This window comes from Capnocytophaga sp. CM59, from assembly GCF_000293175.1.
Taxonomy (GTDB): Bacteria; Bacteroidota; Bacteroidia; order Flavobacteriales; family Flavobacteriaceae; genus Capnocytophaga; species Capnocytophaga granulosa.
Genome location: NZ_ALNN01000031.1, coordinates 1 through 57671, shown reverse-complemented (window position 1 = coordinate 57671; position 57671 = coordinate 1). Strand labels below are relative to the sequence as shown.

Annotated in this window: 54 protein-coding genes, 1 tRNA gene, 1 pseudogene and 1 CRISPR repeat array (1 of these 57 running past the window's edge); of the genes and pseudogenes, 33 read left to right on the top strand and 23 right to left on the bottom strand. The window is 41.3% G+C overall.

All coding sequences use genetic code 11. From position 1 onward, the window contains the following. Positions 1-1232: the 5' portion of a tRNA (N(6)-L-threonylcarbamoyladenosine(37)-C(2))-methylthiotransferase MtaB gene (gene mtaB / locus HMPREF1154_RS08130; protein ID WP_009642077.1), read on the bottom strand. Its footprint begins 85 nt before the window's first position; the window shows 1232 of its 1317 coding nt (coding positions 1-1232); the start codon lies at positions 1230-1232; the stop codon falls past the left edge of the window. 170 nt (positions 1233-1402) lie between these two features. Here mtaB and HMPREF1154_RS08125 point away from each other — a divergent pair, with 170 nt between their 5' ends. Continuing rightward, positions 1403-1828 (top strand): hypothetical protein, encoded by a 426-nt coding sequence (locus HMPREF1154_RS08125; RefSeq protein ID WP_009642082.1) that lies wholly within the window; start codon positions 1403-1405, stop codon positions 1826-1828. Positions 1829-2163: 335 nt separating this feature from the next. Here the strand turns inward: HMPREF1154_RS08125 and HMPREF1154_RS08120 are convergent. Beyond that, positions 2164-2626 (bottom strand): annotated as a pseudogene (locus HMPREF1154_RS08120) (PIN domain-containing protein). A 2-nt stretch (positions 2627-2628) separates the two neighbouring features. Then, positions 2629-2973 (bottom strand): hypothetical protein, encoded by a 345-nt coding sequence (locus HMPREF1154_RS08115; RefSeq protein WP_009642131.1) that lies wholly within the window; start codon positions 2971-2973, stop codon positions 2629-2631. 155 nt (positions 2974-3128) lie between these two features. Between HMPREF1154_RS08115 and HMPREF1154_RS08110 the strand changes: the two genes are divergently transcribed. After that, a complete protein-coding gene (locus HMPREF1154_RS08110; RefSeq protein ID WP_009642081.1) occupies positions 3129-5405 on the top strand; it encodes a helix-turn-helix domain-containing protein in 2277 nt (758 codons plus the stop codon). Between the two features lie 57 nt (positions 5406-5462). Here the strand turns inward: HMPREF1154_RS08110 and HMPREF1154_RS08105 are convergent, their stop codons facing one another. Together HMPREF1154_RS08105 and HMPREF1154_RS08100 are read right to left on the bottom strand one after the other, a co-directional pair. Further along, complete coding sequence (locus HMPREF1154_RS08105; protein ID WP_009642142.1) at positions 5463-8024, bottom strand: ATP-dependent Clp protease ATP-binding subunit; 2562 nt, start codon at positions 8022-8024, stop codon at positions 5463-5465. Positions 8025-8163: 139 nt separating this feature from the next. Further along, positions 8164-10794 (bottom strand): valine--tRNA ligase, encoded by a 2631-nt coding sequence (locus HMPREF1154_RS08100; protein ID WP_034567155.1) that lies wholly within the window; start codon positions 10792-10794, stop codon positions 8164-8166. A 168-nt stretch (positions 10795-10962) separates the two neighbouring features. Between HMPREF1154_RS08100 and HMPREF1154_RS08095 the strand changes: the two genes are divergently transcribed. From HMPREF1154_RS08095 to HMPREF1154_RS08045, 11 genes are all read left to right on the top strand, one after another. After that, entirely contained in the window at positions 10963-11343 is a 381-nt protein-coding gene (locus tag HMPREF1154_RS08095; protein ID WP_009642140.1) for a DUF1573 domain-containing protein, read from the top strand. 83 nt (positions 11344-11426) lie between these two features. Beyond that, positions 11427-11879: a hemerythrin domain-containing protein gene (locus tag HMPREF1154_RS08090; protein WP_009642095.1), complete on the top strand. Its 453-nt coding sequence runs from the start codon at positions 11427-11429 to the stop codon at positions 11877-11879. A gap of 63 nt (positions 11880-11942) precedes the next feature. Beyond that, positions 11943-12539 (top strand): peptide deformylase, encoded by a 597-nt coding sequence (def, locus tag HMPREF1154_RS08085; protein ID WP_009642097.1) that lies wholly within the window; start codon positions 11943-11945, stop codon positions 12537-12539. A 13-nt stretch (positions 12540-12552) separates the two neighbouring features. Beyond that, positions 12553-12945, top strand: coding sequence for a DUF5606 family protein (locus HMPREF1154_RS08080; RefSeq protein WP_009642078.1), 393 nt, complete (start codon positions 12553-12555; stop codon positions 12943-12945). A 188-nt stretch (positions 12946-13133) separates the two neighbouring features. Beyond that, entirely contained in the window at positions 13134-14063 is a 930-nt protein-coding gene (locus HMPREF1154_RS08075; RefSeq protein WP_009642107.1) for a hypothetical protein, read from the top strand. Then, complete coding sequence (coaE, locus tag HMPREF1154_RS08070; RefSeq protein WP_050999714.1) at positions 14060-14668, top strand: dephospho-CoA kinase; 609 nt, start codon at positions 14060-14062, stop codon at positions 14666-14668. The genes HMPREF1154_RS08075 and coaE overlap by 4 nt, the downstream gene beginning before the upstream one ends. Before the next feature lie 61 nt (positions 14669-14729). Beyond that, a complete protein-coding gene (locus tag HMPREF1154_RS08065) occupies positions 14730-16325 on the top strand; it encodes a sensor histidine kinase (RefSeq protein WP_034567154.1) in 1596 nt (531 codons plus the stop codon). 85 nt (positions 16326-16410) lie between these two features. Next, positions 16411-17139: a response regulator transcription factor gene (locus HMPREF1154_RS08060; RefSeq protein WP_009642111.1), complete on the top strand. Its 729-nt coding sequence runs from the start codon at positions 16411-16413 to the stop codon at positions 17137-17139. Between the two features lie 134 nt (positions 17140-17273). Then, positions 17274-17633: a ribonuclease P protein component gene (gene rnpA / locus HMPREF1154_RS08055; protein ID WP_009642068.1), complete on the top strand. Its 360-nt coding sequence runs from the start codon at positions 17274-17276 to the stop codon at positions 17631-17633. A gap of 102 nt (positions 17634-17735) precedes the next feature. Continuing rightward, positions 17736-18929: an ADP-forming succinate--CoA ligase subunit beta gene (sucC, locus tag HMPREF1154_RS08050; protein WP_009642110.1), complete on the top strand. Its 1194-nt coding sequence runs from the start codon at positions 17736-17738 to the stop codon at positions 18927-18929. 61 nt (positions 18930-18990) lie between these two features. Beyond that, a complete protein-coding gene (locus HMPREF1154_RS08045) occupies positions 18991-19998 on the top strand; it encodes a 3-oxoacyl-ACP synthase III family protein (protein WP_009642103.1) in 1008 nt (335 codons plus the stop codon). On the opposite strand, the gene HMPREF1154_RS08040 is transcribed toward HMPREF1154_RS08045, so the two are convergent. From HMPREF1154_RS08040 to HMPREF1154_RS08015, 6 genes are read right to left on the bottom strand one after another with little or no spacing between them, the layout of a single operon-like run. Continuing rightward, positions 19945-20571: an aminotransferase class IV gene (locus HMPREF1154_RS08040; RefSeq protein ID WP_034567151.1), complete on the bottom strand. Its 627-nt coding sequence runs from the start codon at positions 20569-20571 to the stop codon at positions 19945-19947. The two genes, HMPREF1154_RS08045 and HMPREF1154_RS08040, sit on opposite strands and share 54 nt — an antisense overlap. A 4-nt stretch (positions 20572-20575) precedes the next feature. Then, positions 20576-21526 (bottom strand): aminodeoxychorismate synthase component I, encoded by a 951-nt coding sequence (locus HMPREF1154_RS08035; RefSeq protein ID WP_009642098.1) that lies wholly within the window; start codon positions 21524-21526, stop codon positions 20576-20578. Next, entirely contained in the window at positions 21526-22650 is a 1125-nt protein-coding gene (locus HMPREF1154_RS08030) for a nucleoid-associated protein (protein WP_009642112.1), read from the bottom strand. The genes HMPREF1154_RS08035 and HMPREF1154_RS08030 overlap by 1 nt, the downstream gene beginning before the upstream one ends. Before the next feature lie 39 nt (positions 22651-22689). Continuing rightward, complete coding sequence (locus tag HMPREF1154_RS08025) at positions 22690-23319, bottom strand: rhomboid family intramembrane serine protease (RefSeq protein ID WP_009642123.1); 630 nt, start codon at positions 23317-23319, stop codon at positions 22690-22692. Positions 23320-23324: 5 nt separating this feature from the next. Continuing rightward, positions 23325-23840, bottom strand: a complete 516-nt coding sequence (locus HMPREF1154_RS08020; protein WP_009642060.1) for an IS1096 element passenger TnpR family protein — start codon at positions 23838-23840, stop codon at positions 23325-23327. Positions 23841-23852: 12 nt separating this feature from the next. Then, on the bottom strand, positions 23853-25631 hold the full coding sequence (locus HMPREF1154_RS08015) for an AMP-dependent synthetase/ligase (protein ID WP_009642076.1): 1779 nt from the start codon (positions 25629-25631) through the stop codon (positions 23853-23855). A gap of 351 nt (positions 25632-25982) precedes the next feature. Here HMPREF1154_RS08015 and dnaB point away from each other — a divergent pair, with 351 nt between their 5' ends. Further along, positions 25983-27593, top strand: a complete 1611-nt coding sequence (gene dnaB, locus HMPREF1154_RS08010; RefSeq protein ID WP_009642084.1) for a replicative DNA helicase — start codon at positions 25983-25985, stop codon at positions 27591-27593. 1 nt (position 27594) lies between these two features. On the opposite strand, the gene HMPREF1154_RS08005 is transcribed toward dnaB, so the two are convergent. Next, positions 27595-28134 carry an isochorismatase family protein gene (locus tag HMPREF1154_RS08005; protein ID WP_009642113.1) on the bottom strand — a complete coding sequence of 180 codons (540 nt, stop codon included), beginning with the start codon at positions 28132-28134 and terminating at the stop codon, positions 27595-27597. A gap of 159 nt (positions 28135-28293) precedes the next feature. Here HMPREF1154_RS08005 and HMPREF1154_RS08000 point away from each other — a divergent pair, with 159 nt between their 5' ends. From HMPREF1154_RS08000 to HMPREF1154_RS07975, 6 genes are all read left to right on the top strand, one after another. Next, entirely contained in the window at positions 28294-28581 is a 288-nt protein-coding gene (locus HMPREF1154_RS08000; RefSeq protein ID WP_009642074.1) for a hypothetical protein, read from the top strand. Between the two features lie 11 nt (positions 28582-28592). Next, the gene (locus tag HMPREF1154_RS07995) at positions 28593-28886 is read left to right on the top strand and encodes a cell division protein ZapA (protein ID WP_009642118.1); all 294 of its coding nucleotides are present in this window, start codon (positions 28593-28595) and stop codon (positions 28884-28886) included. Positions 28887-29083: 197 nt separating this feature from the next. Further along, positions 29084-30661: a ribonuclease Y gene (gene rny / locus HMPREF1154_RS07990; RefSeq protein ID WP_034567149.1), complete on the top strand. Its 1578-nt coding sequence runs from the start codon at positions 29084-29086 to the stop codon at positions 30659-30661. 112 nt (positions 30662-30773) lie between these two features. Further along, entirely contained in the window at positions 30774-31151 is a 378-nt protein-coding gene (locus tag HMPREF1154_RS07985; protein ID WP_034567148.1) for a DUF4296 domain-containing protein, read from the top strand. A gap of 9 nt (positions 31152-31160) precedes the next feature. Further along, entirely contained in the window at positions 31161-31823 is a 663-nt protein-coding gene (locus HMPREF1154_RS07980) for a DUF4271 domain-containing protein (protein ID WP_009642121.1), read from the top strand. Positions 31824-31829: 6 nt separating this feature from the next. After that, positions 31830-32573, top strand: a complete 744-nt coding sequence (locus tag HMPREF1154_RS07975) for a uroporphyrinogen-III synthase (protein ID WP_009642120.1) — start codon at positions 31830-31832, stop codon at positions 32571-32573. 34 nt (positions 32574-32607) lie between these two features. Here the strand turns inward: HMPREF1154_RS07975 and HMPREF1154_RS07970 are convergent, their stop codons facing one another. Further along, complete coding sequence (locus tag HMPREF1154_RS07970; RefSeq protein WP_009642132.1) at positions 32608-32970, bottom strand: YraN family protein; 363 nt, start codon at positions 32968-32970, stop codon at positions 32608-32610. A gap of 116 nt (positions 32971-33086) precedes the next feature. Between HMPREF1154_RS07970 and HMPREF1154_RS07965 the strand changes: the two genes are divergently transcribed. Beyond that, positions 33087-33527 carry a nucleoside deaminase gene (locus HMPREF1154_RS07965; RefSeq protein WP_034567146.1) on the top strand — a complete coding sequence of 147 codons (441 nt, stop codon included), beginning with the start codon at positions 33087-33089 and terminating at the stop codon, positions 33525-33527. On the opposite strand, the gene HMPREF1154_RS07960 is transcribed toward HMPREF1154_RS07965, so the two are convergent. Beyond that, entirely contained in the window at positions 33524-34483 is a 960-nt protein-coding gene (locus tag HMPREF1154_RS07960; RefSeq protein WP_009642133.1) for a PhoH family protein, read from the bottom strand. The two genes, HMPREF1154_RS07965 and HMPREF1154_RS07960, sit on opposite strands and share 4 nt — an antisense overlap. A gap of 149 nt (positions 34484-34632) precedes the next feature. Between HMPREF1154_RS07960 and HMPREF1154_RS07955 the strand changes: the two genes are divergently transcribed. Next, complete coding sequence (locus HMPREF1154_RS07955; RefSeq protein ID WP_009642128.1) at positions 34633-35568, top strand: sulfite exporter TauE/SafE family protein; 936 nt, start codon at positions 34633-34635, stop codon at positions 35566-35568. A 12-nt stretch (positions 35569-35580) separates the two neighbouring features. Beyond that, positions 35581-36528 (top strand): peptidylprolyl isomerase, encoded by a 948-nt coding sequence (locus HMPREF1154_RS07950; protein ID WP_009642079.1) that lies wholly within the window; start codon positions 35581-35583, stop codon positions 36526-36528. 378 nt (positions 36529-36906) lie between these two features. Here HMPREF1154_RS07950 and HMPREF1154_RS07945 read toward each other — a convergent pair whose 3' ends face one another. Beyond that, positions 36907-37644 (bottom strand): metal cation transporter ZIP domain protein, encoded by a 738-nt coding sequence (locus HMPREF1154_RS07945; protein WP_009642129.1) that lies wholly within the window; start codon positions 37642-37644, stop codon positions 36907-36909. A gap of 124 nt (positions 37645-37768) precedes the next feature. Between HMPREF1154_RS07945 and HMPREF1154_RS07940 the strand changes: the two genes are divergently transcribed. Continuing rightward, positions 37769-38785 carry a quinone-dependent dihydroorotate dehydrogenase gene (locus tag HMPREF1154_RS07940; protein WP_009642135.1) on the top strand — a complete coding sequence of 339 codons (1017 nt, stop codon included), beginning with the start codon at positions 37769-37771 and terminating at the stop codon, positions 38783-38785. A gap of 71 nt (positions 38786-38856) precedes the next feature. On the opposite strand, the gene purH is transcribed toward HMPREF1154_RS07940, so the two are convergent. Continuing rightward, the gene (gene purH, locus HMPREF1154_RS07935) at positions 38857-40389 is read right to left on the bottom strand and encodes a bifunctional phosphoribosylaminoimidazolecarboxamide formyltransferase/IMP cyclohydrolase (protein ID WP_009642070.1); all 1533 of its coding nucleotides are present in this window, start codon (positions 40387-40389) and stop codon (positions 38857-38859) included. Positions 40390-40575: 186 nt separating this feature from the next. Here purH and HMPREF1154_RS07930 point away from each other — a divergent pair, with 186 nt between their 5' ends. Both HMPREF1154_RS07930 and HMPREF1154_RS07925 read left to right on the top strand, forming a co-directional pair. Further along, entirely contained in the window at positions 40576-42780 is a 2205-nt protein-coding gene (locus tag HMPREF1154_RS07930) for a RelA/SpoT family protein (protein WP_009642139.1), read from the top strand. A 13-nt stretch (positions 42781-42793) separates the two neighbouring features. After that, entirely contained in the window at positions 42794-43291 is a 498-nt protein-coding gene (locus HMPREF1154_RS07925) for a PH domain-containing protein (RefSeq protein WP_009642127.1), read from the top strand. Positions 43292-43339: 48 nt separating this feature from the next. On the opposite strand, the gene HMPREF1154_RS07920 is transcribed toward HMPREF1154_RS07925, so the two are convergent. Next, positions 43340-44965, bottom strand: coding sequence for a S8 family peptidase (locus HMPREF1154_RS07920; protein WP_009642080.1), 1626 nt, complete (start codon positions 44963-44965; stop codon positions 43340-43342). Positions 44966-45090: 125 nt separating this feature from the next. Here HMPREF1154_RS07920 and HMPREF1154_RS07915 point away from each other — a divergent pair, with 125 nt between their 5' ends. From HMPREF1154_RS07915 to HMPREF1154_RS07895, 5 genes are all read left to right on the top strand, one after another. Continuing rightward, the gene (locus tag HMPREF1154_RS07915; protein WP_009642062.1) at positions 45091-45651 is read left to right on the top strand and encodes an L-threonylcarbamoyladenylate synthase; all 561 of its coding nucleotides are present in this window, start codon (positions 45091-45093) and stop codon (positions 45649-45651) included. Positions 45652-45728: 77 nt separating this feature from the next. Continuing rightward, positions 45729-47003 carry a serine hydroxymethyltransferase gene (gene glyA, locus HMPREF1154_RS07910; protein ID WP_009642073.1) on the top strand — a complete coding sequence of 425 codons (1275 nt, stop codon included), beginning with the start codon at positions 45729-45731 and terminating at the stop codon, positions 47001-47003. Positions 47004-47148: 145 nt separating this feature from the next. After that, positions 47149-47221, top strand: a tRNA-Pro gene (locus HMPREF1154_RS07905). Positions 47222-47249: 28 nt separating this feature from the next. Beyond that, positions 47250-47765 (top strand): hypothetical protein, encoded by a 516-nt coding sequence (locus HMPREF1154_RS07900; protein WP_016419661.1) that lies wholly within the window; start codon positions 47250-47252, stop codon positions 47763-47765. A gap of 33 nt (positions 47766-47798) precedes the next feature. Continuing rightward, entirely contained in the window at positions 47799-48635 is an 837-nt protein-coding gene (locus tag HMPREF1154_RS07895; protein ID WP_009642106.1) for an alpha/beta fold hydrolase, read from the top strand. Positions 48636-48701: 66 nt separating this feature from the next. On the opposite strand, the gene HMPREF1154_RS07890 is transcribed toward HMPREF1154_RS07895, so the two are convergent. From HMPREF1154_RS07890 to HMPREF1154_RS07870, 5 genes are all read right to left on the bottom strand, one after another. Beyond that, complete coding sequence (locus tag HMPREF1154_RS07890; RefSeq protein WP_009642069.1) at positions 48702-49346, bottom strand: rhodanese-like domain-containing protein; 645 nt, start codon at positions 49344-49346, stop codon at positions 48702-48704. Between the two features lie 19 nt (positions 49347-49365). Beyond that, on the bottom strand, positions 49366-50388 hold the full coding sequence (gene galE / locus HMPREF1154_RS07885; RefSeq protein WP_009642126.1) for a UDP-glucose 4-epimerase GalE: 1023 nt from the start codon (positions 50386-50388) through the stop codon (positions 49366-49368). A 22-nt stretch (positions 50389-50410) separates the two neighbouring features. Further along, positions 50411-51253: a mechanosensitive ion channel family protein gene (locus HMPREF1154_RS07880; protein WP_009642099.1), complete on the bottom strand. Its 843-nt coding sequence runs from the start codon at positions 51251-51253 to the stop codon at positions 50411-50413. A gap of 104 nt (positions 51254-51357) precedes the next feature. Next, a complete protein-coding gene (gene ftsA, locus HMPREF1154_RS07875) occupies positions 51358-52761 on the bottom strand; it encodes a cell division protein FtsA (RefSeq protein ID WP_016419656.1) in 1404 nt (467 codons plus the stop codon). An 83-nt stretch (positions 52762-52844) separates the two neighbouring features. After that, positions 52845-53603, bottom strand: coding sequence for a cell division protein FtsQ/DivIB (locus HMPREF1154_RS07870; RefSeq protein WP_009642089.1), 759 nt, complete (start codon positions 53601-53603; stop codon positions 52845-52847). 173 nt (positions 53604-53776) lie between these two features. On the opposite strand from HMPREF1154_RS07870, the gene HMPREF1154_RS07865 reads away from it, so the two are divergent. Further along, positions 53777-54694, top strand: a complete 918-nt coding sequence (locus HMPREF1154_RS07865) for a UDP-3-O-(3-hydroxymyristoyl)glucosamine N-acyltransferase (RefSeq protein WP_009642091.1) — start codon at positions 53777-53779, stop codon at positions 54692-54694. Between the two features lie 19 nt (positions 54695-54713). Further along, positions 54714-56012, top strand: coding sequence for a glycosyltransferase (locus HMPREF1154_RS07860; RefSeq protein WP_009642094.1), 1299 nt, complete (start codon positions 54714-54716; stop codon positions 56010-56012). Here the strand turns inward: HMPREF1154_RS07860 and HMPREF1154_RS07855 are convergent. Then, a complete protein-coding gene (locus tag HMPREF1154_RS07855) occupies positions 55989-56624 on the bottom strand; it encodes a hypothetical protein (RefSeq protein WP_009642130.1) in 636 nt (211 codons plus the stop codon). The genes HMPREF1154_RS07860 and HMPREF1154_RS07855 overlap by 24 nt on opposite strands. A gap of 417 nt (positions 56625-57041) precedes the next feature. Next, a CRISPR array of direct repeats spans positions 57042-57669; the repeat unit is 32 nt; unit sequence GTTGTGAGTTGCTTTCAAATTCGTAACTTTGT. Positions 57670-57671: the final 2 nt, after the last annotated feature.

The following is a 57671-nucleotide window of genomic DNA, read 5'->3' as shown; positions in this document are numbered from 1 at the left end:
GGGTTGAAAGGCGTCTTTACTTTTACGTAATTCTCTGTAAATCCGTGCATAAATCCGTCTTTGTTATCACTTTCAAAAAGCACTTCGCGGGTAGTACCGAGTTGTTTTTCATAGAAATGATGTCGCTTTTTAGCCGAAAGCCCGCGAAGCATACGGCTACGCTTGGCACGTACCTCGCTTGGCACGACTCCCTCCATCTCTACCGCTTCGGTATTGGCGCGTTCGGAGTAGGTAAAGACGTGTAAGTAAGAGATATCCAGCTCATTAAGGAAGTGGTAAGTCTCCAAGAAATGTTCGTCCGTCTCCCCAGGGAAGCCCACGATCACATCAACTCCTATACAAGCATCGGGCATCAGTTCACGGATTTTGGCTACACGATTCTGGTAGAGTTCCCTTAGGTAGCGGCGCTTCATCTTCTTGAGGATATCATTGCTACCACTCTGCAAAGGAATATGAAAGTGAGGGACAAAGGTACGGCTCTGGGAGACAAAAGCAATAGTCTCGTCCTTGAGCAAATTTGGCTCAATGGAAGAGATACGCAAGCGCTCTATACCCTCTACCGTGTCTAAGGCTTGGATCAGTTCCAAGAAGGTGTGTTCGTGCTTTTTGTTGCCAAACTCCCCCTTGCCATAGTCTCCTATATTGACACCAGTAAGGACAATTTCCTTGATGTTGTTCTCAGATATTTTCTTAGCATTCCTAAGGATATTCTCTATAGTATCACTACGGGAGATACCACGCGCCATAGGAATGGTACAGTAAGTACACTTGTAGTCGCAACCGTCCTGAATCTTGAGAAAAGCACGGGTACGGTCGCCTATGGAGTAGCTACCCACATAGAAATCTGCTTCGTTGATGTCACAGGAGTGAATCTGCCCCTTGTTGAGCTTGGTTAGGTCGTCTATATACTGGGTGATATTGAATTTCTCTTTGGCACCCAATACCAAATCCACTCCATCTACAGCGATGAGGTCTTCAGGCTTGAGCTGGGCATAGCAGCCTATGGCGGCGATAAAAGCATTTTCGTTGTGCTTTAGGGCTTTACGTACAATTTGCTTGAACTGCTTGTCCGCATTCTCGGTAACAGAGCAGGTATTAATCACATAAATATCAGCAGGTTCCTCAAAATCTACCTTGTCATAGCCCTCATTCTCAAAGCTACGGGCAATAGTGGCTGTCTCAGCAAAATTCAGCTTGCAACCCAAGGTATAAAAGGCAACACGTTTTTTCATAAGGGTAAAAGAAATTTGGGGCAAAGATACAAAAAAAATAATAACAAATGATTAATGACAAGTGAATAGTGACAAGCGAATAGTGAATAGTGAAAAGAGATAAAAAAATGTAGGAAAGACCATTTTCTGAATAAAAACGAGTATCTTTGTACGCTGAAAGGAGGGTTATTATGGAGCAGGAACATGCTTTTTTAGATACGACAAATGGTGATTTCCTCTTGATAAAGGAAGTGGTGATTACCAGAGAGACTACCTATTCAAGTCTTCGGGTGCAGTTTCCTACTCATGAGATATGGGAGGTAGGAACAGGCTACTATTGGATCTATTTTGACAAATGTCCTTTTGAAGGAAAGCTATTCCATGTGGCAGTTTGTTTTGAAGGAGAACGCTTGTTTTCTATAGAATTTTCCATGAATGAACGACAAACCTCTTGGGAGGATTGGAGTGAAGCGTATGAGCTACAAACAGAGAAGTATTACAAGCAATGGCTTACCTCACAAATAGGAGAGATACATTCCTTTGATTGGGGAAGTGTAGGGGCTTATTACGACCGCAAAGGAGGGAGTACCTTTATGTGGATTACTTATAAAAAGTAAAAGGTAAAAAGTAAAAGGTAAAAGGTAAAAAGTAAAAGGTAAAAGGTAAAAAGTAAAGCCAGCGAATATTGGAGCTGGATATATGAGTAAAAGATAATAATTCGAATCAATAGTTAAAATATTATTTGCTAACTTTCTAAGACGCAATAAATTGCGCCTCTACCCTAACGCTGGCTAAGACAACTCCTGATGAGCGTAGTCATCCGTAGAGACGCAATTTATTGCGTCTTAACGAATTAGATTATACAGATATTTTTAACTATTGATTCGCATTAATAAATGAAAAACAAGAAACTCCAACTTAAGAAGTGCAAAATACTTGTATAGCAGAGGAGTTATTTCTTAGGTTTTTTCTTGTAAAGGTGAGTTTTGAGTTCTTCAGTACTAATAAAAAAGTTGCCATAACCTTTTTCTGTAAGTCCATTTACAAGTATTTTGTCAGAAGTCCAGATTTTATGATTTACTTGCAAATGTAAGGCTATAAAAGGGTAGTCATCATAATCAACGTCTTCTGTGATAAGTTCCGCCTTTTGAATATTACTTTTTTGTACTTCCTTTTTTATATTGACAATAGTAATCCCCTCTAATAATTCTTTGAAATCAGCCAAGAGCTGTTTTTTAGTTTTTTGATTTTTAAGGCGTTTTACTATATCAGGAATATGTTCTGTAACTTCTGTAATCAGATAATCAGGCACTATATATTGAATCTTTTTTTCTTTCTGCTAAAATGGAAGCCGTTTCTCCATTAGGAGAAATCAAGGCACTCATAAAGATGTTACTATCTGCAATGATAATCATACCTATTTCTTTTTATAGGAAATATTAAAATCCTCACATACACGCTTGGCTATGTTATGGTTTATCTTTTTAGAAAGCAACATTGTAAAAGCATAGTCTTCAGGCGACATTTCTTCCCTCTTGGCAGCTTCTACAATTTCGGAGGGTGTCCATTTTAGTTTTTCAGCTGCTTCCAAAACCTCCTGAGAGAATGCAGGCTCTTTAAGCCCTGTTTTAGCCTTAGCTTTAGTAGGGGCTTTTTCTTTAGTTTCTGTTTCTGTAAATTTCACGAAACTAAGTGTTTTCAGATATTCAATAATAGCTAATGCTTGTTTGCTACTGTTGTCAATAGTAAAAGTGTAAGCCATAAGATTCTTATTTTGAGTACAAAGATACAAATTATTTTTGTACAGCGCACAAAAATTGTACCAAATAAAAAATCTGCCTATAATCCTAAATATTTACTTTTTACCTTTTACTTTTTACCTAAATTTTGTACCTTTGTAGGCTAAAAATAGCACTCATGGATATAGCCCAGTATGTATTGGATTTTGTCAATCAGACCCATCGTTCTATTTTCCTAACGGGGAAAGCAGGGACAGGGAAAACAACCCTATTGCATCAGATTATAGCTACTACTTATAAGAATGTCATGGTAGCTGCTCCCACTGGGATAGCCGCGCTCAATGCCAAAGGTGTGACGCTGCACTCCCTCTTTCAGTTGCCAATAGCTACCTTTGTGCCTTCTACAGCAGTGGATATGTCTCTTGCGGAGAATATAAATGTGGTCACACCCAAAACTCTTATACAACGGCAGCAAATGAATAGCTATAAGCGGAAGACGCTCAAGAAATTGGAGCTGCTAATCATAGATGAGGTCAGTATGCTCCGTGCTGATACCTTGGACATGATCAACACTGTACTGAAATCGGTTAGGGGGTCTTCGGCACCTTTTGGGGGTGTACAGGTACTTTTTATAGGGGACTTATTACAGCTCCCTCCTGTGGTCAAGCCCCAAGAATGGGAACTCTTACAACAATATTATAAGGGCATCTTCTTCTTTCATTCCAAGGTAATAGAGGAAAATCCCCCCTTGTATTTGGAACTGGAAAAGGTATACAGGCAGTCCGATGCTGATTTCGTACAGATACTCAATCACTTGCGTACCAATGAGATCACACAGCGAGATATACAGACCCTACAGCAGTATATACAGCCCTCTTTTAAGCCTTCTTATAATGATGGTTATATCACCCTAACAACCCATAATTATAAGGCGGATCAGATCAATGCAGCTGCCTTTAGTGCTATTAAGGCGCCTGTATTTACCTATCAAGCAGAGGTCAAAGATGAGTTTCCTGAATACCTCTATCCCTTGGATACTCAATTATCCTTGAAGGTAGGTGCTCAAGTCATGTTTGTCAAAAATGATTCAGAAATACCTAAGCGCTATTACAATGGAAAGATAGGCGAAGTAGTATACCTCTCCGAGGAAGAGATACGAGTGAAACTCTCCGATGAGGATACTGTTATAGAGGTAGGTAAATACATATGGGAGCATATTCGCTATAAGAGCAAGGCTAATTCGGACGAGATAGAACAAGAAGTATTGGGTACTTTCACCCAGTATCCTTTGCGACTTGCTTGGGCTATTACTGTACATAAGAGCCAAGGGCTTACCTTTGACAAGGCGGTTATTGATTTAGCAGATGCTTTTGCCTCTGGACAGACCTATGTAGCGCTTTCCCGTCTTAGAAGTCTTGATGGGCTTATACTGCTTTCCTCTCTCAATGCTAAAGAGTTCTTTACGGCTACAGATGTGAAAGACTATGCCTCTCAAAAAGCAGCCCCTGAGACCTTGGCCGATACTTTTTCTTCAGAAAGAAAGGCATTCTTGGAGAAAGAAGTACTCAAAACTTTTTCTTGGCTGGACTTGGCGGTACAATGGGGCGCACATGTCAGTTCATATAAACAGGAGAATGCACGAAGCCTCAAGAGTCAGTTTCGCCAATGGGCACAGGAGCAAAGTCGTACGTATGATACGATTGTCCAGCATTCGGAAAAGTTCCTCAATCAGCTAAGAAGTATCTTCTCAGATCCACATTATGACAAATATTACCTATATGAGCGCTTTCAGAAGGCTTATGACTATTTCTATCCACAGTTGGATAGGCTTGCCTTAGAGACTTTCTACACCCATCTGCAAGTGAATGGGAAAAAACAAGTAAAAGCCTTCACCGAGGAGCTTACTCAATTGGAAGACATGCAGATAGATGCTATTGTGCAGCTACTTAAGACTAAAATTATTTTAGAATCCATCATAGACCCCCCTTCAGAACAAGAGGAAAGGAAATCCTTTGAGAAAGCTAAGAACTATAGGGAACGCTTGCTAGGACGTGCCATAGAAAAATGGAGAGAAGACTCACTCAATGGCAAACTCTCCACGGAAGCACCAGAGCTTGTCAAGAAAAAGGAGAAAAAGGAAAAGATATCTACCTATGCTCTTACACTTGAGCTTTGGAAACAGAAAAAAACCGTGGCAGAGATCGCTGCAGAACGCAAACTAACCGAATCCACTGTCTATGGACACTTAACCAAATATATAGGAGAAGGAGCTATTTCCATAGAAGAGGTGCTCTCTGCTGAAAAGTTACAACACTTTCAGCAGGCATTACCTACTATAACTCAAGAAGAAACGCTCAATGAACTAAGAGCACGAGTAGGAGAGGAATATAGCTTTGGAGAAATAAAGCTCTTTAGAGCCTATTGGTTCTATAAAAATAGAGATAAAGAAGAATAAGAAGATAAAAGAGGCTATTCTGCAAAAGGAATAGCCTCTTTTTATTGTTAGGATCTCTTATTCTTCCTCTATGGGTATACTTTTTATATTACTTACAATAAAAGTAAGTTTCTCTTCATTATTCGTATAATCTACCGAGATGGTATCACCCTTTCTTACTTCGCCAAGGACAATCTTTTCAGCGATTTCATCTTCTATATAGCGCTGAATGGTACGCTTGAGCGGACGAGCACCATACTGCTTGTCGTAACCCTTTTCGGCGATAAATTCCTTAGCCTTATCAGTAAGATAAAGGGAGTAACCGAGAGCTTTCATGCGTTCCAATAGTTTCTCAAGCTCTACCTCTACGATGCCTTTGATATTCTCTTTGTCAAGGGAGTTGAACATTACAATATCGTCAATACGGTTAAGGAACTCAGGGGCAAAGACCTTCTTGAGTGCACCTTCTACTATGGAGCGTTCATGCTCATCGGCCTGTGAGATCTTGGCAGCAGTGGAGAAACCTACGCCTTGTCCAAACTCTTTCACCTGACGTGCTCCTATGTTGGAGGTCATGATGATAATCGTATTGCGAAAATCTACTTTTCTATTGAGGCTATCGGTTAGGAATCCATCATCGAGCACCTGCAAGAGCATATTGAAAATATCGGGGTGTGCTTTTTCTATCTCATCGAGCAAGACTACGGAATAAGGTTTGCGACGTACTCGCTCGGTAAGCTGTCCCCCCTCCTCATGACCTACATAGCCAGGAGGGGCACCGATAAGGCGAGAGACGGTGAATTTTTCCATATATTCGCTCATATCCAAGCGGATTAGCGCATCCTCGGAGTCGAAAAGCTCACGGGCTAAAATCTTGGCTAACTGCGTTTTCCCAACCCCTGTTTGTCCGATAAAGATAAAGGAACCAATAGGGCGGTTCGGGTCTTTCAGTCCTGTACGGTTGCGCTTGATAGCCTTGACAATCTTCTGTACGGCTTCCTCTTGTCCTATAACTTTCTGCTGGATGATTTTCTCCAACGAAGAGAGTTTAGTCATTTCGGATTGTTCCATACGCGTAATAGGCACGCCACTCATCATGGAGACCACTTGGGCAATATCATCAAAGCCTACTTCGCTGCGATTTCGCAAAGATTCTTTTTCCCACAACTGTTTTTCGGCTTCCAATTGTTCTTTGAGCCTACGTTCTATATCACGGTAGTTAGCCGCTTCCTCATAGCGCATTCCTCTTACAGCATCGTTCTTAAGTGTTTGTATTTTCTCAATCTCTTCCTCTAAGTTCTCCACTTGTTTGGATACCTTTATTTGTGAGATATACACACGGGCACCCGCTTCGTCCATAGCGTCCAAGGCCTTATCGGGAAGGAATCGGTCAGTGATATATCGGGTGGTGAGTTTCACACAAGCCTCAATAGCTTCAGGGGTATATTTTACATGATGATGGTCTTCATATTTACCCTTTACATTGTTGAGGATTTCGATGGTTTCCTCATAGGAAGTAGGTTCTATGATGACCTTTTGGAAACGACGCTCTAGAGCACCATCTTTCTCTATAGATTCACGGTACTCATTCATGGTGGTAGCCCCTATACATTGGATTTCTCCACGTGCTAGTGCTGGCTTGAACATATTGGAAGCATCAAGACTCCCAGAGGCACTACCAGCGCCCACGAGGGTATGTATTTCATCAATGAATAGGATCACATCCTTGTTCTGTTCCAGTTCGTTCATAATCGCCTTCATACGTTCCTCGAACTGTCCGCGGTACTTGGTACCTGCCACAAGTGAGCCTAAGTCCAGTGTTACCACACGCTTATTGAACAAGGCACGTGATACCTTACGCTCAATGATACGCATAGCAAGCCCTTCGGCCACAGCACTCTTTCCTACCCCAGGCTCTCCGATGAGTAAGGGGTTGTTCTTTTTTCTACGGCTGAGAATCTGGGAGACACGCTCTATCTCCTTAAAGCGGCCTACCACAGGGTCAAGCTTGCCTTGGCGAGCCATAAGGGTTAAATCCTTCCCAAAGTTATCTAAAACAGGTGTATTAGTTTTCTGGTTTGAGTTGTTTTTTTGAGGAGTAGAGGGTGACAAAATGTCAGATTTTTCGTCTTCATCGTCATCCTCGTAGGCGTACGAACTCATAAAAGTACGTTCGTCTTGTTTTTTCTCATTGTTAATCATCTCAAACTGTTGTCTCACATTCTCGTAATTAATCTTTTCCTGATTAAGGAGCTTAGTGGTTGGATCACTGTTATTTCTAAGGATACACAAGAGCAGATGAGCGGTCTTGATTTGGTCATTCTTGAAACTTTTTTGTTCAAGGACAGTGGCCTTCATCGCATTTTCTGCCTGTAGGGTAAGGGGGATACTCTTCTCAAGCTGAGAGGCAGCCGTATCTGAATAGGAATTGATAGAATTGGCAAGTGATTCCGTTTTTCTCTGCAAGGTAGGTATGTTAGCATTCAGGGCAGCGAGCACTTCAAAAGCACTTCCATCCGTTTCTTTAAGGATACCCAATAGCAAATGCTCAGTCCCTACCACACTATGTTTCATACGGATAGCTTCGAGCTTTCCCGTATTGACTACATTTTTTACTCTTGGTGAAAAGTTATCGTTCATAAATAGGGTTGTCCTTTATTGTGGGGCTAAGTTATGATTTTTACTTCATACGGCAAAAATAATGCCATGAATTTTTTGTCAGTTTCCCCCACTTTAACAAGCATAGACTGGGTTTGTTAAAGTAATTAGCGATTGGGGGTTATTTTAAGTTTTGCAAACTCTTCTCTAGCGTCTCAATCTTGGCCAAGGCATCGGCCTCTTTCTTACGCTCTGTTTCTATTACTTGTGCAGGAGCAGAAGAAACGAACCTCTCGTTGGAGAGCTTAGCACGTACCGATTTTAAGAATCCTTGTACATGAGCAAGTTCCTTTTCCAATTTTTTGATCTCTTCCTCTACATTGATCTTGTCCAAAATAGGAACAAAGTACTCATTGGCCTTTACACGGAAAGAGACAGCACCTTCTACGGCGGAATCAGTATAGGAAATAGCGGGGATATTGCCCAATTTCTGAATAATACTATCCCAATGGGTAGGTAGTTGTTCACTATTAATCACTGATAGGCTGATTTCGTCCTTGAAAGCAATGTTTTTCTCCTTGCGAATGGTACGTACACCAGAGATGACCTCCTGAACAAACTCAAACTCGGCTAAGATACCTTCGTCAAAGGCCTTTTGCTCAGGGTAAGAGGCCACTATAAGTGCTTCTTGAGGGGTTCTTGGAGCTATTTGCTGCCAAATTTCTTCGGTAACAAATGGCATGAAAGGGTGTAAGAGCTTTAGGTTATCCTCAAATAGCGCAATTACCTCTGTAAGAGTTTGGTTATCAATAGGTGCTCCATAAGCAGGCTTGATAATCTCCAAGAGCCATGAGCAGAAATCGTCCCATACAAGTTTGTATATCTTCATCAGCGCATCGGAGATACGGTATTTGCTAAAGTCATCTTCGGTTTCGCTCAGTACCTTTTGGAATCGTGCATTAAACCACGCAATAGCCCTTTTGGAATGGTCAGGCTGAGGAATACCGGCTGTTTGCCAACCTTTGACAAGGCGGAAAGCATTCCATATCTTATTGGCAAAGCCACTGCCTTGTTGGCATAAGGCTTCATCAAAAAGCAAGTCATTCCCCGCTGAAGAAGATAGGAGTAAGCCCACACGTACTCCATCGGCACCGAAGTCCTTGATCAGTTGTAAGGCGTCGGGGGAGTTGCCCAAGGACTTGGACATCTTGCGACGGAGCTTATCCCTTACCAGTCCTGTGAGATATACATTGGTAAAAGGTTTGTCACCAGCAAACTCATAGCCTGCAATGATCATTCTAGCTACCCAGAAGAAGAGAATATCAGGTCCTGTAACTAAATCTTGGGTAGGGTAGTAGTATTTGAAATCCTCGTTATCAGGCTCTAAAATACCATTGAATACACTCATAGGCCAAAGCCATGAGGAGAACCAAGTATCCAAGGCATCTTCGTCTTGGCGTAGGTCGTCCAAGGTAAGGGCAGGATTATGGCTTTTTTCTTTAGCTAAAGCCAATGCCTCTTCTTTGGTTTCTGCCACGACAAAGTCTTCTTTGCCAGTGCCATAGTAGTAAGCAGGAATCTGTTGTCCCCACCAGAGTTGGCGAGAGATATTCCAGTCGCGAACATTCTCCAACCAGTGACGGTAAGTATTGTCAAAACGCTTAGGATAGAGCTTGATTTCCTCGGTTTCCACCACTGCCTTAAGTGCAGGCTTTACTAGCTCTTCCATCTTGAGGAACCACTGGTCTAAGGGGCGCTGTTCCACTACGGCACCTGTACGTTCGGAGGTGCCTATATTATTGGTATAGTCTTCTGTTTTGGAAAGGAGGGCGTTGGCTTCCAATTCTTTAACAATTTCCTTGCGTACTACAAAGCGGTCTTTGCCCTTGTAATGCTTACCGTGTTCGTTAAGCTTACCTTCGTCGGTGAAAGTATCTAAGATAGGCAATTGGTGTCTTAGCCCTATTTCATAGTCATTGATATCATGGGCAGGGGTAATTTTCAATGCTCCTGTACCAAACTCCATATCCACGTAGTCATCTTGGATAATAGGTACGGCACGTCCTACTACAGGGATAATTACTCTCTTGCCTTGTAGATGCTTGTAGCGCTCATCATTAGGATTGACACATACGGCCACGTCCCCAAAAATCGTTTCAGGACGAGTGGTAGCCACTGTAAGAAATTCTTCAGAATCCTCTACCTTATATATAAGGTAATAAAGTTTACCGTTTTGTTCCTTGTAGATCACCTCCTCATCGGAAAGGGTTGTCTTGGCCTCTGGATCCCAATTGACCATGCGATAGCCACGATATATATACCCCTTATTATACAGCTCCACAAATACCTTAATTACAGAGCGATATAGCTCATCGTCCATAGTAAATTTGGTGCGATTCCAGTCACAAGAGCAGCCCAATTTCTTGAGTTGTTCGAGGATGACACCCCCATACTGGTGCGTCCATTCCCAAGCGTGCTTAAGGAACTCCTCACGCGTAAGATCACTCTTTTGGATTCCCTGCTCCTTGAGCTTGGCTACAACTTTGGCTTCGGTAGCGATAGAGGCATGGTCGGTACCAGGTACCCAACAAGCATTGAAGCCCTTGAGGCGTGCACGACGGATGAGTACATCCTGTATGGTATTGTTCAGCATATGCCCCATGTGTAACACTCCTGTCACGTTGGGAGGAGGGATCACAATGGTGTAAGGTACTCGTTTGTCGGGAGTTGAGCTAAAAAATCCGTGCTCCATCCAGTAAGCATACCACTTAGTTTCGAAGTTCTCAGGTGAATATTTTGTCGTAATTTCCATTTTTGGCATGATATTTGTTAGTGTATAAATGTCTTATGATTTAATGAGGGGACAAAATTAAAAAAAAAAAATTACATTATATATTTGTTTTTAAAAAAAGTATTGTAATTTTGCACCCAGTTAAAGCGAAGAAACTAAATAGTAATTATAAATTAAATTTTTAAAACAATGAAAAAAATCTTATTTTTTCTACTTGCTGTAACATTCGGATTTGTTGCACAAGCGCAAAACAAAGCAGAAATCAAGTTTGTTACCGAAGAAATTGACTACGGAACAATCAAACAAGGAGCTGACGGAGTTCGTGTATTTGAGTTCAAGAATACAGGTAAAGCTCCACTGGTAATCTCAGGTGCAAGCTCAAGCTGCGGATGTACAGTACCTTCTTATCCTAAAGATCCTATTGCACCAGGTGCAACAGGAAAAATAGAAGTAAAATATGATACACAACGTGTAGGTGCTATCGCCAAAACAATCATGGTTACTTCTAATGCTACAGATACCCCTAACATTGCCCTTAGAATCAAAGGTAAAGTAGAGGCTAATAACTAAGGATTAGATTTTTAATTAGTTAATAATGTTATAAAAGCTGTCTCTTCACAGAAGAGACAGCTTTTCTTACAAAAAGAGAAGATATGAAGCGAAATGAAAATATCGTATTGCTCTCTCGCGATCACCATTTCGGCCTACTGCATGTGTGGAAGATCAAGCAAGGTCTCAGCAAAGGAATCGCCCCAGAGCGTATTGCTGCCTATATAGCTTTTCATTGGCAACATAACCAGCAGGCACATTTCTTAGAAGAAGAGCAATACCTTTTTCCCTATATCAAGAACGAACTGATAGACCAAGCCCTAAGGGAGCATGAGCAAATCCGACAGCTCATAGCCCAGAGTTCAATTGCCCCTACAGAGGCACTGCTGACCCAATATATGGAGCTACTCACCGCACATATTCGCTATGAAGAGCGCGTACTCTTTCCCTATATGGAGCAAAATCTCTCCGATGAGATCTTGGCCGAAATAGGGCGAAACCTCAGTGCTGAACATCATACTGAGGTAGAAGAATACCCAGATGCTTTTTGGCAATGATTTGCTAAAAAATAGAATTATTTCAAAGAAAATAGTTACCTTTGCACCCTTAAAAATAAGCTTATGATATTACCTATTGTAGCCTATGGAGACCCCGTCCTTAGAAAAGTATGTGATACAATACCAGAAGATTATCCTGCGCTTGACAAGCTTATAGAGGATATGTTCCAAACCATGTATCATAGCAATGGCGTAGGGTTGGCTGCACCCCAAGTAGGGCAGGCTATCCGTCTCTTTGTAGTAGATACGGTAGGCTTCTCTGAAAATGAAGATCTTACCCCAGAGGAACAAGCCTATCTCAAAACCTTTAAGAAAGCTTTTATCAACGCTAAAATCCTCCAAGAGGAAGGCGAACCTTGGGCTTTTAACGAAGGTTGCCTAAGTATTCCTGGGATAACAGAAGACGTTCGCCGCAAACCTACCCTTGTGATAGAATACCAAGATGAGCACTTTGTAAAACATACCGAAACCTTCTCAGGCCTTGTAGCACGTGTTATACAACACGAGTATGACCATATAGAGGGAATCCTATTTACCGATCACCTTTCCTCCTTCAAAAAGCAACTACTTAAAAACAAGCTCAATAATATAAGTAATGGCAAGATAAAGGTAGGTTATAAAATGAGATTTTTTGAAACCAATAAGAAAAGAACCCGTTAAAAATATACTATAAATGAAATTAAATCAAATATTGACTATTTCAGGGAAGCCAGGTCTCTACCAGCTACAATCCCGCACACGTACAGGATTCTTAGCACTTTCACTCCTTGATGACAAACGTATCAGTATTGGTCTGAGAAGCAATGTAAGCTTACTTTCAGAAATTGCGATTTATACTTTGGAGGGAGAAAAACCCCTAGAGGAGATATTTACAGCCATTAAAGAAAAGGAAGAAAATAACAAAACCAAGATTTCTCACAAGGCACCCGATGCCGAATTGGAGGCTTATTTCTTCTCAGTGGTACCTAACTATGACGAAGATAGAGTGTACCCAAGCGATATAAAAAAAATTATCCAGTGGTATAACCTACTGATAGATAAAGGATTCTTAGATAGTGAAGAGTGAAAAATGAAGAGTGAAAAGTGGTTCCTGTAGAATTATTCACTTTTCACTTTTCACTCGTCACTAAAAAAGGGGGCACTTTGTAAGGGCGAAAAAAACGCTTTTACAAGGTGCATTTTTTGTAAACAAAAAGATGAAAAAAACTTTAATTTTCTTTGTTTTTTTGAAAATAAAACCTTAATTTTGCGACAATGAAAGCGAATGGACATTTTTTCTCAAAGCACACTATAGGAATGCTCTTTTGTATAGGCTTGGCAGCCCTTACATGGCTGGTAGGAAACCTATCTAAGCAAGCTACTCAGCTCTATACAGTGAAGCTGAGTTATAAGGAAATACCCTCTCGTGAGTTCATAGAGCCTCAGACACCTTTTTCTGTAAAAGTAGAGTTGGAGGGAGAGGGGTTCGCCCTATTTAAGTATGCTTTTTCCACGCCTACTCTTTCGGTCAATATTAGCGAACTTAGAAAGGCAGGGAAGGATAAGTATGTATTTACTCCAAGCATGCTCAGTCAAATCAACAAAAAGTATTTCCCTGAGGTAAAGCTGCTGAGTATCCAGCCCAACACCCTGAGTATTCATTATCAGAAAATGAAGCAAAAGAAAGTACCTGTGAAGTTACAGTTCTTGTTTCCCTTGCAGGAGGATCATCGCATAGATACCTATCAAGTCTTCCCTGATTCGGTGCAGGTGAGCGGTTTGGAACAGGACTTAGATACTCTTACGGGACTTTACCTAAAGCTAAGACGAAAAAAGAATGTAACCAATTCTTTCTCAGGGGAAATTCCTCTGAAAAGTACCTCAAAGATACACTATGATACCGATAAGGTGAGCTATTCCTTACAGATTATTCGTGTAACAGAGCAATCCATGGAAGTGCCTATACAGCTACTTCACCAGCCACTGACCGCTCAGGTGCAGTTACTTCCGGAGAAAACCATGGTGCTCTTATCTGGAAATATGGAGACCATACGAAACCTCAAGCCCTCCGATATTGTAGTGGTAGCGGACTATAACAAGCGCAAGGAACAGACTATTCCTCTTGAGGTATACAAGAAACCCCTTTCTGTGTCGGTTACCCTCAAGCAGGAGACACAGGTAGAATATCTTATAATACACCCATGATGACAACCGTAGGACTTACAGGCGGCATAGGTAGCGGCAAGACTACCATAGCCAATCTCTTTGCCACAGAGTTTGCCATACCTATCTATATAGCCGATACCAAGGCCAAAGAGCTTATCGCTCAGGACACCCACTTGCAGCAGGAGATAAAAGCCCTTTTGGGAGAAGAAGCCTTTGTGGAGGGAAAGTACAACACGGCTTTTGTGGCAAGTATTGTCTTTTCCACTCCCGAAAAGCTCCAAGCCCTGAATCAACTGATACACCCTTATGTACAGCAGGACTTTGAAAGATGGAGAGAAGAGCAGCATAGCCCCTATGTCATCAAAGAGTCAGCCATACTCTTTGAGAGTGGTTCCTATAAGGATTGCGATTATATCATCACTGTAACGGCTCCCTTAGAAGAGCGTATTCGCAGGGTTATGCTCCGTGATAAGATTGATAGAAAAACTGTTGAAAAAAGAATAAAAAATCAATGGAATGATGAAAATAGAATAAAATTATCAACATTTGTTGTGGATAATAGAGATTTCGGTAGAAATTTAGATAAAATCCAAACAATCCATTGTAAAATAATGGAAATGATAGATGAAAATGCAGAAAATTAACCAAAAAGTTAAACATTGTTAAAAACTAAATATATCAAAAAAATAATTATAATTTTGCCTGATGAATAAGAGAAGTTATATTATTGCTCTAATATTGATGCCTATAGCGCTTATAGGTCTGATATCTATTCAGTTTTATTGGGTAAAGAGTTCTATTGATAATAAAGAAGAAGCCTTTACACATTCGGTACAACAGGCACTGAACTCGGTGGCAGAATCGGTAGAACTGAAAGAAATTAACAAGTATATTACCCGATTTATAGAGTTAAAAGGAAAAGATAGTTTAGGTTCTTTGAAATCTTCACAGATTCGTGATTTGGTTTTTGTACAAGAGAATAAGAATACCAAGGAGACATTCACTTACAAACATCAAGTATTGGAGGAGGGGTATACAGTACCTTCGGAACTGTTCAACCTACCCAAAGGGGATACCACTCAGATACGTAATTATGTAAGCAAACAGACTTCACGAACCTTTGGCCCCACTCAGGGATTGGACGGGCAACGCTTTAATAGTACTACCATTAAAGAAAAAACAGGCCGTATCACCTCCTTTGACAAGGCTATGTTCGAGGAGCTATTTAGAGAGGTATCGGCCAAACTCTCTATAGAGAATAGGATTACAGCGCCTCAGTTGGATGTTCTTTTGGAAAGAGAACTCAGAAACAGAGGCTTAAACTTGGATTTTGAGTTTGCTATCTATGATAAGTCACTCCCTAAGGACAAACAAATGACCAGTGTTGTCTCTGCACGGTTCGCCCCCAATGCAAAGAATATGTACACTATTGCTTTGCTTAGGAATCAGGCGGGGGATTCGCATTATGAGTTACAAGTACATTTCCCTGATAGGCAGCGCTACTTGCTCTCTTCGGTAATTATGCTGGCTGTATGGGTGTTCATATTTACAGCGATAATTATTTGGGCTTTTGCTAAGACCTTTATCCAGATGCGTACTCAAAAGCAAATCAATGAAATCAAAACCGATTTCATTAACAATATGACCCATGAGTTCAAAACACCTATTGCTACCATCAACTTAGCTCTCGATGCAATGAAGAACCCACAGGTGATGAGCGATCCAGAGAAGATGTCTTTCTACCTTAAGATGCTGCGCGATGAAAACAAACGTATGCATGCCCATGTAGAGAATGTGTTGCAGATTTCAAAATTGGACAAAAACCAAGTGGAGATAGAAAAAGAACCACTTGATGCACATGAACTGATAGAGAATGCCATAGCCCATGTACAACTTTTGATAGACGATCGTAAGGGTAAGATAAAGAAGCATTTGCAAGCGGAAAACTCTGATATACTGGCTAACGAAATGCACTTTACCAATGTGATTGTCAATATATTGGAGAATGCTATTAAGTACTCACCCGAAGCCCCTGATATAGATATATATACCGAAGTGGCTCATAACAAATTGGTTATCCGTATTCAAGATAAGGGACAAGGGATGAGTAAGGCGGTACTGAAAAAGATTTTTGAAAAATTCTATCGCGAACATACAGGCGACTTGCATAATGTGAAGGGACATGGATTGGGATTGGCTTATGTAAAGCGCATCGTAAAATACCACGATGGAGAGGTATATGCTGAGAGTGAAAAAGGAAAGGGAAGTACATTTGTGATAAAGGTGCCCTTAATTATCTGATAGACCTTTGTTGCGCTTGGTTTTTAATTAAGTTAGAAAAAATATATAAACGTAAAAAAATAGTATTAATTTAAATGTTGAAATAATGGAAGCAGTTAATAAAAAAATTCTTCTTGTAGAAGATGATCCAAATTTTGGAACTGTACTAAAAGACTATTTGTCCATGAGTGGCTTTGATGTTACCTTGGCTAAGAATGGAATGGAAGGCTTTGACAAGTTTCGTAAAGACCCATACGATATGTGTATTTTGGACGTAATGATGCCATATAAGGATGGTTTTACTCTTGCCAAAGAAATCCGTGAAAAGAACGAAAAAGTGCCTATCATCTTCCTTACGGCAAGAACCATGCGTGAGGACGTGATTAAGGGGTATAAATCAGGAGCTGATGACTACCTCAATAAGCCTTTTGACTCAGAGGTGCTACTGATGAAAATCCGTGCAATGCTCCAAAGAAAATCTATCGATACAGTGATAGATAGCAAGAAGTTTGAGTTCCAAATAGGAGATTTCTTCCTTAACTCTAAGCTTCGTTTCCTTCGTTACAAGGACGAAGAGCCGCTAAAACTCTCTCCAAAAGAAAATGAGCTTTTGCGCTTGTTGGCCTTGCATGAGAATGACCTAATGCCTCGAGAACTTGCCCTTAATAAAATCTGGAAAGACGACAACTACTTCACCTCTCGTAGTATGGACGTGTATATTGCTAAACTCCGCAAATACCTCAAGAAAGACGAAAATGTAGAGATTGTCAATATACATGGTGAAGGTTTCCGTCTCCTTACTGGTAAGGAAGAGGAAGAAGAGGAAAACGCTTAATAGATGTAAAAAATAAGTAAGGTAATAGGTAAAAGGTATTTGCTACTTTTTACCTTTTACTTTATACTCACATATCTAAGATTTAGGCATTCACTTAGCTTTACTTTTCATTATTCATTTTTCACTTTTATGATATGAATGATTTTCCAAAGACTGAAAGATTATGTAATTATCATAGCATACAAGCGCTTTTCAAAGAAGGCAAAAGCATCAAGAAATACCCCTTGAAGCTCATTTATCTTCCCTTAGATAAGGCGCTTACTCCCTCGCAAGTGCTTATAAGTGTCCCTAAGAAGAAGCTTAAAAGAGCTGTAGATAGAAACCGTATCAAGCGCTTGATAAGGGAGAGTTATCGTAAGGAAAAGCACCTACTATCCTCCCAAGGTAAGTCTTATTCCTTAGCACTTATTTATATGAGTGATGAGCTGGTCTCCTATGAGCAAATATATGCTCTTGTAGCTGCTTTGTTAAGACAACTTTCTTTGTCCGTATAGGAGCTGTTTTTCAAGGGGATTTTCCGTGTAAAAAAATAAGAGAAAAACATAGGTTATGTCATTATTTTTTTGTAAATTTGCAACTACAAATAAAGTTATATTATGAATTTACACGAATATCAAGCGAAGGAAATCCTCTCAGGGTTCGGAGTACGCATACAGCGTGGTGTAGTAGCTACCACAGCTGATGAGGCTGTGAAAGCTGCTGAAAAACTAACTCAAGATACAGGTACCCAATGGTATGTAGTGAAAGCACAAATTCATGCTGGGGGACGTGGTAAAGGCGGTGGCGTAAAGCTAGCTAAGAACTTAGATCAGGTCAAAGAAATCTCTTCTCAGATCATAGGCATGAACCTTGTAACTCCTCAGACTCCTAAGGAAGGTAAAAAGGTACATCAGGTGCTAATTGCTGAGGACGTTTTCTACCCAGGTGAGAGCGAACCTAAGGAATATTATATGTCCGTACTGCTCAATCGTGCCAAAGGAAAGAATATGATCATGTATTCTACCGAAGGAGGTATGGATATAGAAGCAGTAGCTGAAAAGACGCCTCACCTTATCTTCACCGAAGAAATAGATCCTGAATTGGGATTGTTGCCTTTCCAAGCGAGAAATGTAGCTTTTAACTTGGGATTAGAGGGTGAAGCCTTTAAGGAAATGGTGAAGTTTGTAACAGCTTTGTACAAGGCCTATATCGCTTCCGATGCGAATCTTTTTGAAATAAACCCTGTGCTAAAGACTTCCGATAACAAAATACTTGCTGTAGATGCCAAAGTAACTATTGATGACAATGCGCTCTATCGTCATAAGGATTATGCCGAATTGCGTGATACTCGTGAAGAGCGTCCTATAGAAGTAGAAGCCAAGGCTGCTGGTCTTAACTATGTAGATTTGGACGGAAACGTAGGCTGTATGGTCAATGGTGCAGGACTTGCCATGGCTACCATGGACCTTATCAAGCAAGCAGGTGGAGAGCCAGCCAACTTCTTGGACGTAGGTGGGACAGCCGATGCAGCACGTGTGGAAACTGCTTTCCGTATTATTCTAAAAGACCCTAATGTAAAGGCTATTTTGGTAAATATCTTCGGAGGTATCGTACGTTGTGATCGTGTAGCTCAGGGTATTGTAGATGCTTATAAGAATATGGGAGCTGATATTAAAGTGCCTATTATTGTACGCCTACAAGGAACCAATGCTGAGATTGCTAAAGAAATCATTGACAAATCTGGTCTTGCAGTACATTCTGCTATTCAGTTCCAAGAAGCAGCGGACAAAGTGAAAGAAGTATTGAAATAAAATTACATTTTATAGTTGGAAAGCCTTGCATGTCAAGGCTTTCTTTTTAATATAATAGCTTATGTATAATTCTATTATCACAGGTACAGGATATTATGTGCCGGAGAATATAGTAACCAATGATGACCTTTCTAAGCTCATGGATACTTCTGATGCTTGGATACAAGAGCGAACAGGGATTCAGCAGCGTCGTTTTGCTACTCGTGGAAAGGATACTACAACCTCTATGGGGGTACGTGCCGCCCAAATGGCTATGGAAAAGGCTAAGATAAGTAAGGAGGATATTGATTTTCTTATTTTTGCAACTCTTAGTCCTGATTATTATTTCCCAGGCTGTGGTGTATTAGCTCAAAAGGAATTGGGACTTCATACGGTAGGGGCTTTGGATATTCGCAACCAGTGTTCAGGCTTTATCTATGCACTATCGGTAGCCGACCAATTTATTAAGACAGGAATGTATAAAAATATCTTGGTGATAGCCTCCGAGATGCAGTCACCTGCATTGGATCTTACCACTCGTGGGCGTAATATGGCAGTACTTTTCGGAGATGGAGCAGGGGCAGCAGTGCTTTCTCGCTCTCAGGAGAGTGGAAAGGGTATACTCTCCTCTCACCTACATAGCGAAGGAGCGCATGCCGAGGAATTAGCTATTCTTACCCCAGGGGTAGGGAAGAAGTGGGTTACTGATCTCTTAAAGGAAAATGACCCAGAGGACACCTCTTATTTCCCTTATATGAATGGGCAGTTTGTTTTTAAAAATGCGGTGGTACGTTTCTCTGAAGTGATTATAGAGGGACTCAAGGCTAATAAACTCACCGAAAGTGATATAGACCTATTCATACCTCACCAAGCCAACTTGCGTATCTCCCAGTTTATCCAACAGAAATTTAAACTCTCTGACGCCCAGGTGTTTAACAATATCCAGAAATATGGAAATACCACTGCGGCCTCTATTGCTATAGCCTTGGCTGAAGCTGTGGAACAAGGCCGTGTCAAAGAGAATGATATTCTTCTGTTAGCTGCTTTTGGTAGTGGCTTCACTTGGGGAAGTATAGTGATTAAGTGGTAAGGTTAATTCACCTAAATCTAACATAGCATTGATAAGCCCTATATATCCAAAGGACGGTATGTCTTTTTGGAATATGGGGCATTCTTCTATTTTTCCCTCTTTCAATAGCCGTTGCCTACAAGTGCCATTGAGCAGAAAGGAAGTAGGGGTATACCACTTAACCCCGTCAGAGAATACGAGATTAGCATAACTACTATCGGTAACCATTCCTTTTTTGATAAAGATCACCTCATCGGTAGGCGCTTCTTTCTTGAGACGGTTAAGTTGTTCTCTATCAGAGAATTTATAGGAATATTCCAAATCTCCTACATCTATACAACTTATTGACTTAATAGGAGTTATCTGATAAGGGATAACTTCTAATGTATAATCATAGGCACTATAAACAAAACGGATTTTGTATTTTCCTTTTTCGGGAAGGACTTGTTTGCTTAGAATATCTTCTAAAGAAAATACTTTTTCACTTGGGAAAAAGTGTGAAAAAGTTTTTTTTATACGCTCTTGGTGGTATTCTATATGGAAGATACGACTATCCAATAGCTTTATAGTCTCAATAAACTTATTTTCTTGCATATTCTTAGTTAGGAATATATATTTTTTCTAATATTTCCTTGTATTCGCTCTCAGGATTGCTGTGAGCAGTAATTCCTGCCCCACTTTTATAATAGAATTTTTCTCCTATACGTTCGATAAATCGGATAAGCACACATGTATTGAGAGAATACCCATCAAATATACCTGCAATTCCCGTATAGTAACCTCTATCATAGGTTTCTGCCTCTTGAATGATTTCCATAGTTTTCTCTCTTGGTGCCCCACAGATAGAGCCAGCAGGAAGGAGCTTAACCAAAATATCACCTAAGTGGTCATACCAGTTAGCAGAGAGCGTTCCCACAATTTCGGAGCTAGTTTGTAGTAGGTTTCCTGTAGATTTTTCTATCACATCCACATAGCGAAATTTACTTACTTGTACCTCGGAGGCAACTTGTTCTAAATCTTTTGATAGTAGAGCAACAACCTTATGATGTTCGTCTATTTCCTTCTGATTATTTAGTAGCAGCTCTTTAGCATTGGGAATGGTAGCACTGATAGTTCCCTTCATGGGATAGGTTTTTATCTTATTAGCTTCTATTTTTATGAAAATTTCAGGAGAAAAACATACCCATTCGTCTTTGTAAAGGATTTTGTATTTGGCTTTGGCATTGTGGTATACTTTTCCTAAAGAAATAGGTGCTATTTCGGTAGCAAAAGTAAGATTGATAAGCTCTGTATCCCCTTTTTTTAAGTGAGAAAATACTTTTTTAAAGGATTCCTCAAAAGTTTTGTAAGGGATGGGGTGTTTTTCTATTGTAATAGGATCGGAAATAGGTGTTTTTTCTTCAGAAAAGGAAAAATGAATGTCCTGTGGTAATTCTGATAGGGGAAATACCTGTCCTTGGGTTCCTTCATAATTGACAACAAAGAAGCAAGGAGTCTGTTTTTCTCCTAGTTGATTGAGCATTTCTGCCCATTTTGGAAGTATTTTCATCAGCTTTTTTTCTCTTCGTTAAAGTAAATAAGGTAGTAGAACATACCGCGTTCTTCGTCCCAACCTTTTTCTACAAATTTTTCAGCAGATTCAGGGTTGATGAAGTCCATACGGATTTGTACATTGGTATCAAGGTCTATGATATTCTTGATTTTTTTACGCATATCCGATACCGCTTTATTGACAATGGGGAAAGAAGAAACGTCTTCTATATAGTATTTCTTTCCTTTGGTCTCTTTGAAGTTGTGAAATTCGGGAATCAGATCCATATATCCCTCCTTAGGGCTTTGGTCTTCATCGTCCTCATGGGCATCAAATTCCTTCTTGAACACCTTATCGCCCAAGACCTCATTGAGGAAGTGGGTTTCTTCAAACTCATCGTTTTTGGCAAAGTGATTCACTGCACGATTCATAAATAGGATTTCTTCCTGCTTCCCCTCAGTAGGGAGAACTACTTCTTTGGCAAAATCCTGACACATCTTGAGGTACTTTTTGGTAAAAAAAGCATCATCGGCAAGCACATCAATCCCTAAGAACTGTTCTGTCCAGTACTTGGTATCATAGCGATTGCTATCCACAGAAAGTATTTTGTATCCGCCTTCTTCATTGACATTGAAGATAAGGCAACCCTTGTCCAAGCGATTGACATTCACTCCTTCTTCCAAGAGGATCTCCAATTGGCTTTGCCCTTGCTCGAATTGGAGAAAATTCTGTTTCATCTCGGATTTAAAAATCCCAATAGCTTCCACCTTGGTATTGTCTAGGGTGATATGAGTGAGATAGGCTACATAGAGTTCGCCTGACTTTATGTGTGGATGGTTGGACTGCTCATATAACAGCTGAGCGATTCGTAGCGAATGGGTATGTATGGTAGAGGGATTGGTGAAAACCTCATAGGCGATGCCAAACATCTCGTTGAATTCCAAGGAAGTTTCATTGACAAAACGCATATAGTTTTCTTCCTTTTCCCTAAAGGGCTTTAGGAAATATTCCTTGAGCACGCTAGTGATTTGGTCATTTAGGACATAGGGCTGCTGAGAGAGAAAGAGGTTTTCTCCCTTCTGCATATTCCCTACCTGATGTATAGAAAGGGACTCAATCTGGGTGTTAAAGAGGTCTAACATTTTTTTTAAGGATTAAAATGGGCGCAAAGATAGGAAAAATTATTTTTGTAGCAATCGGTACCCCATATACCCTAGCGGTAGCGCCATGATGCCTAAGTAAAGCGCATTCTCTGCTACAAGTAGGGGCTGCAAAAGGGCAATAACAATGATCCCAAAGATAGCCCCTCCTAAGTGAGCCGCATGCCCTACATTGTCCCCCTCACGAGGGTTGAGCATTTGGTATACCGAATAACCAAAATAAATGGTACCAAAGAGCCAACCAGGGATAAAATTCACCCTTAGCTGTGGCACGAGAGCTATGGCCGCAAAGATAATACCAGAGACGCCTCCTGAGGCACCAATGGCAGAGTAATAGGGCTGATGCCTATAGATGTATAGGCAGAAAAGATTACCCAAGACGATGGCTCCCAAATAGATGAGCATAAAGACCCCTGCTCCCATTTCTTCGATGATAATCTTGTGGAAGAAGAACAGAGAGATCATGTTGAATATCAGGTGTTCCCACCCAGCATGCAAAAAGCCTGAGGAGATCAGTCGCAAGTAGTCTCCCCCTTGTACAGCCTTGACATTGAACATATAGCGACGAAAGAAAGCCTCGTGGGTGAAGCCATAGTAGCTCATACCTATAGTAACTATAAGAATACTATAGAAGAGAATATCGGTAATCATGCTTTTTAAGAATAATATTCGTCCTCACTATAGCCGTGATATTCGTCAAATTCATCTTGGTCAAACTCAAAATCGTTGAACTCTGAGTCAAACTCATCAAAATCCTCTGCCACAAAGTTCTTCTCTGGGGCATCTTCGGGGACAAACCCATGGGAGGTTAGGATATGGGGATAGCTAACTCCTTCTACCTCATGACCTATTTCCTTCAGATCCACGAAGAATGTCCACATATTGTAGAAGTCGTATACATAGAGGAAGTGTCGGTTGTCCTCATCCATGACCGATTCCAAGATGGTGTCGGCCATCACTGGGGTATCTCCCTCTGTGTCAAAGAGGCTGAACTCTTCTCCTTGGTTCCAATCCTCATCACTCTTATAGAAAGAGGCCATTTCTTCCCCATTGAAGCCAAAGGAAGTGGAGATACATTTGTGGAAATCCTCCAAGCTAATGTGACTTTCCACTTCTATATCGCGGAATACATCGGTATCCACGTCTAAAATTACTCTAAAACGATATATCATAATGAATGTTTTCTAAGATTCTTTGTTGTAAAAAGTATTGTACATATCCTTGTATTTTTCAAGAATGATGCGACGCTTGAGCTTTAGGGTAGGGGTGAGGTGTCCTGCATCTATACTCCACTCATCGGGGGTAAGGTCAAAGACTTTCACCTGTTCCCACTTACCTAATCGCTTATTGATGCGTTCTATTTCTTGACCTATACGCTCACGCACACGTGTATCCTTGACAAGGGCTTCATTGCTTAGGGTGCTAGCTTCCCCATGTCGCTTGAGCCACTCACGCACGAAAACAAAATTGGGTTGTACCAAGGCAGCAGGCATCTTTTCTCCTTCGCCTACGACCATGGCTTGTTCTATAAAACGGGATTGCTTGAGCTTGTTTTCTATATATTGGGGGGCTATATACTTCCCTCCAGAGGTCTTGAACATCTCTTTTTTGCGATCAGTGATAGTCAGAAAGCCCTCTTCGTCCAAGATGCCTATATCTCCTGTATGGAAAAACCCATCTTTGTCAATGGCTTCATGGGTTTGCTCTTCATTCTTGTAGTAACCTAGCATGACATTAGCTCCCTTGCAGAGGATTTCCCCATCTTCGGCTATCTTTACCTCTATATTATCAATAGGCTTGCCTATAGTGCCCACTTTCCAAAGATGTCCTTTCTTACAATTAACGGAGATCACAGGTGAAGTTTCTGTGAGGCCATACCCTTCCCAAATAGGGATTCCTGCGGCAGAGAATACTCTCACCAGGCGTGGTTGTAGTGCTGCACTTCCACAAATCATCTGTAAGTGTCCTCCTAATGCCTTTTTCCATTTGGAGAAGATAAGTTTGCGGGCTACCTTCAGTTTCATATCGTACCACCATCCGTTTTTGCCGTAAGGCTCATATCGGTACCCTAATCGCAATGCCCAGAAGAATAGGCTCTTAGCAATGCCAGAAAGGGCGATACCTTTGCTGTAGATGCTATCAAATACCTTCTCAACCACACGCGGTACAACCGTAATCAGTCGTGGCTTTACCTCGGCTATATTTGTGGCTACCTTTTCAAAAGATTCGGCAAAGTATAGGCGGATACCATTATATTGGTATAAGTAGGTGAGCATGCGCTCAAAGATGTGGCAAACAGGCAAGAAGCTCAGGCAAGTATCACCCGCTTTTATAGGTACGCGAGAATGGCAGTTCTTGATATTGCTCAGGATATTATCATGGGAGAGCATCACCCCTTTGGGTTTTCCTGTGGTGCCCGATGTATAGATAATAGTGGCCATATCGGTAGGCTGTATCTGTGCCTTAAGGGCTTCCACTTGGGCTTGGTTCTCTGGATCTTCTCCCAAGGAAAGTATCTCTTGCCAGCCACGTATATTTTCTATAGGGTCAAAAGAGAGGATTTCCTCCATAGTGGGTATTTCTGAGGCTATGCTTGAGACCTTCTCCCATAAGTCTTTGTCCGAAACAAAGCAATATTTTATCTCGGCATGGTTGAAGATATATATATAATCTTCCTTAGGAATAGTGGGGTAGATAGGTACATTGTGGGCGCCAATCTGCATGATGGCCATATCTAAGATATGCCATTCGGTACGATTGTTCGAGGAAACCATCGCAATCTTATCCTTAGGCTTTACCCCTAAGCGTAGCAGAGCGCGGCTTACTTGGTTGATTTTCTCTACATATTCCTTGGAAGAGAGGGGTACCCATTTTTGATTATATTTTGTAACTAACGCATTTTCAATAGGATATTGTTCTAGCTGATAGGCAGGAATATCAAACAAACGAGTTACATCTTTCATTGAACTGTATTTTTTAGTGTATTTATTCTTTGTGCAAAGATACAAAAAATATTTATTAAATGAAGAATGAAGAAAGAAAAGTGAAACTCGAATCATTGACCATTAACCATTAACTATTGTCTTTGTTTTGTTGAAAAATAAAAATTTTATCCTCTAGAGTAGCACAAAGTGTTACCAAAGTGCGAGAAATCAGTCTGTTACTGATGTGTATTTATACATTATTATATAGGAAGAGGTAGAAGAAAACGTACAAAGGGAAGGGGGTGCTTTCTTGAATCAAAAAAAGCGTGTATTTTTGCCGAGGATTTAAGGTAGGTATTACAAAAATCTAAGTACTTAAAAATTAAAGATATGGAAAATATTTCTCCACAAACTATGGAAACAATATCGGCATCACGAGCTATTCCTTCTCTTGAGAAGGGCAAGATTCCTCCCCAAAATTTGGAGCTGGAGGAGGCTGTACTCGGAGGTATGCTTATAGATAAGCGTGGGGTAGATGAGGTCATTGATATTCTTTCCGATGAGGCTTTCTATGTGCCTGCACACCAGAAGATCTATACGGCTATAGATAGGCTCTTCAAGGACTCAAAACCTATAGATATGCTCACGGTACGTGAGCAATTACTCAAGGACGGTACTCTAAAAGAGATAGGAGGGGCTGCTTACCTGGTCTATCTGACAGAAAAGGTATCTTCTTCGGCCAATATAGAGTATCATGCGCGTATTCTTATGCAGAAGTATATCCAGCGCAGGCTCATCAAGATGTCCAATGAGGTTATAGAAGAGGCTTATAATGATGAGACAGATGTCTTTCATCTGTTAGACAGCGCCGAAGAAAAGCTCTTTTCAATCACTCAAGGGAACATTACCCGTACTTCGGAGTCGGCACATAACTTGGTTTTGCAGGCGATTAATAAGATAAAAGAGCTACACAACAGGAAAGAGGAGTTCAGTGGCGTACCCTCGGGCTTTACCAAGGTAGATGAGCTTACCGCTGGTTGGCAGCCTACCGACCTTATCATCGTGGCAGCACGTCCGGCAATGGGGAAAACAGCCTTTACCCTGAGCATGGCACGCAATATAGCGGTAGATAGCAAGATTCCAGTGGCTTTCTTCTCCTTGGAGATGTCCTCCATTCAGCTTATCACAAGGCTTATCTCGTCCGAGACAGGAATTAGCTCCGATAAGTTGCGTACAGGAAAGCTCACCGAAGAGGATTTCGAGCGTCTTACCCACAAGACTCAAAGCCTCTTTGAAGCCCCCTTGTATATAGATGATACCCCTTCGCTTTCTATCTTTGACCTCAGGGCTAAGGCGCGTAAGATGGTCTCTCAGCACCATGTCAAAATCATCTTTATAGATTACCTCCAGCTGATGACTGCCAACGCATCGGGTAAGGGAGTTGGGAACCGCGAACAGGAAATCTCCACGATCTCTCGTAACCTCAAGGCCTTGGCCAAGGAATTAGACCTGCCTATTATCGCCCTTTCTCAGCTTTCGCGTAATGTGGAAAGCCGTTTAGGACACAAGCGTCCCCAACTCTCCGATTTACGTGAATCGGGAGCCATAGAGCAGGATGCGGATATTGTGACCTTCCTCTATCGTCCTGAGTATTACAAACTTGATACATGGGACGATCCCGATGCTTCTTCCACGGCCAATCAGGCGGAGTTTATCATAGCCAAGCACCGTAATGGGGGATTGGATAATATTCGTTTGCAGTTTATTAATGGGGTTTTCAGCAATCTCAACACGCTCTTCTCTGGCACAGCCATAGGACAAGGCGTGCAATCCTTCTCGTCCAAATTTAACAACCAAGAAGAGAACCCCCAAGCAGCACTACCAGCACCCCAAGCAGCACTACAAATACCCCAAGCACCACTACCTGTCCCCAAAGGAGATGTCAATAGTGCTTTCAGTGGGCGGAATGATGATCCCTCTGAGGGTGCGGTAGAATTCTAATTTACTTGATAAGCCTTGCGATTTCTCGGAATTTCTCATGGGTAGAGCGCTTCAGTAAGGCAAAGAGGGCAGCCTCTACGCTGGTGATTTTTCCTTGCCCTTCTCGGATCATCTCAAGGCCTATTTTTTTGTTTTCTTCTGTGCGAGAGGAGACCGCATCGGCCACGACAAAGACTTCATAGCCTGCCGCTATCAGATCCATTGCAGTTTGGTAGATACAGATGTGGGTTTCTATCCCAATAAGCAACACTTGCTTACGGGCATTGGCCTTGACCGCCTCTACAAAAGCAGAAGTACCATAAGCCGAGAAGGTAGTCTTAGCAATAGGGGATTGGCCTGTGAGGTGCTGGGCAATAAGCGCAGAGGTAGCACCCAATTTTTCAGGGGTTTGTTCCACCCATATTATAGGTATATCCAGTAGTTGGCAGCCTTGCACAAGGCTGCTGCTATGCTTTAGTACCGCTTCGGATTGATAGACGATTTGTGATAATTTTCCTTGGATGTCAAGGATAACTAATTGAGTATCATTGATAGATAACATATATTGGCTTTTTCAAATTCAGCAGAACAAAGATAATAAAAATAACGCAAATAAGCCGCGATTCTTGGGTAAAAAATAAAATTTGCCGAATAGTTGTTTATAACCTCAAAAAGTATTATCTTTGCACACCAAAAGTAAGGGTTATTATCTCTCAAGGAAATGGAAGAATGGATTGAAAAAATAGAGAGGTTACTTCCTCTAGTGCAGCAGTATGTACTTTCATTGGAAGAGAGAAATAGGGCGCTGATTCTTCAAGTAGAGATGCTACAAGGCCAGTTGCAGGAGCTTATTAAGCAGAGCCAAGAGCAACAACAGAAGTATCAGGCACTGAGGGTAGCCCAAGCTCTTTTAGGCAGTGATGAAACTAAAACGGAAGCCAAGCTCAAAATAAGTAGGCTCATTCGTGAAATAGAGCAATGTATTGTACAACTTTCACAAGATAAGTAATATGCAAAGCAATGAGTGAGAAGCTACGAATTACCTTGAAAATAGCCGATAGGGTATACCCTCTGAAAATATTTCCAGAGCAGGAGGAGGCCTATCGCCAAGCGGCCGAAAGGATTAACAAACAAATTACATATTTTGAGCAGAACTTTCCTGTGAAAGACCGCCAAGATTCCTTGGCTATGTGTGCCATTTCCTTGGCTACACCGCTCTTTCAAGAGAGCCTTGCTGATGAAAATCAAAAGGAAAAAAATATAGAAAGATTAGAAAAAATACATCAGACTTTAGTAGAAATCAGTAATATATAGATAAAGATTACTGCCTGCAAGAATAGTTTTTTTGGTAAACTCAACAGAAAATAATTCAGAAGGGTGAGTCAAACCACCAAAGCGTGCCGCCTTCACTTGGCGGATACTTGAAGGGTTTGGTAGCTCTAAATATGCTTTTTAGGAGTTTATTCATATATCCTTCTTGCAGGCTTTTTTGTATAATTATATTTTATTTTATGGACGTAACAATGTTAGTAGTAGGTAGTGCCATTGTAGGAATATTTGTAGGGGGCATCTTAGTTTGGTATTCTCTGAAAAAAAAGCAAGAGAAATATGCTTTTAAGGTAGTCAAAGATGCTCAAGAGGAATCTCAGAATATTCTAAAACAGGCAAAAGTAGAAGCCGAAAACATTAAGAAAGAAAAAATCTACCAAGCAAAAGAAAAATTCTTAGAACTCAAGGCTGAGCATGAGAAACTCATCTTGGCTAAAGAAAAGAAAATCTCTGAGACAGAAAAACGTATCAAGGACAAGGAATCACAAGTCTCCAACGAACTGGCTCAGAACAAGAAGCTCAACGATGAGCTGCTGCAGAAGACCGAGGAGTGCAACCACCGCATGTTGCTTGTGGATAAGAAACAGGAGGAAGTGGATAAGCTCCACAAGAGCCAAGTAAAACAATTAGAAGTGATCTCTGGACTGACTGCCGAAGAGGCTAAAACCCAGCTGATTGACTCCCTTAAGAACGAAGCCAAGACCGATGCTATGGCCTATATACAGACCACCGTCGAGGAGGCAAAACTCACTGCTCGCCAAGAGGCGCGAAAGATTATCATCAATACCATACAGCGTATAGGAACAGAAGAGGCTATAGATAACTGTGTATCGGTATTTAACCTCGAATCCGATGACGTAAAGGGGCGCATCATAGGCCGCGAAGGGCGTAATATCCGCGCCTTGGAGGCTGCCACAGGAGTGGAGATTATAGTAGATGATACCCCTGAGGCTATTATCCTCTCTTGCTTTGACTCCGTACGTAGGGAGATAGCGCGCCTTTCTCTCCATAAGTTGGTTACCGATGGCCGTATCCACCCTGCCCGTATTGAGGAAGTAGTCGAAAAAACGACCAAACAGGTAGAAGACGAAATAGCCGAGATAGGTAAGCGTACCATTATTGACTTAGGAATCCATGGCCTTCACCCAGAGCTGATCAAGGCAGTGGGGCGTATGAAATACCGCTCTTCCTATGGACAAAACCTCTTGCAACACTCTCGTGAGGTAGCACGCCTTTGTGGACTGATGGCGGCCGAACTGGGACTGAATGTGAAACTGGCCAAGCGTGCGGGACTTTTGCATGATATAGGTAAAGTGCCTGAGACTGATACCGAGACACCACACGCACTACTGGGTATGGAATGGGCACAAAAGTATGGTGAAAAACCTGAAGTATGCAACGCTATCGGAGCGCACCATGACGAAATAGAAATGACTTCTCTACTCTCTCCTATAGTACAGGTGTGCGATGCCATCTCTGGAGCAAGACCAGGAGCACGTCGTCAGGTATTGGATTCTTATATCCAGCGCCTTAAGGAATTGGAAGATACGGCCTTCTCTTTCCAAGGAGTCAAGAAAGCCTACGCTATACAAGCAGGTCGTGAACTACGTGTGATTGTAGAGAGTGAAAAAGTATCCGACGAAAAAGCAGCAGAACTCTCCTTTAACCTTTCTCAAAAGATACAAACCGATATGACCTACCCAGGACAAGTAAAAGTAACGGTGATCCGTGAAACAAGAGCCGTTAATATAGCTAAATAGTGGTTAGTTATTAGTTCTTAATGGTTAGTCGTTGGTTTTAAAGAAAAATATTTCTAAAAAAATATTTTGATTAGGAAAAAAGACGTATCTTTGCACCGCAAATAAATAGAAAGTGAAGTCTGCTTATTATCTCTTATGTTTGTCTTTAGTGGCTTGTTCTCAGATGGTTCCTTCTCCTAAGAAATTATTATCGGAGGGAGAAATGGAACAGGTTTTCTATGACCTAGCAGTACTGAATGCTGCCAAGAGTATAGATGCTTCTTTCTATGAAAAGCAAGGTGCTGATATTTCATCTCTTATTTACAAGAAGTATGGGCTAGATAGCCTGCTGCTGGCACAGAATATATCTTATTATGCTGCCCAACCTGAAAAGTGTAAACAGATACTCTCCCATGTAGAGACACGCCTAAAGCAGGAAGATAGCTTATCCAAAAAGCAACAAACGCCTATATTGCCACCTGAGGGTATGCAGCCTTTGGACTCTTTATAATGGTATTTTATGGAATGGACACGGGTTACAGCTTCTCATAAGGATTGGATTTCCTTAATATTTGTCCTAATATTAGGGATTATGGCTTTCATAAAGGCCTACCATGCCTTCCGTTTTAGGGAGTTTCTTAATTTGCTTACCAATAATAAGTATATCATCATCTTTAATAAGCGGGAGCGTAGTGGTGTATTCTTTACCACTTCTCTGCTGGTAGTACAATGGGCAATTTTGAGTATTGCCATTTGGCGAATCTTGAGTTTTTTTCATATAGAAATCTCTTTTTATGCCATTGCTCAGCAGTATATAGTGATGCTTGGTGTAGCGCTTTTCATCTTGCTCAAAATAGCTTTTCAGCGATTGGTGAGCTATGTGCTGGATATGGATAACTTCTCACGTTCTTATTTGTTTGTACGGCTGAGTTATTCGAACTATGCTGCTTTGATTTTGGTATTGCTGCTCTTTGTCAATAGTTATGCAGCAGCGCACAATATATATTTGTTTGCTTTTTCATTAATGGTATTCTTGTATATACAAGTACTTGGACTTATCTCATTTGTGAAATTGTACAAAAATGAATTAAGAGCTTATTGGTATTATTTTATTTTGTACCTTTGCGCCTTTGAAATAACCCCCTATATTTTTATTAACTCAATAATATCTACAATAAATTAAAAGATTATGAAAGTGAAAACAATCTTGGTTTCCCAACCCGAGCAATCAGAGAATTCACCTTATCACCAGATTATAGAAAAGTATAAGGTAAAAATAGACTTTCGCCCTTTTACAGAAGTACAAGGGGTAACAGGAAAGGACTTGAGAGCTCAAAAGATTGAACTTCAGAATCATACAGCCATTATCCTCACCAGCAGAAATGCCGTGGATCATTTCTTCAGAGTAGCTGAAGAGATGCGCTTTAAAGTACCTGATACCATGCGTTATTTTTGCCTTTCGGAGGCTGTTGCTTTCTATTTGCAAAAATATATCACTTACAGAAAAAGGAAAATATATGTGGGTAAAAAGGATTTTGCAGACTTGCTTCCTTTTCTGAAAAAGCACAAGGAAGAGAAATTCTTTTTTCCTACCTCCGAGGTACTCAGCCCTGCTATAGAGAAATCATTGGACGATCTGAAACTCAACTGGAAACGTGGTATTTTGTTCAAGACCGCCCATGCCGACATCTCCGATCTGAAAGATGTCAAGTATGATGTTATTGCTTTCTTTAGCCCTGCAGGAGTAGAATCGCTCTTTAAGAACTTTTCTGACTTCAAGCAAGGAACCACACGTATAGCGGTTTTTGGTGCTTCTACGCTGAAATCGGCGGAGGAAGCGGGACTTAGAATAGATATTCAAGCACCACTGCCAGAGACTCCGTCCATGACAATGGCCTTAGATAAGTACTTGGAAAAGACCAATAAAAGATAATAAAAAAGGGTGCATGGCACCCTTTTTTGCTCACTTATGAAAAAGGAAAGAAGGCATCTTCTATATGTTCTAAGTGGTATTCTGCATCGTTCTTTATAATGGAGATGATGTCAAAACGCACTTCCAAATCCAAATTATGTGTCTTGATATAGTGGTTGGTAGCTTTGGCCAAGAGTTGTATCTTATGTGGACTGACGAAGGAATAAGGCTCCCCATAATAGGCAGATCGTCTGGATTTTACCTCTACGATGACCAGCATATCCTCATATTGTGCAATGATGTCAATCTCAGCACTTTGCCAATAATAATTGCGTTCGAGAATCGTATAACCCAAACCAACTAAGTATTGTACAGCTTCCTCTTCGGATTGCTTTCCAAAATCATTATGTTCAGCCATAAGTATAATTGTTAATTATCAATTGTTAATTATCAATTCAAGTATAATAGTATGAACATAAGTCATTAATTATTAATCATTATTGGCATTAATCATTAACCATTAATCATTAACAAATGACAATTAACAAAGACGAATATTTTATGCAAAAAGCCCTGCAAGAGGCAGAAAAGGCCTTTGAAGCAGGCGAGATACCCGTAGGGGCTATTATCACTGTAAATGACAAGATTATAGCCAAGGCGCACAATCTCACAGAGCTACTCCACGATGTTACTGCTCATGCCGAAATACAAGCCATCACCTCAGCTAGTGAATACCTTGGGGGGAAGTACCTCAAGGACTGTACGCTCTATGTAACCCTTGAGCCTTGTGTGATGTGTGCAGGGGCGCTCTATTGGAGCCAAATAGGCCGTGTGGTCTATGGGGCTTCCGATACCAAGCGGGGTTATCACCTCCATGGGGAACTATTGCATCCTCGCACCGAGGTTGTTAAAGGAGTCTTGCAGGACGAATGTAGTCAATTGGTCAAAGCCTTTTTCGACCAAAAACGACTTTAATCTTCTTCCCTCTCCTCTTTCTCGGCGCGGGTATAAGCATTGATAATCTCCTTGACCAAGGGATGGCGTACCACGTCCTTATCATCAAGCCATAGCGTACCTATGCCCTTGATTCCTTTGATGATATGTAGGGCTTCCGAAAGCCCACTAGCGGTTTTTCTCGGTAGGTCTATCTGTCCTGGGTCTCCTGTGATGATGAACTTAGCATTTTTCCCCATACGTGTGAGAAACATCTTCATCTGTACATAAGTGGTGTTCTGTGCCTCGTCCAGGATGACAAAGGCGTTGTCCAAGGTACGCCCTCGCATAAAGGCCAAAGGAGCAATTTGGATGGTGCCATTTTCAATAAACGAATTGAGCTTATCAAAGGGGATCATATCCATCAGTGCATCATAGAGCGGTTGCATATAAGGATCCAGCTTGTCCTTGAGATCCCCAGGGAGGAAACCGAGGTTTTCCCCTGCCTCCACTGCAGGACGGGTGAGGATGATACGCTTTACCTGCTTATCTTTCAGGGCTCTTACGGCTAGCGCTACACTCGTATAGGTCTTACCTGTACCCGCAGGGCCTATGGCAAAGACCATATCGTTCTTGCCGATAAGCTCCAATAACTTCTGTTGGTTGGGCGTTTGGGCACGAATGATTTTCCCTTTTACTCCATGTACGATAAAGTCCTTATCCAGTAGGGTAGAGGGGAGCAAACCCGTATCTGAGAAGAGAATACGCTCTATAGTATTTTTGTCTAAGTGATTGTATTTCTCAAAATGCTGGATGAGCTGTCCCAATCGTTTTTCAAACTCGTCAAGCAGCGCCTCTTCTCCAAAAATATGTATCTCATTGCCACGGGCAACAATCTTTATTTTTGGGAAATAGGTCTTTAGCAGTTCAATTGTACTGTTTTGCTCTCCGAAAAAAGCCTGCGGATTTACGTCTAAAACAAGGGTTCTTTGGTTCAAAAGTCTAAGTCTTATAATTTAGGTCAAAAGTACGTATTTTTTTTGATATAGGAGTGTGTTTGCTGAAAAATAATTGTTATTGCTTTATGGTTATAAAAAAAAGTTATACCTTTGCCCTTTGTTTCAGCGACCTTATAATTGTATCATACATGAAAGAATTTAATAAAAATGAAACTAACGAAACCGTTGTGGCACAGCCCTATTCGCTTAAGCGACAGAAACGGAATCGCTTATTTTTGTTTTTAACCTTTTTCCTTTTATTGACCATTACCCTTTATACTATATATACAGCCGAGACCTTTGTCCCTTTGAGAAACTATTTAGCTCAAGATAACTATTTGTTTTACTGGATGATATTGGCAGGCTGTGGAGCGGAGATTGTAGCAGGCTCCATGGGTATGGGCTATGGGGTGATCTGTGCAACTGTTTTGCTGATGATGAATGTAGACCCACGCGCTATCAGTGGGAGTATTCATGCTTCCGAAACCATTACCTCAGCGGCTGGGAGCATCAGCCATTTTAAGCTCAAGAATATGGATAAGGAGCTGATCAAAAGCCTCTTAGTACCAGCTATCGCGGGGACTATATTGGGTGCCTTATTGCTGCTATATCTCGGTGATGAGGGGAGCCGCTGGGCTAAGTTCACCAAGCCATTTATTGCCATTTATACCATTATCTTAGGGGTGAAGATCCTTTACAATGGGGTTCGTGGGAAAGTCGAGAATAAGCAAGTGAGAACTATACCTTTGGGCTTATTTGCAGGTTTCGTGGATGCTTTCACCGGAGGAGGCTGGGGGCCATTGGTTACCAGTGCTTTTATCAAGAATGGGCATACACCTCGCTATGTGATAGGGGTTTCTACCTTTACCAATTTTGCCATTACAGTGGTCAGTACTCTTATCTTTATCACCGTGCCAGAAGCGATTAACTGGCGTATTGCCTTGGGGCTTATCATAGGAGGGGTGCTCACAGCACCTGTTTCGGCCTTGGTTACCTCCAAGCTCCACACAAGGAAGATTTTCTTTATTATAGGTGCCCTGATTATCTTCATGGGGCTTACTACTATTTACAAAGCTATTTTTTAAAATATTTGTCTTATGGATATAAACAAATTAGAGAACGGGATTTATGCACAAATCCATACGGCTAAGGGAGATATACTCCTTCGCCTGACTTATGAGAAAACCCCTGCTACAGTGGCTAATTTTGTAGCTCTGGCAGAAGGGAAAATGAAGAACAATGCCAAAGCAGCCGGCGTGCCTTTCTACGATGGACTCAAGTTCCACCGTGTCATTGCCGACTTTATGATACAAGGGGGCTGCCCCTTAGGAACAGGTACAGGTACCCCTGGTTACCGCTTTGACGATGAGTTCCACCCTGACCTCAAGCATGACCGTGCGGGTATTCTCTCCATGGCCAATGCAGGGCCTGGTACCAACGGAAGTCAGTTCTTTATTACTCACCGAGCTACACCTCACTTGGACAACAAACATACAGTATTCGGCTATGTAGTAGAGGGGCAAAATGTGGTAGATAGCATCGCTCAAAACGACAAAATAGAGTCAGTGAAGATTATCCGAGTAGGCAAAGAGGCTCAGGAGTGGGATGCGCTTGCTGCTTTCGAGAAGTTTAACGCTGAGAAACAACAACGTATAGAGGCTGAAAAACGCAAACAGCAGGAGGCTTTGGCCAAACATACGGAAGGTTTTGACAAAACTCCTTCCGGTCTTTTCTATAAGATTACCGAAAAAGGAAATGGCAAGAAGGCTAAAAAGGGTGATCAAGTGGCCGTACATTACACAGGAATGCTCTTGGATGGTAAGGTGTTTGACTCCTCTCTCTATCGTGGCCAGCCGCTCAACTTTACCGTAGGGGTAGGCCAGGTGATAGAAGGTTGGGACGAAGGTATCCTTCTGCTTAGTGAGGGTGATAAGGCGCGCCTTGTGATTCCTTCAGATTTGGCCTACGGCTCACAAGGAGCAGGGGGTGTGATCCCTCCCAATGCTGCTTTAATCTTTGACGTAGAACTCGTCAGAATAAAGTGAAAGATAAAAGGAAAAAAGCGAATCAATAGTTAAAATATTATTCACTGACTTTCTAAGACGCAATAAATTGCGTCTCTACCCTAACGCTGGCTAAGACAATTCCTGATTAGCGTAGTCATCCGTAGAGACGCAATTTATTGCGTCTTAACGAATTAGATTATACAGATATTTTTTAACTATTGATTCAAATTATAGTCAAACAGAAATGGTTTGCGAAAAATTAGCATGAGCAGGTGTAGAGGCTAATGGCAATTAGCCCTTGAAAGAGAGCGAATTAGGAATGAACCCCTTGCCTTATTTATTCGCATTTTATTTGCATTCTAAATATGATTGACTATAAGAGTACATTCTTTACTTTTTACCTTTTACTTTTTACCTTTATAGTGGGTATGCCAGTGCAAATCCCAGTACAATCACACCTAGTTTTAGGTAGTTGAAATGGTGATTCTCGGAGGTTTCAAAGAGGATTACGGAGGAAATGTGTAGAAAAATACCTATGACAATAGCACTCATTTGCGTATGATAGGCCACTAATTGGGGGACAGTATTGGCTAAGAAAGCGCCAAAAGGAGTCATCAGAGAGAAAAGGAAGAGGAAAATAAGTGTTTTCTTCGTACCTATACCCGAATCCAAAAAGAAAATAGTCAGTACCATGGCGATAGGCAGGTGATGGATAAAGATGCCATACACCATATTGCTATGGGCATGTAGGGGAAAGCCCTCTAGAATAGAGTGAATACTTAGGCTGATGAAAAGCCCCCAAGGAAATTGGGTTCTTAGCCCCTTGGCAGGGGAGTGGAAGTGGCCATGTTCGGCACCATGAGAGAAAAACTCTAAGACAATCTGCAAGAGAATCCCTATAATAATCCATATACCTATTGTCTTTCCAACGTCATGGGTGTGTGCCTCATCCAAATCGGCTGTATGTAGGGGAGAATCACTCTCAAATACTGCATGATAGATCTCTGGAATAAGCGTAAAGACTGTCATACCCAAAAGAAAAGCCCCACTAAAGGCCAAAAGTAGCTTGATACGACTCTTATTATTGGGTTTTATCCATAGAACCAAGCAAACTCCTATGATAATGGAGAGGAAAGGAAGTAGATAATTTTTCATAGCTTGTAGCTTAGTATAAGCATTTGTTTCAAGGGGGCAAAGTTACTGCTTTTTTCCCAAGAAAAAAAGTAGAAAAGTAGGTAAAAATCCAGTAAAAAATTGTATATTTGCAATAAAAATCACCATGTATAAGCGTATTATTCGCCCCTTATTATTTCTCTTTGACCCAGAGAAGGTACATCATTTTACCTTTGGTTGGCTCAAGTTTGTCAATCGTATTCCGCTGGTTCCCGCTCTTCTGAGGGCTCGTTATCAGCTAAAGGACAAGCGATTGGAGCGAGAGGTGTTCGGAATTAAGTTTCCCAATCCTGTCGGTCTAGCAGCAGGATTGGATAAGAATGCAGAGCTTTTCTCAGAACTTTCTTCCCTTGGTTTTGGCTTTATAGAGATAGGTACCGTAACACCTAAGCCCCAACCTGGAAATCCTCGTAAGCGCTTATTCCGCTTGGTAGAGGACAAAGGGATTATCAACCGTATGGGCTTTAATAACGACGGAGTAGAGGCTATTATTGCCCGACTAAAGAAGAACAAGCAGGTGATCATAGGGGGGAATATAGGAAAGAACAAATGGACAGAGAACGAGAAGGCTCATGAGGATTATCTCTATTGCTTTGGACAATTAGCTCCTTATGTGGATTATTTTGTGGTAAATGTCAGCTCTCCCAATACACCTAATCTGCGTTCTCTACAAGAAAAAGAACCACTACAGAAGCTACTGACACTCTTGCAAGAGGCTAACGGAAAACTCCCCAAACCCAAGCCTATATTACTAAAAATAGCTCCAGACCTTACGGACGAACAGCTATTGGATATTATAGACATAGTAAAACAAACCTCCATAGCAGGGGTCATAGCAACCAATACTACCATAAGCAGAGACGGATTGACTTCTCCCAAAAAGGTGGAAACAGGAGGTCTCAGTGGCAAACCCTTAACCAAGCGCTCTACTGAGGTGATACGTTTCTTAGCCGAGAAGAGTGGCCATAGTTTCCCTATCATAGGGGTCGGAGGCATACACTCCCCAGAAGATGCTCTAGAGAAACTCCATGCAGGGGCGAGCTTAGTACAACTCTTCACAGGCTTTATCTACGAAGGCCCCGCACTAATTAAGCGCATCAACAAAGCCATATTAAGTGAATAACGAAAAGTGAAGAGTGAAAAGCGGCTATCCACTTTTCACTCTTCACTTTTCGTTTTTCACTGTTCACTTCATTAGTGTTTAAAGTGTCGTATACCTGTCATCACCATAGCTACTTGATGGGTATTACAGTACTCTATACTTAGATTGTCTTTGATAGAGCCTCCTGGCTGGATTACACTGCGAATCCCCTCGTTATGAGCTATTTCCACACAGTCAGGGAAAGGGAAGAATGCATCGCTGGCCATAACAGCTCCCTCAAGGGAGAACTTGAACTCTTTAGCCTTTTCGATGGCCTGCTTGAGGGCATCCACACGGCTAGTTTGTCCTGTTCCAGAGGCTAGAAGTTGTTTGTTTTTAGCCAGTACAATGGTGTTGGATTTGGTGTGTTTGCATATCTTAGAGGCAAAAAGTAGGTCTTCCAAGTCCTCAGTCGATGGTTTCTGGTCTGTAACATAAGAAATATCGGAGACAGCATCAGTTTTAAGGTCTCTATCTTGCCATAGATAGCCATTGAGGCAAGAGCGAAGGGAAGTTTGTGGCAAAGAGATCTGCTTTTGTACCAGTAGAATACGGTTTTTCTTACCCTCAAGTAGCTCCAAAGCCTCTTTTTCATAGTCAGGAGCAATTACCACTTCACAAAATAGAGGGTTGATGGCCTCGGCTGTTGCCTTGTCTATAGGGCGATTGGCGATAAGAATCCCTCCAAAGGCTGAAACAGGATCGCAGGAAAGGGCAGTATTATAAGCCTCCAATAGAGTAGGGCGTGTGGCAATACCACAAGTGTTGTTATGTTTTAGAATAGCAAAGGTAGGGTCTTCATGTGCAAATTCGCTCATAAGGTTTACCGCAGCATCTACATCTAAGAGGTTGTTATAGGAGAGTTCTTTGCCATGTAGTTTAGTGAAAAGAGCATCAAAATCGCCATAGAACACCCCTTTCTGGTGAGGATTCTCTCCATAGCGGAGTACTTGTGCTTTGTCTTCGCTTACTCTGAGCAGTTGGGCGGAGTGATCAGCATTGAAGTAGTTGAAAATAGCCGTATCATATCTTGAAGAAGTAGCAAAAGCATGTAGGGCAAACTGCTTTCTCTCGGCAAGGGTGGTTTCTCCTTTGCCTTCAGTGAGAACTTTCAGCAGGGCAGGGTAGTCTTCTTTGGAAGACACACAGAGGGTATCGTTGAAGTTCTTAGCGGCAGCGCGGATAAGGGAGATACCTCCTATGTCAATCTTTTCAATAATATCTTGTTCATTCGCCCCATTGGCAACGGTTTGCTCGAAAGGATACAAATCCACGATTACTAAGTCTATCTGAGGAATATCGTAGGTTTGCATCTGTTCTTGGTCAGAAGCATTACCTTGTCGGTTTAGGATACCCCCGAAGATCTTAGGGTGTAGGGTTTTGACTCTTCCTCCAAGGATAGAGGGGTATTGGGTAATATCCTCTACCGCTACCACAGGGATATTGAGGGATTTGATAAAGGCTTCTGTACCTCCAGTGGAATACATAACAATACCTAAATCATTCATTTTCTGGATAATAGGCTCAAGACCATCTTTGTTAAAGACAGAAACCAAAGCCGAATGGATGCGTTTTTTTTGTTCCATTACTTTATGAGATTTGTTTGACAAAAGAGAGCACAAAAGTAATTATTTTTTGATAGAATTGCAAATTTTTTTATTTGTAAATAAACGAGAAGTTTTGATAATTATCATTGATTTTTTCAGTTAAAAAACTTTTTTAATCAAAGAAAAAAACGTAATATAGCCCTTGATTAGAGAAATGTAATTTTTATGGAAACAGAATACTATACCCCGGAAGAAAGCAAAGAAATTGCCAAAAGATATAAAGACCTCTTACGTGAAAGCTATCAGACCCTCAGCGAAGAGGATAAGAAGCTGATTCGTAAGGCTTTCGATGTAGCTGTGGATGCTCATAAGGAGCAGCGCCGCAAGAGTGGAGAGCCTTATATATTTCACCCCATAGCCGTAGCTAAGATCGTAGCTTACAATATAGGCCTTGATGCGGTATCTATTGCCGCGGCCTTGCTGCACGATGTGGTGGAGGATACTCCTATTACTATAGAAGAGATTGCGCGAGATTTTGGTGATGTGATTGCTAAGATTGTCAAAGGTCTCACCAAAATATCTAGCCTTAGCCGCGATACCGATGTTTCCTTACAAGCGGAGAACTTCCGCAAGATGCTCCTAACGCTTAACGATGATGTGCGTGTGATTCTTATAAAAATAGCCGACCGTTTGCACAACATGCAGACCATGGATGCCATGCCTACCTACAAGCAACAGAAAATAGCCTCCGAAACACTCTTTATCTATGCGCCTTTGGCACACCGAATTGGGCTGTACAATATCAAGACCGAGCTGGAGGACTTGGGACTTAAATACACCGAGCCTGAACAATATTACGCGATTTTGGGTAAAATGGAAGAGTCCAAGGAGGAACAACTCCAGTATATCAAAGAGTTCTCCGAAACGGTCAAAACAGCCTTGGACAAGGAGAAAGTAGATTATTACATCAAGGGACGACCCAAATCCATTTACTCTATCTATAAGAAGATGGTGGCCAAAAAGATTCCTTTTGAGGAGGTGTATGACAAGTTTGCCATTCGTATTATTTATAAGAGCACGCCTGAGAATGAGAAGTTTTTGGCTTGGAAGATCTATTCTATAGTCACTGATTATTTTCGTCCCAACCCTACGCGACTTAGGGATTGGCTTTCCTCTCCTAAGAGTACAGGGTATGAGGCCTTGCATATTACCGTGGTAGGGCCTAAGAACAAATGGGTGGAGGTACAGATTCGCAGCGAGCGTATGCACGAGATTGCTGAGAAAGGCTATGCCGCTCACTTCAAGTACAAACATGGTCAGCAGAATGAGCGCGGTATAGAACAGTGGCTCAACCGCTTACAGGAGGTTTTGGAGGATAGCGAGGCCAATGCAGTAGAGTTTGTCCAAGAGTTCAAAATGAACCTCTATGCCGATGAGATATTTGTCTTTACCCCCAATGGAGAAATAAAATCCTTACCCAAAGGGGCAACTCCGCTGGATTTTGCCTTTAGTATCCATACTGAAGTGGGGATGCACACCCGTGGGGCTAAGGTCAACGGAAAGCTCGTTCCGCTAAACTACAAGCTCAGAAGTGGAGAACAGGTGGAGATTATCACCGCTGAGAATGCCTCGCCCAATGCCAACTGGTTGGACTATGCCACTACCACTAAAGCCATAGCCAAAATCAAGGGCGCACTCAAGGAAAACCGAAAGAAAATAGCCGAAGAAGGAAAGGAAATACTAAGACGCAAACTAAAGCAGCTCAAGGTAACATTGGACGAGAAGGTGACCAATGATATGGTCGCTTATTTCAAAACCAAAACAAGCCAAGATGTCTTCTATCAAATGGCCACAGGAGAGATTAACAACCAGATGCTCAAGAACTTTGTCTCCAGCAGAAGCACGGCCTCATCTTTCTTTAACTTCTTTAGGAAGAAACCTACTATCGCCATAGCACCTGAAAAGGCCAAAGATACCCATGACTATGATATGATTGTCTTTGGAAAGGACGAGCAGGTTTTGGACTATAGCTTTTCCAAGTGCTGTACCCCTATTCCAGGAGACGATATCTTTGGTTATATAGCCGTCAATGGCGGAAGTATTAAGGTACATAAGAAGGATTGTCCCAATGCGCTCTCCATGTTCTCCAACTATGCCTATAGGATTATTCCTGCCAAGTGGATAAAATCCACTGAGCGAGAGTATGAAACTTCTATCAAGATTATAGGGGTGGATAGGAAAGGCTTGGCTGCTGAGATTACTAACCTAATTTCCCATAAGGGAATAGGTATGAACAACATACAACTCATGAGCAAGGGCGGTATCTTTGAGGGAGAAATTACCCTTTTGGTCTCCAATACCGAGGCCTTAAATTCCCTCTTGGATAGTCTTAAAAAACTCAATGGGGTAGAGAAGGTGTTTAGAGAATAATTAAATCAAAAATATGGAACAGTATTTTAAAGTGCGCTGGAGCTGGTGGGTGAGGATTACAACCGTTGTAGTAACAGTGGCTCTCTTAGGACTGCTTAATTATAGTCTGAACAAGTTCATGATTGATAATGATGATTATGAGGCACTGTTAATATCTGTAACCATTTTTATCCTCTATGGAATTTTTATGATCAATGCGCCTATTTCAGTAAGGCTAACTACCCAATATTTTGAACTCAAGAAAGTAGTGGGAAGTATAAGGATAGAGTATGCGGCTATTTCCTATATAGGACGTTATAGACCTGCGCTTTCGGATATGAAAATGTTTGGTTCAGGAGGATTATGGGGTTTTGTAGGAGTGTTCCGCAATTCTGATATAGGCAGCTACAATGCTTTTATAGGCGATATGCAGCAATCCTTTCTTATAAGAACAGTAGAAGGACGAGTATATGTCTTCAGTGTGGAAGATGTAGATGATTTGATAGCTTCTATAAAGCGAGTGATTAGATAAAAAATAGGGAAAGACGAATCTTTCCCTATTTTTTAGTTATAAAAGTTCTTATTTACTGCGTTGGGCAGCTAAAATAATTGCATTGTAAGCATTTACTATCTTACCAGATTTGCTAAGTTCAGAGAAAAGCATGCGCTTGGCTTCTCCTTCCTCGCCTCTACCTCCTACAAGTACTTCTTTTACAGTAGGGGTAAGTCCTGACTCCATAAGGATTTGCTTTACTTCACGAGCTTTTAGTTTAGGGAAGTAAGCACGGATAAGGGCAGCTACTCCAGCTACTTCGGGTGCCGCCATAGAGGTGCCGTCCAAGAATTTGTATTTGTTCTCAGGTACAGTAGCATAGATTTGTACCCCTGGGGAGAACAAATCTACATTGTTCTTACCGTAATTGGAGAAAGAAGCTACCAAATTCTCATTATACTCATAGTTGAGTGCCCCAATGGTAATCATAGTATCGGTGAATTCTTTTCCGTTTATATTATCGTCAGGGAAAGTGAGTTGTACATCCACGTTTTTGGTATCATTACCTGCGGCATTTACAATGAGTACATCTTTCTCAGCAGCATATTTTAGTGCATCATATACCCATTCCTTATGTGGAGAGAACTCCTTACCGAAAGAAGTGTTGATCACCTTGGCACCATTGTCAATAGCATAGCGCAAAGCAAGGGCTACGTCCTTATCGTACTCATCACCATCGGGTACGGTACGTACGGGCATGATACGTACATGGTCAGCCACGCCATCTATGCCTATGTTATTATGGCGTACGGCAGCGATGATCCCAGCCACATGGGTACCATGTAAAGCGCCTTCGGCAGTAGGGCCTATCACATTGTTATTACCATATATCTTGTCAGTGATGTCATCGGGATTGTCATTAAGCACTTTTCTTGGGTTGAACTCCTTGTTAAGCCCGTACTTGAGACGGTCTTCGTAGTGCTTGATTCCTTCGGAGAGTTCCTCTAGGGTCTCTTTTACACTTACACCATTGCTCAATAGGTATTTCATACCGCGTACAGCACCTAATAGCTGTAGGGAAGAGGCATCTATCTTATCCAAGTCTTCCTCAGTATATTCCTTTTTACCTAAGTGCTTTTGGATAAGGGCATCACTTTGAGTGATTCTTTCCTTTATTTGGGAATAGAGTTCTATTTTCTCATTGGCATCTTTGAACTCTTTGTCGTATTTTTCCTCAGCACGCTTATAGTCAGGGTCACTCGTATCACCTTTTTTGAGAATACGTACATATTCTAGATTATCTTGGTTGATTTCACCTAAGAAGTTCCATCCATGTACATCATCTACATAGCCGTTTTTGTCATCGTCTATACCATTATTAGGGATTTCTTTCGGATTTGTCCAGATGATAGATTTGAGATCTTCATGGTTAATATCCACTCCAGAATCTACTACCCCTACAATCACTGTTTGTGCTTTTCTTCCTTTAAGGGCTTTATAGGCCTCTGCAAGAGAGATACCTGGGTATCCTGTGGTGAGTAAGTCTCGGTGTGGCCAAGTCTTAAGTTCGTCCTTACTTGGGTTTTCTACTTGGGTCGGAATGTTTTTTCCTTCTAGTGTTTCTATGGGTAAAGAGGCAATCTTAGAGGTCCCCCCACAAGCCACTAAAAGGCTGGCAAAAGCCCCCATGGAAATTGGTTTGATTATATTCATAAATATATTTTTTAAAAACGTCGCAAAAGTACTATTTTTTTCTGAGATACACGCTAATTTCTTAATTAAATACTAAACTCAAAAGAAGGTTGGGTTTTGTCATGGAAAAAAGGTAACTTTGTAATATGGAACTCAAAGAAATAATACACCAAACCCTTTCTTTCTTGCAAGAGGAAAAGGTAATACTTTACCCCACTGATACCATATGGGGCTTGGGCTGCGATGCTTTTTCTCAAAAAGCTATTCAGCGTATCCAGCAGATCAAGCAAAGACCCTTAGCTAAGAGTTTTATACTCTTAGTCTCCTCAAAGGAGATGCTGGAGCGGTATGTAAGGGTGCCTGCGGAAGTAGTAGCATTCTTAGCTCGACAAGAACGCCCCACTTCGGTTGTCTATACAGAGGTATATGACAAGCATCTTCCTATAGCTGAAGATAATTCGCTGGCTTTCAGAATAGTACAAGATAATTTCTGCAAGCAGCTTATAGAAGCCTTTGGGCGTCCGCTTGTCTCTACCTCGGCCAATATAAGTGGACAGCCAAGTGCAGCCACTTTTGCTCAAATAGCCCCCGAAGTACAGCAGGCAGTGGATTTTGTTGTGCCCTATCACCAAGAAAATCAGCCTAATGCCTTAGCTTCACAGCTGGTTAAGTGGCAAGATGGGCAAATTGTATATATAAGACGATAAGAAAATAAATTTCAGTAAAAAGGCTCATTATTGAAAAAAAATAACTATATTTGCACCACTTAAAATTTTTATTTTCCATGAAGAGAGACCAACAAATTTTTGATCTTATCCAACAAGAAAAAGAAAGACAGCTCAGAGGTATAGAACTGATAGCCTCAGAGAACTTTGTAAGCCCAGAGGTGATGGAAGCCGCAGGTTCTGTACTTACTAATAAGTATGCAGAAGGCTACCCTGGCAAACGCTATTATGGAGGTTGCCAAATAGTGGATCAGGTAGAACAATTGGCTATAGACAGAGCCAAAGCCCTCTTTGGAGCGGCCTATGTGAATGTACAACCCCATAGTGGTTCGCAAGCCAATGCGTCTGTATATGCAGCAACTCTTGCCCCAGGGGATAAAATATTAGGTTTTGACCTTTCTCATGGAGGACACTTAACTCACGGCGCTTCTGTTAACTTCTCTGGAAAGCTATACCAACCTTTATTCTATGGGGTAGAGAAGGAAACAGGCCTTTTGAACTATGACAAAATAGCTGAAATAGCTCAAAAAGAAAAGCCTAAGATGATAGTGGCAGGTTATTCTGCTTATTCAAGAAATATTGACTTCAAGCGCTTTAGAGAAATAGCTGATAGTGTGGGGGCTTTCCTTATGGCCGACATAGCTCACCCAGCTGGGCTTATCGCCAAAGGTCTTCTCAATGACCCTATTCCTCATTGCCACTTTGTAACTACTACCACTCACAAGACTCTTCGTGGACCAAGAGGGGGTATGATTATGATGGGTAAGGATTTTGAAAATCCTTTTGGTCTTAAAACCCCTAAGGGTGAAATCCGTATGATGTCCTCCCTAATAGACCTTTCTGTATTCCCAGGAAACCAAGGAGGGCCTTTGGAACATGTGATTGCGGCCAAAGCTGTATCTTTTGCAGAAGCCCTCTCCGATGAGTTCTTGCACTATGCTATTCAGGTACAGAAGAATGCCAAGAAGTTGGCGCAGCTCTTAGTGGAAAAAGGCTACAACATCGTCTCTGGCGGTACCGATAACCATCTGATGCTTATTGATCTTAGAAACAAGAATATCAGTGGTAAGGAAGCAGAAACAGCTCTTGTGAAGGCTGATATTACTGCCAATAAGAACATGGTGCCTTTTGATGATAAGAGTCCTTTTGTAACCAGTGGTATCCGCTTAGGTACAGCTGCTGTTACCACACGAGGCCTTAAAGAAGCCGATATGGAAGTGGTAGCAGGCTATATAGATGAGGTTATCAATAATGCCAAAGATGAAAAACTCTTAGAAGCTGTTGCCCATAAGGTAAACAAATTCATGCAAGAGAGACCACTTTTTAATTACTAGTGACAATTGACTAATGACAAGTGCTTCATAATTAGTCACTTATCACTTGTCATTAGTCACTAGTTGTTTGTCATTAGTCATTATAAAAAAGTTTGGTTGTTTGAAAAAAAAGGTGTATCTTTGCACCCGCAAATCAAAGTTTGTTCGGGATGTAGCGCAGTTGGTAGCGTTCACGTATGGGGTGCGTGAGGTCGCTGGTTCGAGTCCAGTCATCCCGACTATTTTTTTAATCTACTTTTATAACGAATGTTTCACAGATACATAAAGATTGCTATAGCAGTGCTTATCTTCGCATTTGCTATTTATCAATTTACCTTAGGAAATATTGGTAATGGGATATTCCTTATACTACTTTCAGCTTTTCCTATATTGTTTTTCTTCAGAAATGAGTTTTTGCTTTTAGCTTTCCTAAGACTGCGTAAGCAGGATATGGTAGGAACTAAAAAGTGGCTTGATCGTATCAAAAATCCTGAAACAGCTCTGATTAAAAAGCAAAGAGGCTATTATAACTATCTGTATGGGATTGTCTCTTCTCAGACCAATCTTACTCAGGCAGAGAAATACTTCAAGACAGCGCTCAAATATGGACTCAATATGAGTTATGATGAGGCTATGGCAAGGTTGAGCTTGGCGGGCATAGCTATGCAAAAAAGGCGTAAACGAGAAGCCCAAGAGTACCTTACCCAAGCTAAAAAGTTAGATAAGCAAAATATGCTCAAGGATCAAATCCGAATGATGCAAGAACAACTCAAAAGAATATAATATTTTTCTAATTCTATCCTAACTCCAAAATATATGAAAAAAATTACGATAACCACTCTCTTATTTCTATTTATATTGCCTTTGTGTACTTTTGGACAAGCAGCGCCATTTTCAGTACAAAAAACAGGAGAAAAAGGAAGTCCTATTTTATTTATTCCAGGGCTTGCCTGCTCAGCAGAAGTGTGGCAACATACCGTTAAGGAGTTTAGTCCTAATCATATCTGCTACCTCTTTACTATGGCAGGATTTGCAGGGGTTACTCCAGTGAAAAATCCAAGTTTGGAGAATTGGGCAGAAGCTATCATTTCTTATATCAAAAAGGAAAAAATCAAGCAGCCTATTATTGTTGGGCACAGTTTGGGGGGAATGCTTGCTATGAAAATAGCAGCAAAAGAACCTAAACTACTTCAGAAAATAGTAGTGGTAGATGCGTTACCTGCGCTTGCAGCTCTCTCCAATAGTGATTTTAAAGTGGATCCCAATAAGGATTGTTCTCCTATAATTAAGGAGTTTGTGGATATGCCAAAGGAAAAATTTGAGCAAACACAAAGGTCATCTATGGTTTATTATACTGAAAATAAAGAGAAAATTCCTCAAATAGTACAATGGAGTGTAGATTCAGACAGGGAAACTATCGCAAAAATGGTCTGTGAATTATCTAATACAGATCTTAGAGAGGAGATACAACAGATACAAGTGCCTACTTTAGTTTTATTAGAGTCTGTTTTTAGCTTTTCCAAAAATAAGATAGAACAACAATACGCAAAGTTACCCAAAAAGGAACTTAAATATGCAAATAAGGGACTCCATTTTGTTATGTATGACGATTATGATTGGTATATACAACAACTAAAAGAATTTATTCAATAAAAAGTAAGTGAACAATACACTGAAGAAGAGGCTGTCGACTAAGGACAGCCTCTTTTTTGTAGCGTTCTATTCTTGGAAATACTTTGATTTGGTGAGTATAAAAAGGTTTTCATCCTGAACTCCTATAAGCTCATGCTCTACATTGGCAGGGATATTATAGGTGTCTAAGGCCTTTAGTAGTACTTCTTCGCCATTGATCAAAAAGCGTACTTCTCCTTTGACCATCACAAGGAAAGCAGGAACATCGGTAGTATGCTTTCTAAGAACAGCGCCTTTGCCCAAAGCAACGGCTACTTGCTTGATACCTTCGCCACTTTTGATTACCAAGGCAGTATGCTTATCGGTACGATAGGTGAGCATATCCATAAGGTTCTCTTTCTGTAGCGACTTGAGAAAAGCAACTCCTTTTCCATTTACTGCCTGAATGTTGTGCTTAGCAAGGAGCTTTTTAGCCGCTTCAGAGCGCTTGCCACTTCGACAGAAGACAATGATATTGTTTTTTCCTTGGAATTGAGAGAGTTCCTTCTCTATATTTTCCAAAGGAATATTTACTGCATGTGCGGCACTTCCTGCCTCAAACTCTTTTTCAGAACGCACATCGACCAAGAAAGCATCCTTCTCATTGACAAGGGTAGCCAAGGATTTCTCTTGCGCTAAGGCGAGTCCTGAGAAGGAGAGCGCCACTAGCGAGAGGAGTTTATTTATTTTCATTGGATAAAAAAATTAAATATTATTTTGCTCTTAGTTTTTGCTCCCAATTCCAAGCCGAGAGCAGGGCATCTTCGAGGGTCTGCTTAGCCTTCCAGCCCAATACTTCATTGACCTTATGGGTATCGGCATAGGCAGCAATAACATCTCCTGCGCGGCAACCTACAATCTTGTAAGGGAGGGATTGTCCGCTTACTTTTTCAAAGGCCTTGATAACCTCTAGCACGGAACTTCCCTTACCAGTACCTACATTGAACACTTCATAGTTGCCTTGTATCTTCCCCTGAAGAATATACTCAAGGGCAGCCAGATGTGCTTCGGCCAAATCTACCACATGGATATAGTCGCGGATACAAGTGCCATCGGGGGTAGGGTAGTCGTCCCCATATACAGAGAGGGATTCTCTTAAGCCTATAGCCGTTTGGGTAATATAAGGAATTAGGTTTTGAGGCACACCATTGGGCAACTCCCCAATAAGGGCAGACTCATGGGCTCCAATAGGGTTGAAATAGCGTAAGGAAATGGCTTTGATAGCAGGTACTACGGCACAGGTATCACGGATAATCTCTTCGTTGATCTGCTTGGTATTGCCATAAGGGCATTCGGCCTGCTTGAAAGGAGCGTCCTCTGTTACGGGGAGCTTGTCGGCCTGTCCATACACGGTACATGAAGAACTGAAGATAAAGGCCGTGTTTTCTCTTTTCTGAAGCTCCTCAAGTATATAAATAAGAGAAGCTATGTTATTTTCATAGTACAAAAGGGGTTTTTCTACGCTTTCCCCTACCGCTTTGGAGGCTGCAAAGTGGATAACGCCATCAATCTTGGGATAACGATGGAAGAAATCCTGTACTTTGTATTTTTCTCTGAGGTCTATTTGCTCAAAAATAGGTGTTTTTCCAGTGATCTTGGCAATTCTATCCTTAACTTCAATAGAAGCATTGGACAAATTGTCTATGATAATCACCTGATGACCTGCTTGTTGCAGAGCCACCACAGTATGAGAGCCAATAAAGCCCAAACCACCTGTTACTAAAATGGTTGCCATATTCTTAATTTAGTTAGATATTTTATTGTGAAATGATATGTACGTCTCTTTGAGGGAAAGGAATCTCAATACCTTCCTTATCAAAGGTTAATTTTATTTGTTCTATGAGGTAAAAACGAGTTTCCGAATAATTTTTCGTATCAGACTTAGACCATATACGTAAAGAAAGATTTACAGAACTATCAGCTAATTCCTCTACATATACCACTGCAGGAGGTTCTTGTAGGGCAGTGGGGCATTCCTTGGCAAGTCTATATAGTATTTCTTTAGCCTTCTTTAGATCTGAACCATAGCCAATGCCAACAATAATATTATGTCGGCGAGTTGGATTCTGGGAATAATTGATGATATTGTCCGAGAATAATGGTCCATTAGGGATAATGACACGTTCGTTTCCAAACTTGATAAGGGTAGTATAGAACATACCTATACGCTCCACTGTGCCTATATGTCCCTTGGCTTCAATAGAATCACCTATACGGAAAGGCTTGAGTATTAGGAGCATGATACCTCCAGCAAAATTGGATAGTGACCCCTGCAAAGCCAAGCCTATGGCAACACCTGCGGCAGCTAAAGCACCTAAGAAAGAGGAAACTGGCACCCCTACCTTTTGAATAACTGTCAAAAAGAGGATGATATAGAGTACCCAGCGTAGTAATTGATTGACAAAGTTTTGTATGGTAATATCCACCGAACGGGCGATCATCAGGCGTTTGACGAACTTTTGGATGAAGCGACTTACCCATACTCCGATGAATAAAACAATGATAGCCCCTATTAGGCTAGGTAAGAAACCAATAATTTTGTCCAAGAATTTTCCAAAGAAGGACTGAAAATCACTTAGATATACATCTTTTTGTTCCATAGTGAATAAGTAATAAATTAAGAGACAAAAATAAGGATTATAATTGTATCTAACAAATATAATCCTTGTTTTTTACGTTAATGTAGTATAAAAATCAAGTATGGCTATTCCATGGTTTTGAAAAAGTCAGTAAACTTATCCGAGAGGGTTCTTATGATATTCTTCTTTTCAGGCTTGTGTTCTTCCTCTTTTTCTTTTTCCTTTTCAGGTTCCTGTTCCGCTACAGGAAGTACCACAGGTTCGGCAACTGCGGGCGCTTCCTCCTCTGGTTCTATAGTAGCTGTAGGTTCCTGTGTAGGGGTCTCACTTAGCTGGGAGAAGTCGATGCGCTGTCCCTCACTATGTTCGCGCTCTATGCCGTCCAATAATAGCCCGATGGCAGTGGCATAGATAGGAGAGGAAAGCTCGGTAGGGGTATTGCTAGCTAAGTGCTCATTGGGGTGACCAATACGGGTAGGTAGGCCTGTGAGGTATTCCACCAGCTGAGGTAGGTCTTTCAGTTCGCTACCCCCTCCAGTGAGTACAATCCCTGCGATGAGCTTTTTGCGCGGTTGGTCATAGCCATAGTTTTTGATTTCATTGAAGATAGCTTCAATGATCTCTTCCATACGGCAGCGTATGATACGCGCCAAGTTAGTAACTTGAATCTCTTGAGGCTCACGTCCTTTGAACATTTGGATATTGATTACCTCATTTTCTTTGGTATATTCAGGCCATGCAGAGCCAAAACGGATCTTGAGCTGCTCGGCTTGTTTGTCAAAAACATTACAACCTTCCCTGATGTCCTTATCTATAATATTGCCACCAAAAGGCACCACTGCTGTATAGCGGATATAACCTTCCTTGAAGATAGCCAAGTCGGTAGTACCCCCCCCTATATCCACCAAGGCTACCCCTGCTTCCTTCTCTTCCTCACTTAGTACAGAAGCCGAAGAGGCAATAGGTTCTAGGGTAAGTCCTTTTAGGGCAATTCCCGCCTTGGTTACACAGCGTTGTATATTCTTGATAGGGGCTACTTGTCCTGTTACAATATGGAAAGTACCCTCCAAACGCGATCCTACCATTCCAATAGGGTCATGTATATCTTCCTGATTATCAACCTTGTATTCTTGTGGAAGTATATGAATCACTTCTTCACCAGGGTATCGGTTCTTGCTGCTCATCACACATTGGCAAAGCGCTTCCAAGTCCTTAACGGTGATAATCTCCTCAGCATTCTCGCGTGTGATATAGTCAGAGGCCTCATTGCTCTTGATATGTTGCCCTGCAATACCCACATAAGCCTCCGAGATGATCACTCCAGCTTTGGCTTGTGCCTGTGCTACCGCCTGTTCTATAGAATCAATCGTTTTTCCTATATTTCCTACCATTCCACGGAAAATACCTTGGCTCTTAGCTTTTCCATAACCTAAGATCTCCAACTTACCATATTGGTTCTCACAACCAATGATTGCCACAATCTTAGTAGTTCCTATGTCAATCCCTGCAAAGTATTTTCTCTGATTCATTTTATTTTCTGTTTTCATTTCTAATAATATCTAATCTGTTATTTTGTGCGTTTTTTAATTCTTTTATGAATATTTTTAAATCCTTACTCATTTGCTTGTTCTATAGCTGTCTGAGCTCTGTGGCAGACCACTTGGTTGTTATATTGCAGATCTATTCTTGTGTATTTATCTAAGAAATGATCCTTAGCAGCTTTTTTATAAAAGGCTTTTAAGTTGTTGAATTTCAAAGGTATATTATCAGCCTTTCCTAAGCAAACAGAGAAATCAGCTCCTCGGAGTCTTGCATAGAAAGCACCCTTGTTGGCGGTCAGTTCTATAATGTTTTCTTTTAGAAAATGATCTGTATAGATATGTTTTAGAATCAGGTGTGCGTCCTCCCACTGTTTTTCACCTACCCCACGTACAATAGGCACACGGGCAGAGGTGGCTTTGGAAAGGGGCATCTGCTTGCCCTGCATATCCATATAATAGAACTGATTGTTGGAGATAATCCTCGCTATCGGTTCACGCTGCTTGACATCCACTTTGAGTATCCCATCAATAGTGAGATAAATATCGGCACTTTCTACCATGGGATCAGCATCCAGTTTTTTTTCTAACAAATTTATTTTCAGCTCCTTGAGGGAGTATTCTTCGGCATTCTTAGTAGAAAACAATAGGCTCTCAATCGCATCGTTAGTAATATATTGTACTTTGTCAAGTGGTGCCTCACGGTTGATGATTATTTTCTGTACTTTGCGAATATTATTTCGGTGGTTAGCAAAAGATTGGAATAGTATTGGTAAGAGAACAATACAGCTGATTTTGAGGATAATAAATAATTGCGTTTTTTTATTATTCATCAATGAAATAACATATAATCTATAGGGCAAAGATACTAATAAATGCACGCAAATAGTCATGGGAAAAGGGATTTTTTATTAACAAATAGGGGGCGGATTTTTTTTAGAAAAAATTCACTATTAGGGTATTCATATTTTTTTTATCTTTGCAACCATAATTATTTTATGACCCTATGAAGTTTCCACAACCTTATACATTAGAACAAATAGCCACTATTATCAATTGTCCCTTTGTGGGAGATAAAGCCTTTCCTGTACTGGGTATGAATGAGATACATGTGGTAGAGCAGGGCGATATTGTCTTTGTGGATCACCCCAAGTACTATGACAAAGCGTTGCAGTCTAAGGCAACTATAGTATTGATTAACAAGGAAGTACCTTGTCCAGAGGGCAAAGCGCTGCTTATTTCCGATGATCCTTTTAGGGATTTCAATAAGCTCACCCAGTTTTTCAAACCTTTTGAAAAGGCCAATACACTGGTTGCTCCTATGGCTAAGATAGGTCAGCATACGATTATACAGCCAGGGGCTTTTGTAGGTAATCATGTGGAGATAGGTGATCATTGCCTGATTCATGCCAATGTAACCATATATGATGGTTGCAAGATAGGAGACCATGTAACTATACATGCAGGTACTATCCTCGGTGCCGATGCGTTCTATTATAAGAAACGACCTGAAGGTTTTGACAAACTCCTCTCCGGGGGGCGCGTGGTGATAGAGGATCACGTGGACTTAGGGGCGCTCTGTACCATAGACCGTGGTGTAACAGGCGATACGACTATCAAGCGAGGTACCAAGATAGATAACCATGTACATATAGGCCACGATACAGTAGTGGGGCAGGAGTGCCTAATCGCCTCCCAAGTGGGTATTGCAGGTTGTGTGGTAATAGAAGATAGAGTTACCCTATGGGGACAGGTGGGTATCACCAGTGGGGTTACCATAGGTGAAAAAGCAGTAATTCTCGCTCAAAGTGGCGTTACCAAATCACTCGAAGGAGGGCAAACCTATTTTGGTTCTCCTGCCGAGGAAGCCCGTAAGAAATACAAGGAATTGGCCTCTGTGAGAATCCTTGCCGAAAAGCGTTAGTACTAATCAGCATCAGGGAATGAAGAAAGTACTTATCATCACCTACTATTGGCCGCCAGCAGGGGGGCCAGGGGTACAACGCTGGGTCAAATTTGTCAAGTACCTACGCGATTTTGGTATAGAACCAGTGATCTATACCCCCCAGAATCCTACTTACCCTATACTTGACCCCCATATGGTAGATGATATCCCTGAAGATCTGACCGTCCTAAAAACTAAGATTTTTGAGCCCTATGCTTTGGCCTCTCTCTTCTCTAAGGAGAAGACCCAAAAGATAAGTGCAGGTATTATTCCTACTAAAAAGCCCTCCCCGCTTGACAAACTTCTGCTCTGGATACGAGGCAACCTCTTTATTCCCGATGCGAGGGTGCTGTGGGTACGCCCTTCTGTAAAATATCTGTCAAAATATATATCTGAGAATCATATAGATACCATTATTACTACAGCTCCTCCTCATAGCTTACACCTTATAGGGCTACATCTCAAGGAGCAGTTCCCCGCCTTGCGTTGGATAGCCGATTTCAGAGACCCATGGACAACTATAGGTTACCATTCGCAGCTAAGACTCACTAAGCATTCCGCACAGAAACATTTGGCCATGGAGCAAGCTGTTTTGCAAACTGCCGATACCCTGATTGTAACCAGTCCCAGTACCCAAAGAGAGTTTCAAGCCAAAACCTCTCGCCCAATAGAGGTGATTACCAACGGCTATGACGATGACCTTCCTACAGAACCCCCATCGGTTTCCCCTCTTTTTCTGCTCTCTCATATAGGCTCCTTACTCTCCGAGCGCAATCCTGAACCTCTTTGGCAGGTCTTGAGCGAGATGATAACGGAACAGGCCGACTTCAGGCACGACCTACGTATATGCTTGGCAGGAAAAGTAAGCGATGAGGTACTCGCCAGTCTTCAGAAGTGGCAGCTTACCGACTATTTAGACTTAAAGGGCTATATCTCTCACGCCGAGGCCATAGCTCTACAACGCCATTCACAACTTTTGCTCCTTTTGGAGATTAATCAACCCAAGACAGAGGGTATTATCCCAGGGAAACTCTTTGAATATATGGCTTCACAGCGACCTATACTCGCCTTGGGGTATGAGCAATGGGATGTCAAGGATATTATTGCACAAACCCAAACAGGCATCACCCTTTCCCTAACTGACACACAAGGTATTAAGCAAGCCCTCACTCATTACTATGCGCTCTATAAGACTCAGCAGCTTCACACTCACCCAACCTCCCTTGAGACTTATCATAGAAAGAACCTTACTAAAAAGCTTAGTGAACTAATTTTAAGGGGGGAGCGCCTTAGCTAGTGTTAGGCTAGAGATGAAATTTAGAGAAGCGCTCCTTATAGGCGACTCAATCAAGGTGATTCCCTTGTACAAGTCTTCCTTAGCAGCTGAGCGCTGGCGGCAAACCTTACGGGGTTTGCTCGTATAGTCAGGACTTTTATCGTCTTTGACACAGGGGCGCTGGCGACAAACCTTACGGGGTTTGCTCGTATGATAGGAGACTTTGACAGTAGGATGGTTAGGCTCTTGCTGAGAAGTCCTTAACTTTCTTTCCCAAGGAGAGGAGGCTGCTAAGCAGGTACTCGCTGGAGTGTCTATATTGGATTGGGTGAATTGCTCACCTGCTTCATTGTCATGGGGTTCTCCCTTACAGGCAGGCATTGGCAAATCAGACGTTAGACATTGAGCCGCTGGCAAACCACATATTGTGAGCGTTGGCGCTGCATAAGCAGGCACTGCTTGTTTTTCACTATTAACTTTTCGTTTTTCACCTCTTTGCAGCCCCCCTTCTAAACGCATAATAAGGCGAATAGCTGCGATGCTTTGGCTAATGGTGGCCACTATGGTCTTTCCATTGCTCTCTATCGGCTCACGACGAGCGTATTTCCAAAGTATACCTAAAGCCTCTTCCATGAATTATAAGTGGTTAGTGGTTAGTGGTCAGTAGTCAGTCTATTGCAACTAACGACAAATGACTATGGACTAATTGCCCCTATAGCTGACCATAGACATCTGAATAGTGAATAGTGAAAAATTAAAAGTGAAAAACGAATGGCTAAGTAACTCTATTCATTATTCACTTTTCACTCTTTACTTAACTGGTGCAAAGTTACGATATCACAAAGGGCAAAGTCAAGGGAAAGGCTTATGAGAAGTAAGAATTTATACAATAAAAAAATATGTTAAGTGCTTAACAGAAGTTAGTGGTCAGAGGTCAGACGACAGAGGACAGCCTATAGTGACTAACCTCTTATTCGTTATGCTGTTATATCTAAATATGTTAATTATATGTAAAAATTAACTTGTAAAACATGAATTAGTATAAGTATTGTTGTGAGTTATTTTTAAATTCGTAACTTTGTGACCTCAAACAACAAGGATAAGTACTTAGCCGAGACACTCTACGTTGTGAGTTGCTTTCAAATTCGTAACTTTGTGACCTCAAACAACCTAAAGCTTTGCGATACCAAAGAAGAAACGTTGTGAGTTGCTTTCAAATTCGTAACTTTGTGACCTCAAACAACCCTGTTTGCTTGAAGAATTGCCATGCAAGGTTGTGAGTTGCTTTCAAATTCGTAACTTTGTGACCTCAAACAACTTTGAAAAAGCAAGACAAAACAGCGACCTAGTTGTGAGTTGCTTTCAAATTCGTAACTTTGTGACCTCAAACAACCACACTCGCGCTTTTTTGTTTCTTTTTTTCGTTGTGAGTTGCTTTCAAATTCATAACTTTGTGACCTCAAACAACAGTGGGTTCTTGCTAATCTCAAATGGGAGGGTTGTGAGTTGCTTTCAAATTCGTAACTTTGTAACCTCAAACAACTGGAATTTTTTATGTATCAGAGGGCGTTTTGTTGTGAGTTGCTTTCAAATTCGTAACTTTGTGACCTCAAACAACTCTCGTATCCCGAATTACTTGGCTTGTAGTTGTGAGTTGCTTTCAAATTCGTAACTTTGTGA

Coding starts and splice junctions, on each gene's coding strand:
- HMPREF1154_RS08125 (WP_009642082.1), top strand. CDS start 1,403: ATGGAGCAGGAACATGCTTTTTTAGATACGACAAATGGTGATTTCCTC.
- HMPREF1154_RS08115 (WP_009642131.1), bottom strand. CDS start 2,973: ATGGCTTACACTTTTACTATTGACAACAGTAGCAAACAAGCATTAGCT.
- HMPREF1154_RS08110 (WP_009642081.1), top strand. CDS start 3,129: ATGGATATAGCCCAGTATGTATTGGATTTTGTCAATCAGACCCATCGT.
- HMPREF1154_RS08105 (WP_009642142.1), bottom strand. CDS start 8,024: ATGAACGATAACTTTTCACCAAGAGTAAAAAATGTAGTCAATACGGGA.
- HMPREF1154_RS08100 (WP_034567155.1), bottom strand. CDS start 10,794: ATGGAAATTACGACAAAATATTCACCTGAGAACTTCGAAACTAAGTGG.
- HMPREF1154_RS08095 (WP_009642140.1), top strand. CDS start 10,963: ATGAAAAAAATCTTATTTTTTCTACTTGCTGTAACATTCGGATTTGTT.
- HMPREF1154_RS08090 (WP_009642095.1), top strand. CDS start 11,427: ATGAAGCGAAATGAAAATATCGTATTGCTCTCTCGCGATCACCATTTC.
- def (WP_009642097.1), top strand. CDS start 11,943: ATGATATTACCTATTGTAGCCTATGGAGACCCCGTCCTTAGAAAAGTA.
- HMPREF1154_RS08080 (WP_009642078.1), top strand. CDS start 12,553: ATGAAATTAAATCAAATATTGACTATTTCAGGGAAGCCAGGTCTCTAC.
- HMPREF1154_RS08075 (WP_009642107.1), top strand. CDS start 13,134: ATGAAAGCGAATGGACATTTTTTCTCAAAGCACACTATAGGAATGCTC.
- coaE (WP_050999714.1), top strand. CDS start 14,060: ATGATGACAACCGTAGGACTTACAGGCGGCATAGGTAGCGGCAAGACT.
- HMPREF1154_RS08065 (WP_034567154.1), top strand. CDS start 14,730: ATGAATAAGAGAAGTTATATTATTGCTCTAATATTGATGCCTATAGCG.
- HMPREF1154_RS08060 (WP_009642111.1), top strand. CDS start 16,411: ATGGAAGCAGTTAATAAAAAAATTCTTCTTGTAGAAGATGATCCAAAT.
- rnpA (WP_009642068.1), top strand. CDS start 17,274: ATGAATGATTTTCCAAAGACTGAAAGATTATGTAATTATCATAGCATA.
- sucC (WP_009642110.1), top strand. CDS start 17,736: ATGAATTTACACGAATATCAAGCGAAGGAAATCCTCTCAGGGTTCGGA.
- HMPREF1154_RS08045 (WP_009642103.1), top strand. CDS start 18,991: ATGTATAATTCTATTATCACAGGTACAGGATATTATGTGCCGGAGAAT.
- HMPREF1154_RS08040 (WP_034567151.1), bottom strand. CDS start 20,571: ATGCAAGAAAATAAGTTTATTGAGACTATAAAGCTATTGGATAGTCGT.
- HMPREF1154_RS08035 (WP_009642098.1), bottom strand. CDS start 21,526: ATGAAAATACTTCCAAAATGGGCAGAAATGCTCAATCAACTAGGAGAA.
- HMPREF1154_RS08030 (WP_009642112.1), bottom strand. CDS start 22,650: ATGTTAGACCTCTTTAACACCCAGATTGAGTCCCTTTCTATACATCAG.
- HMPREF1154_RS08025 (WP_009642123.1), bottom strand. CDS start 23,319: ATGATTACCGATATTCTCTTCTATAGTATTCTTATAGTTACTATAGGT.
- HMPREF1154_RS08020 (WP_009642060.1), bottom strand. CDS start 23,840: ATGATATATCGTTTTAGAGTAATTTTAGACGTGGATACCGATGTATTC.
- HMPREF1154_RS08015 (WP_009642076.1), bottom strand. CDS start 25,631: ATGAAAGATGTAACTCGTTTGTTTGATATTCCTGCCTATCAGCTAGAA.
- dnaB (WP_009642084.1), top strand. CDS start 25,983: ATGGAAAATATTTCTCCACAAACTATGGAAACAATATCGGCATCACGA.
- HMPREF1154_RS08005 (WP_009642113.1), bottom strand. CDS start 28,134: ATGTTATCTATCAATGATACTCAATTAGTTATCCTTGACATCCAAGGA.
- HMPREF1154_RS08000 (WP_009642074.1), top strand. CDS start 28,294: ATGGAAGAATGGATTGAAAAAATAGAGAGGTTACTTCCTCTAGTGCAG.
- HMPREF1154_RS07995 (WP_009642118.1), top strand. CDS start 28,593: ATGAGTGAGAAGCTACGAATTACCTTGAAAATAGCCGATAGGGTATAC.
- rny (WP_034567149.1), top strand. CDS start 29,084: ATGGACGTAACAATGTTAGTAGTAGGTAGTGCCATTGTAGGAATATTT.
- HMPREF1154_RS07980 (WP_009642121.1), top strand. CDS start 31,161: ATGGAATGGACACGGGTTACAGCTTCTCATAAGGATTGGATTTCCTTA.
- HMPREF1154_RS07975 (WP_009642120.1), top strand. CDS start 31,830: ATGAAAGTGAAAACAATCTTGGTTTCCCAACCCGAGCAATCAGAGAAT.
- HMPREF1154_RS07970 (WP_009642132.1), bottom strand. CDS start 32,970: ATGGCTGAACATAATGATTTTGGAAAGCAATCCGAAGAGGAAGCTGTA.
- HMPREF1154_RS07965 (WP_034567146.1), top strand. CDS start 33,087: ATGACAATTAACAAAGACGAATATTTTATGCAAAAAGCCCTGCAAGAG.
- HMPREF1154_RS07955 (WP_009642128.1), top strand. CDS start 34,633: ATGAAAGAATTTAATAAAAATGAAACTAACGAAACCGTTGTGGCACAG.
- HMPREF1154_RS07950 (WP_009642079.1), top strand. CDS start 35,581: ATGGATATAAACAAATTAGAGAACGGGATTTATGCACAAATCCATACG.
- HMPREF1154_RS07945 (WP_009642129.1), bottom strand. CDS start 37,644: ATGAAAAATTATCTACTTCCTTTCCTCTCCATTATCATAGGAGTTTGC.
- HMPREF1154_RS07940 (WP_009642135.1), top strand. CDS start 37,769: ATGTATAAGCGTATTATTCGCCCCTTATTATTTCTCTTTGACCCAGAG.
- purH (WP_009642070.1), bottom strand. CDS start 40,389: ATGGAACAAAAAAAACGCATCCATTCGGCTTTGGTTTCTGTCTTTAAC.
- HMPREF1154_RS07930 (WP_009642139.1), top strand. CDS start 40,576: ATGGAAACAGAATACTATACCCCGGAAGAAAGCAAAGAAATTGCCAAA.
- HMPREF1154_RS07925 (WP_009642127.1), top strand. CDS start 42,794: ATGGAACAGTATTTTAAAGTGCGCTGGAGCTGGTGGGTGAGGATTACA.
- HMPREF1154_RS07920 (WP_009642080.1), bottom strand. CDS start 44,965: ATGAATATAATCAAACCAATTTCCATGGGGGCTTTTGCCAGCCTTTTA.
- HMPREF1154_RS07915 (WP_009642062.1), top strand. CDS start 45,091: ATGGAACTCAAAGAAATAATACACCAAACCCTTTCTTTCTTGCAAGAG.
- glyA (WP_009642073.1), top strand. CDS start 45,729: ATGAAGAGAGACCAACAAATTTTTGATCTTATCCAACAAGAAAAAGAA.
- HMPREF1154_RS07900 (WP_016419661.1), top strand. CDS start 47,250: ATGTTTCACAGATACATAAAGATTGCTATAGCAGTGCTTATCTTCGCA.
- HMPREF1154_RS07895 (WP_009642106.1), top strand. CDS start 47,799: ATGAAAAAAATTACGATAACCACTCTCTTATTTCTATTTATATTGCCT.
- HMPREF1154_RS07890 (WP_009642069.1), bottom strand. CDS start 49,346: ATGAAAATAAATAAACTCCTCTCGCTAGTGGCGCTCTCCTTCTCAGGA.
- galE (WP_009642126.1), bottom strand. CDS start 50,388: ATGGCAACCATTTTAGTAACAGGTGGTTTGGGCTTTATTGGCTCTCAT.
- HMPREF1154_RS07880 (WP_009642099.1), bottom strand. CDS start 51,253: ATGGAACAAAAAGATGTATATCTAAGTGATTTTCAGTCCTTCTTTGGA.
- ftsA (WP_016419656.1), bottom strand. CDS start 52,761: ATGAATCAGAGAAAATACTTTGCAGGGATTGACATAGGAACTACTAAG.
- HMPREF1154_RS07870 (WP_009642089.1), bottom strand. CDS start 53,603: ATGAATAATAAAAAAACGCAATTATTTATTATCCTCAAAATCAGCTGT.
- HMPREF1154_RS07865 (WP_009642091.1), top strand. CDS start 53,777: ATGAAGTTTCCACAACCTTATACATTAGAACAAATAGCCACTATTATC.
- HMPREF1154_RS07860 (WP_009642094.1), top strand. CDS start 54,714: ATGAAGAAAGTACTTATCATCACCTACTATTGGCCGCCAGCAGGGGGG.
- HMPREF1154_RS07855 (WP_009642130.1), bottom strand. CDS start 56,624: ATGGAAGAGGCTTTAGGTATACTTTGGAAATACGCTCGTCGTGAGCCG.